Raw genomic sequence first — 48,349 nt, forward strand, 5'->3', positions numbered from 1 at the left:
ATGGTATCAACCGTTTTCCGGTGTTCATTGAGCAAGTGGATAAAGGTCAAATCAAATTGAATGCTGAACCAGAATGCGTCAACAGTATGGGCGCATTGGAGCAATGGGATTGCAATTTCGGCCCGGGCGTTTTAAACGGCCTGATTTGCTCAGAACGCGCGATGGAACTAGCCCGAGAATTTGGCATTGGTATGGTCGGGATGCGCAATTCAAACCACTGGATGAGAGGCGGGGCCTACGTGTTAAAAATGGCCAGAGAAGGCTTTGCCGGTATCGCGTCCACCAACTCTATCGCCGTCATGCCAGCATGGGGCGGCAAAGATCATCGCTTAGGTTCCAACCCGCTGATTATGGCGATTGCCGGCGATCCTCCTGTTGTGGTGGATTGCTCGATGACGCAATTCTCTTATGGCCAATTACAAAACTTCGTCCTCGCAGATAAAGAGCTCCCTGTGGTTGGCGGTTTTGACGACAACGGTGAGTTGACCAAAGACCCTCATACCCTTTGGGAGAACAAACGTCTACTGCCTATGGGTTTTTGGAAAGGCTCCTCGATGGCTATCGTACTGGACATGATGTTGACGGCCATCTCTGGTGGTTATTCCGTTCCCGCTCTGACCGAGGACATGGGGGGCGAGTTCGGTGTATCACAATTTCTTATCGCCATTGATCTAAGCAAAACCATGGACAAAGGTCGATATGCGCAAGAAATGCAGCGTATTCGCGACTATGTTCTGGCCTCTGAGCCCGCGGAAACTGGCAACGTCATGATCGCAGGATCAGAGATCAGCAATTTCATCAAAAAGCATGAAGCTGCAGGTGGTATCGAGATCAACGACGGCATTTGGCAACAAATCACGTCACTTTAGTTCGCTTAAGGTGAGGAAAGCGTTATGCAAAGTGTATTCAAGAGCATATGGAAATCGATAGACGTTCTCATGGCCATTATTATGGCGTGCATGATTGCGCTCGTGTTTACCAACGTGGTATTGCGCTACGGTTTCTCTTCTGGTCTTCGTCCCTCTGTTGAACTCTCTCGCCTTGGGCTTGTGTGGATTGTCATGCTTGGCGCTGCGGTTGTGCTGCGCCGAGGTGAACACCTAGCCGTTTCTGAGTTTTCCGAACGCTTAATGCCCAAAGCTGTGCCTGTATTAAGACGTCTGTGTTGGTGCATCGTCTTGATCGCTGTAGGCATGCTTTATGTCGGCGCTTATCGACAAATGATGGCGAACTGGTCTGATATTTCTCAATTGACAGGTCTGCCATCGGCGCTTTTCTACTTAGCCGGTGTCATCTCCGGAGGATTAATGGCTGTCATCGCTTTCGTCCGTATTTTCAAACCAGATTGGCAACTCGATGATGCCAATGAGGAGAGCCCACTATGACTCTCGCAATTTTCTTATCTGTCCTAATTATTTCCATCTTGCTCGGCCTTCCTGTTGCCTTTGCCTTGCTGTTGGCCTCGATGGCGTTGATGGTCAATATGGACTTTTTTAGTGCCGACATCTTGGCTCAGTCGCTGATCAATGGTGTTGATAGCTTTACCCTACTGGCTATCCCGTTTTTTCTCATCGCGGGAGAGGTGATGGCCTCGGGTGGTCTATCACAAAGGATTGTCCGTTTGGCATCGACGTACGTCGGTCACCGTCAAGGGGGGCTGGGTTACGTCGCCATCATGACATCGGTCCTACTGGCTGGTTTGTCTGGCTCTGCGGTGGCCGATGCGGCAGCACTCGTCAGTATCCTCTATCCGATGATGAAAGCCGCCAAGTACCCAGAGGCGCCGTCAATGGGGCTCCTTGCTTCAGGCGGTATTATTGCGCCAGTCATCCCCCCATCGATCCCTCTGATCCTCGTTGGGGTGGCCGGGGGTATTTCGATAAAAAACCTTTTCTTAGGTGGGATTGTACCTGGCCTCCTAATGGGTATGACGCTGATGTTTATGTGGCGCATGACCGTACGCAAAGAAAAGCTAGAGACCAGTCCGAAAGCCAGTCGAGAAGAAAAACGCGCAGCGTTGAAAGACGGGACTTGGGCGCTATTGCTACCGATCATCATTATCGTCGGTATCCGCTTTGGTATCTTCACGCCGACAGAAGCGGCCGTTGTCGCAGCCGTGTACGCCATCTTTATTTCAACCTTTATCTACAAAGAGCTGACCTTAAGTAAGTTCTACCATATTTTACTTAATGCTGGCCGTTCGACCGCCATGGTCATGTTCCTAGTCGGCTGTGCCATGGTCGCAGCATGGTTGGTGACGGTCGCGCAACTGCCTCAGCAACTTGTCGAATTGCTCGGTCCACTGGTTGACAGTCCTAGATTGTTGATGGCGGTGATCATGCTGCTCGTACTGTGCGTGGGCATGGTCATGGACCTCAGTCCAACCATATTAATATTGGTTCCACTCTTTATGCCTGTCATCAAAATGGCAGGGATAGACCCCACGTATTTCGGGCTTTTGTTCGTGATTAACTGTTCGATCGGCCTGATTACGCCTCCCGTAGGCACCGTACTGAACGTCGTATGCGGTGTAGCGAGAGTACCTATGTCGACAGCCGTTAAAGGAGTCCTACCCTTTATTGCTGCCTACATGGCGCTGCTTGCTTTGTTTGTCATATTTCCAAGCATCATCACTGTACCAATGTCGTTCGTCATTGGTTAATCCCTAACGGAGAAACAATAATGAAAACCCTACTTAAAACAACACTAATCGCATCCACTCTGGCACTTAGCTCCAACGCGTTTGCTGCCACCACACTCAAACTCGCGCACGCAGCGCCAGAGTCAGATCTGCAACAAGAGATGTCTCTATTTTTCAAAAAAGAAGTCGAGGCACGCTCGAAAGGTGAGTTGATCGTGAATATCTACCCTCAAGGGCAGTTGGGCAGTGACAAACAAATGATCGATGGCTCGCGCGCAGGCATCGTGGACTTGGCCATGGTGGGCTTGAACAACTACAACGGTCTAATGCCAGAATCAGCCGCTTTCACGCTGCCATTCATGTTCCCTGATCGTCAAACCGCATACAAAGTGCTTGATGGCGAGCCTGGTCAGGAAGTGTTGAAGCGCTTTGAAGATTTTGGTCTGAAAGGGTTGGGTTACCCAGAAAATGGTTATCGCAATATGACCAATAACAATAAACCGATCCGAGTCCCAAGTGACGTCAAAGGTCTGCAGATGCGTGTCAACGGTTCAAAAGCCCTGAACGACATGTTCAATGAACTCGGCGCCAACCCACAACAGCTGCCTGTTTCTGAGCTGTATACCGCGCTCGAAACCGGTGTCGTGGACTCACAAGATCACCCTATTTCCGTCACCCTCTCTTTTAAGTTTGATGAGGTTCAGAAGTACCTAAGTTTGACTCAGCACGCTTACTCACCTCTTGTTTTAACGATGAATCTACGCAAGTTCAACGGCTTGAATGCCGAAGAGCAGAAGATCATCGAAGAAGTATCGGCAGAAGCGGTCGCAATGCAACGTAAGCTCAGCATCGACAAGGAAGATCAAATGATTGCTCAGCTTGAAGCCAATGGCATGGAAGTGAACCGCGATGTCGACGGTAAAGCGTTCCAAGAAGCTATTCAGCCCGTGTGGAGTGCCTATATCAAACAAAATGGCGACACTATGATCAACAAGATCAAGCTCGCCGCTCAATAACGTCAGTGCGCCATCGCTCACATTAAGAGCGATGGCCTCCCCCAACAATGGACAGCGATAACCATGACTATGTATCAGGAACTGAAAGAAAGGGTACTCAAAGCGAACCTTCTGTTACCCAAATATGGATTAGTGACGTTTACCTGGGGAAACGTCTCTGAAATAGACCGCACATTGGGCGTCATTGCCATTAAACCATCGGGCGTTGAGTACGACGTAATGGGCGTGGACGATATTGTGGTGATCGATTTAGAAGGTCAACGCATTGAAGGCACTCTCAACCCCTCCAGCGATACCGCGACCCATATTGAGCTTTACAAAGCCTTTCCTAATATCGGCGGGATCGTCCATACCCACTCTCGCAACGCGACGATTTGGGCACAAGCGGGGAGAGACATACCGGCACTAGGCACGACCCATGCCGACTATTTCTATGGTGATGTGCCATGTACTCGCCTACTGACCAAAGCCGAGATTGAGTCCAATTATGAACGCAATACCGGCACAGTGATTATTGAAACATTCCAGCAACGACAGATTGACCCGCTCGAAATGCCAGGTGTCGTCGTCGCAGGCCATGCTCCCTTTACTTGGGGAAAAAATGGGGCTGATGCGGTGCACAATGCGGTCGTGATGGAAGAAATCGCAGCAATGGCAACGGCAACACGTGCCATCAGTCCGGAAGTGGCGATTCAAAAAGAGCTGCTCGATAAGCACTACCTGCGTAAGCACGGTAAAAACGCCTATTACGGGCAAAAGTAAGGAGGCGCTATGTATTCATTGTTGGCACTCGATTTGGACGGAACCGTTCTAAACTCCAAGCACGAGATAAGCTCGCCGCTTGTTGAGGTTATCCAAGCGCTTTCGAAAAAAGTCCACACGGTGATCGTCACCGGTCGACACCACGTTGCGGCGAAACCGTACTACCAGCAATTGGGCCTCTCTACGCCCATTATTTGTTGCAATGGTACGTACGTGTATGACTACAAAACAGACACGGTGCTTAGTGCCAACCCGATCGCCAAACCAAATGCCGAGACCTTCATCACGCTCGCACAAGACTACCAACTCAAGATGGTCATGTATGTGCGTGATGCGATGCTCTACTCACAGCACAACCCCGTCGACTACATGCACGCGCTTGAACAGTGGTCTCACCAATTTCCAGCAACGGACAGACCGAATATTTTCACAATACAGGACTTCCATGAAGAGATGACAAAAACCGAGCATATTTGGAAGTTTGTCGTCGAAGGCGACGTCGACCACTTTTTGTCGTTGCCTTTTGTCCGTGACAACTTTAATGGGGAGCGCTCCTGGCATGACCGCGTCGACTTTGCGTCCAAGGGCAACAGCAAAGGGAATGCCCTCAAGCGCTACATCGAACCTCTAGGGCTTACCCTGTCTGAGTGTGTTGCCGTGGGCGATAACCACAATGACATCTCTATGCTCACCCAAGCCGGGTTAGGGATCGCCATGCGCAACGCCAGTGATGCGGTGCAAAATGTCGCCACGCTCGTCACCGATGGCGACAACGACCATCCCACCAGTCTTGCGCATTTACTGTCGTCTGTTTTTCATCACAAAGCGTCTGTGTAAGCGCAAGGAGCCTATTTATGTTAGTTGGTCAACTCAAACATTCAGCCTGCGCCACCGGCTATCCCGTCGCGATTCAACGCCTTTTAGCCACATTAGAGAGCTTGGATGTGAAAGCCCTCCCCGCAGGTCGCCATACATTACCTGGATTTGATGAAACGAAAGCCTGGTTTGTGATCCTCGACTACGACAAGGCACCGATTGACTCGTTTCTTCCAGAAGTGCACCGACATCACAGCGATCTGCAAATCGTCCTCGAAGGCACGGAGATGATGGCATGGGCCCTGGATAACGGCACCCACACCCACGCCGAGCCCTATCAGGCAGAACGTGACCTGCAGTTCTATCAACGACAAGGCATCGAGCTCAATTTGCTGCGTGCCCGTCCGGGTCACTTTTATCTGTTTACACCTGAAACCATCCACATCACCAATATTGACGATGGCGATTCACGCCCGGTGCGCAAACTGGTGGTCAAAATCCATAATAGTCTTCTGGAGTCCACATCATGAACCACTACATAGGCATCGATTCCGGCGGTACGTTCATGAAAGCCGCGCTCTACAATGCCCAAGGCAAGCAACTTGGCTTGGCCAGGGTCTCAGCCAGCGTCATCAATACGCAAAAAGGTTGGGTGGAACGTGATCTCGACGCATTATGGGGCGACGCCGTCAGCGCCATCAGGCAGTTACTCGATACCACACTGGTTTCGCCCGAGACAATCAAAGGGATCAGTATTTCCGCACAAGGCAAAGGCGTCTACCTGCTAGACCGGCATGGAAATAACCTCGGTCACGGCATTATGTCTTCTGATGCTCGCGCCTTGAGGATCGTAAAAAACTGGCTCAATGAGGGAAAAGCGGAAGCGATTTACCCGACCACATTACAAACTTTATGGACAGGGCACCCCGTTTCGATTCTTCGTTGGATCAAAGAGAACGATATCGAACGTTACAATAACATTGGCTCCGTTTTAATGTCTCATGACTATCTGCGTTATCGACTGACTGGCGAAGTTTATGCCGAGCTCACCAACATTTCAGAGAGCAACTACTTCAACGCTCACACGGGTCAATACGACCGTTCATTGCTCGAAACCTTTGGTATCGAAGAGTTATTCCACGCACTCCCACCCATTGTTTCGCCTTCACAGCTTGCAGGTAAAATCACTCAGTCTGTCGCCAAGGAGACCGGACTGCTCGAGGGCACGCCCGTGTATGGCGGTTTGTTCGATGTTGTGTCGACCGCAGTCTGCTCGGGCATCAATGCGTCTGCTCACGCTCTGAACTACGTAATGGGAACATGGGCTGTGACGTCAGGCATCGCCACAACTGTGACAGAGCAAGCGCACAATTTTGTCTACGGACACTATGTCATAGATGGCGAATACATTATTCATGAAGCCAGCCCTACGTCTGCCGGCAATTATGAGTGGTTTTCTGAATACTTGGGCGACAATGGCGTCCTCAACCATACCGAAAACCAAGCTCTCGTCTCACAACTTGAGCCCGCTAGCAGCAGCGTGTTTTTTGTCCCGTTTCTCTATGGTTCCAATCAAGGGTTGGGTCTGAAATCTGGCTTCTACGGCCTTCAGTCTCACCACACAAAAGCGCACCTTATCCAGGCCATCTGGGAGGGCATTCTCTTTTGTCACAATGTCCATTTAGAACGCATGCGTCTGCGCTTTCCTCACGCCAAGGTTTTAAAAGTCACAGGAGGGCCTGCGTCAAGCCCAGTTTGGATGCAGATGCTGGCGGATCTCACCGGTATGACGGTAGAAATCTCGGCAATCGACGAAACTGGCTCACTGGGCGCGGCCATGATGGCGATGTTGGGGGCGGGTGAGTTTCAATCTTTGACCGAGTGCACCGCTGCACTCACCGGGAACAGCACGCGTATTGAACCCAACAAAGAGAACTATCAACGTTATCAGAACAAGTTCCGCCGCTATCAACACCTCGTTCAGCTCTTTAAACAATTTGAGGACGACATTCATGCCTAAACCGCTATTGCAACTCGCGCTCGACTCTACCGATCTGTATCAAGCGCTCAGCGCCGTTGAACCTATCGCCGAACAACTCGATGTCATCGAAATTGGTACCATTCTGGCTTTTTCACATGGTGTTGGCGCCGTGGAAGCTGTTAGAAAACGCTACCCCAATCACCTGGTTGTTTGTGATATGAAAATCACCGACGCCAGTGCGATATTGACGGAAATGGCGATGGAAGCGGGCGCCGATTGGGTGACAGTGAGCGCAGCGGCACATATCGAAACCATTCGTTCAGCCAAAAACGTCACCGATAAGTTTGGTGGCGAAGTTCAGATAGAGCTCTATGGCCATTGGACTGTCGACGACGCCCAGCAATGGCTAGATATGGGGATCACTCAAGCTATTTATCATCGTTCTCGTGACGCGGAGCTAGCGGGTGTGAGCTGGACCGCAGAAGACCTAAATAAAATGCGGATTTTGTCGGATATGGGAATTGAACTCTCCATAACTGGTGGTATTGTGCCTGACGATCTGCATTTGTTTAAACACCTGTCTGCCAAATCTTTCATTGCGGGTAGAGCCTTAACGGGTGCACAGGGCAAAGAGATTGCTGAGCAATTTCATTCTGAAATAGGAAAATATTGGTAACGCGCGTATGAGTGAGCAAATTAAATCGTTGTCGAAAGCTTTAACTGTATTGGAATTTTTGGGTCACTACCCAAACGGAGTTTCACTACAAAAAGTAGCCGAGGGCACTGGATTTAACAAATCGTCTGTTCATCGCATTTTGTCCACATTCGAAGAGTCCGGCTACGTGGCTCAAATGAGCTCAGGCAAAGCCTATCGACTGACCATGAAACTGCTTCAACTTGGTCATGCCGCAATGAACTCTGATGTGACGGGTGCCGTCAAGCCTTTCCTATCTGAACTGCTGGATGACGTCAATGAGACGGTGAACTTCCTCGCCTTTGATGCCGACAACATCATCTTCAAAGACAAGTTTGAACCCGTCAATGCCGCATTTCGCACACGCACCTACGTGGGCTTGCATTCTCCTATGTACTGCTCCGCCGCTGGAAAATGCTACTTGGCATTTAGTTCCGACCGAGTACGTGAGACTTATTGGCAACGCAATGTCAGTACCATGCGCCCACTGACCGAAAATACCATTCTCGATAAAACACAATTTTTCGAGGTGTTGGATACGATCAAGGCTCGAGGTTACGCATTGGACGATGAAGAGAACGAGGCCGGCATTTCGTGTGTCGCTGTCCCCATCTTCGATAACAATCATACGCCCGTCTATGCCGTGAGCGTCTCGTCTCTCACTCCAAAAATGAAAGCATTGGGATACGACGTTATCGCGTCGAAAATCAAAGACATCACGACTCGAATCGAGCAACAACTTTTTTAAGGAAGTCATATGTTCAGCTCAAAAAACAAATTCAGATTAGGTATTTACGAGAAAGCAATGCCCGCGTCACTTTCATGGGAAGCGCGCTTAATGAAGGCAAAAGAAGCGGGGTTCGATTTCGTCGAGATTTCCGTCGATGAAAGCGATGAACGCAGAGCAAGATTGGACTGGAGTGATGACGAAGTCTATGCATTGCGACGCCTTTGCGAACAGCACGCCATGCCTTTGCAATCCATGTGTTTGAGCGCTCATAGAAAGTACCCATTCGGGTCAATGGATGATCGCATCCGAGACGAATCACTTCGTATTATGGAGAAAGCGATCGCTCTGGCCTACAAACTCGGTATTCGATGCATTCAAATGGCCGGCTATGACGTCTTTTATGAGGAACAATCGCAAGATACCCACCAGCGGTTTATCGACGGCATGAAGCAAGCGGTGAAAATGGCCGAGAGAGCTGGGATCATGCTTGGCGTTGAAATCATGGATACACCTTACCTCAACTCACTGAGCAAGTTTGAGGTCCTCAAACGTGAGATCCCGTCGCCTTACTTTATGGCCTACCCTGATGTCGGCAACATCTCCGGTTGGAACTATGATGTCTGCACGGAGCTAAAGCTAAGTAGAGACCATATCGTACAAGTTCACCTAAAAGATACACTTCGCGTCTCGCCCACTTGCAAAGGCCAGTTTCGCGACCTAGTAATTGGACAAGGTGAAGTTGACTTTAACGGTATTTTCAAAACCTTAGCTGAGATTGACTATCAGGCACCGTTTGTGATCGAAATGTGGGCACAAAACGAGCACTGGTTTGATGACATCCTTGAAGCCAAGGCAACACTGATGCGTATTGCGAATGAGGCAGGGTTGGCACTCTAAGGGAGAAGGCGATGAAATCCGTGCGAATAAAGGATGCGCCTTTAGCGTTACTTTCATCGATCTTTTTCATTTGGGGACTGATTACCGTCTGCAGTAATTCACTGATCCCACACTACAAAGAGGCATTTGATCTCGACTACAAGATGGCCATGCTCTTTCCCATGGCCTTTTTTATCACCCGCATCACCGTTTCATTGCCGACGTCCTTAGTCATGCTCCACTTGGGCTACAAAACCACCTTGAAATACTGTTTGATCGGGTGCTTATTCGGTTGCCTTTCAATGGCGTATCTAGTGCGCGAGGAAACGCTCATAACGACCGTGTTGGGGATTTTACTGATGGCATCAGGCATTTCCGCCATCCAGGTCGTAAGCTCTCCCTATGTATCCCTACTCGATAGGCCGGAAAAAAGCGTCCTACGCCAGAGTATCGCCACCGCATCCAACTCAATCGGGACCGTGCTTGGTCCTTTAATATTGGCTGCGGTTATTCTTATCGCCACCACGTTTGGGTGGACGCAGACAGCGGAGCACGTCTCCATTTTATTCGTCTGTATCGCCACGTACTTCGCCGCTTTGATTGTCTGTTTTCACTCTATTCACTTACCCGATATTCAGCCCGGCAAAAAAACCAAGTTTCGACACGGCATCTCTGCGCTGTATCACAATCAATCATTTCGAACGCTCGCCATCGCGCTGACCTTGTACGTCGGCGTAGAAGTCAGTTTCGGTACTTATACAATTTCCTACCTCGCAGATGAGGCCTATGGGCAGATCGGTTTAGTATCGGCAACACAATGGATTACGTGGTATTGGATGGGGATGTTCTTGGGGAGGGTGGGCTTCGCTCGGCTGGGCGCCAAGGTAAATGTCACGCGATTGCTGACCTGCTGTTGCGCGCTTGCCATACTCATCAGCGTGTTTGCGATGACCATTCATCACGTCAGTATTGGGTATCTTATGCTCAGTGTCGGTTTGTTAAATGCCACACTTTACCCAATCATCTACTCTAAGGCACTTCACGCTGCCGGCGCTTACAGAGAGCAAGGCGCAGCTGTACTTATCATGTGCTCTATTGGCGGCGTACTTTTACCGTTGATTCAAGCAATAGTGATCGACGCTTGGAACTTACACACTAGCTTCATCGCTCCCGCCATCGCTTACCTAGCGATGGTCGCTCTGTATTACAAAGCGCAACACCATAAGTCTGCTTTAGCCCGCACGGCACAAAATGAAGCGGGCGATCAACGTTAGTCTCTTAGACCCAAGCAGATGCTAGGAAGAGAACGAGTGCGCTCATAGACACAGCCGCTTTAACAAAAAACATAAACTCATCAGCGATCATTGATTTCATAGGCTCTTCATTTTTTTCAGAAGTCATAACTGTCGTGTTCATACTTAACCCTTGTACTGATTATGTGATCTATGGTTAATTTTGCTCCAATTTGTGACATTAGTCAATCAAATCTGTACTTTTATTACACAGAACAAGGTCAAAAAATGCAACGACAGGCGTGAAATACCTAAGCCGGTAATTATATTACATAAACGATGGTGCGCGCCCTCGAAGGCAACATCCGCCTTTTCACTTGATGTGTTTGACGGGTGCTCTCGCGAAACGGGCGCAATACGATAGGTGTGAAGTCGAGTCTATGGACGTCTCGCCGGAATAAATTGCACCACGGTGCCATTCTTTACCATGTAGCAATCCATGCCTGCTCGTGTTGCCGCCTGTTGACCAATCAGTGTATCTTCGAAAACGACACAGCTTGCAGGAGGTAGCGACAAGTTCTGAGCCACCTGAAGAAACGTATCTGGATGAGGTTTGTGGTTGACCACATCATCTGAAGTGACCAATGTTTGGATATAGGAAGGAATCGATGTGGTGGCTAAAATCGCGTTGGCATGCTTAGCCTGCGATCCAGTGCCAATACCCACTTTCTTCGTGTTCTCATAGCGCTTTAATAGTGAGAAGGTCCCTTCTATCACTTCGCCTTTGTGTTCAATCGCTTCATAGTTGGCCGTTTTATCCGCCGTGATCATGGCAGGATCCAACGTCAACTCGTACCGTTTTAACAGTTCGAGTGTCACCTTCCTTGATGGCATGCCACCCAGGCTATCAAGCCAAGGCTTGTCATAAGGGATAGAGAAGGTTTTACACGTTTTCTCCCACGCTGTCGCATGAGCGATCATGGAATTGACTAAAGTGCCATCTAAGTCAAAGATGATACCTTGGTAATGCGTTAAATCGGGCATCTGCTTCCTTATCATTAACGTTGATGACGATCGAACCAAACGGCGAAACAACCGATAGAAAACACCGAGGCGAGGATCATTAGCATCGCGAGAGTAAAGTACGTCATCTTAAGCTCCTACTGTTTTCTTTTCGCATTGTCACTGATACGCTTCTCTAAACACGCGATCAAACGTTCCGAATTAAAGGTAAGGAAAGCGACGGCGCTGCCTATCAGCAACATCACCAGCAGAAAAATCGTCGTCGTACTCATATGGCCTCCGAGAGCGAGATTGATTGAGTCACCATTGTCAGTGTAACGGGTATCATCAAATAAAACCAATGGATAGATAAGCCATTGTTCGCCCGCCAGACGATATCAATAAGGATGTTTCCATGACCTTTGCTTCCCACAATGTCTACCTGTTGACTGAGCACAACGAGCGCTATCAAGCGCTACTCAATGCGTTGAATTTACCGGATCTCACGTTCACGCAAGACAAATCCGAAGCGACCATCTTGCTGGCCGCGCCGCCGATGGCCGCTAAAGCCATGGATCAATTTCCCAACCTAGAGTGGATTCAATCTATCTATGCCGGTGTCGATGCGCTGGTGCCGCACTTGCAAGACTTTGAAGGTGTGCTGACTAACGTGAAGGGCATATTCGGTCAGCAGATTTCGGAGTATGTGCTCGGTTATGTGATTGCCCACCAGCGTCATTTTGCCCACTATCAAAGCGAGCAGCAAAAAGCGCAATGGACGCCAAAGCCCTACACCTCTTTAAATGAACTCAATATGGTCATTCTCGGTAGTGGCTCGATTGGTACTCACCTCGCCCAAAGTGCCAAGGCGCTGGGCATGCGCGTCTCTGGCGTGAATCGCAGCGGGATCCCGAGCAAGCACTCGCCATTCGATGCGCTCTACCATGTGCAAGAGCTAACAACTGCGCTGGCGGGCGCGAATGTGGTGGTCAACACCCTGCCCAACACGCCGGACACTCAGCATATTCTCAACCATCAGACCTTAAGTCACTTAGACCAAGCCTTGCTGTTTAACGTTGGCCGAGGCGCGGCGTTAGATGAACATGCGTTGATTGAAGCCATTGAGCAAGGCTGCGTGCAGCATGCGTTTTTGGATGTGTTTGAGCAAGAGCCACTGCATGACGAGCATCCATTTTGGTCCCACCCTCATATCACCGTCACGCCACACATTGCTGCGCTGAGCTTTCCAGAGCAGGTTGCAGAGATATTTGCCGAAAATTACGCGAGATGGCGTGACGGGTTTCGTTTGCTGCATGTGGTGGAGCCAAAGCGAGGTTACTGATGCTGGATTCACTGCTGAGCGAGATTCGCGCCTGTCGCCACTGCGAGCCGCACCTGCCGCTGGGCGCCAATCCGGTGATCCAAGCCCATCAGGAGGCCAAGCTAATGATTATCGGCCAAGCGCCTGGCACCCGTGTTCATCACAGCTCCATTCCATGGAATGACCCTAGTGGCGACCGGCTGCGAGATTGGCTAGGCTTAGACAAGCTGAGGTTCTACGACGCCAAGAACATTGCGATTATGCCGATGGGGTTGTGTTATCCCGGCAAAGGCCACTCTGGAGATCTGCCCCCGCGCAAAGAGTGTGCGCCAATGTGGCATCAAAAGGTGCTTGAAGCGCTGCCCAATATCGGCATGACACTGCTAATTGGCCAATACGCACAGCGCTACTACCTCTCAGACAAACCCCGCTCACTCACCGAGACAGTCAAACAATGGCAAACTTGGGCGCCCCACACGCTCCCCCTGCCTCACCCTTCACCACGCAATACTTTATGGCTAAAGCGCAACCCGTGGTTTGAGGCGGAGGTAGTGCCTTATATTCGCCAGTATGTGCATGAGCATCTGAATCATCAGAGTTTTTAACAAGTCAAATAAAAACTCCCTTCTGTATGAATCACATGAAGGGAGTCTCACCGAACACTTTGATATCGCCTAACGGATATCACTGAGTAGCATTGGCTTACCAAAAGCAATCAGGTTAGCGTTGCTTTGATTAAAGTAGTCTCGCCAAAACAGCTCTAAGTAATTCATCTTCTGAGCCGATATGTATTGCTGATTACCGGGCACAACCCCGGTACCAATAATATAAACATCGGCTTGATTGAAGTTTGCAAACATCTGAGCGTTGGATACTTTTACCAACTCTTGCTGCGGATCGATGACCCGCGTTTTATTGCTCTTATAAAATGACGTGATGTCAGAGTTCTCGAGCATGTCGCTGATGATCAGAACAACTTTTCTTTTCGAGGTCGAGTATGTCAGGACTTGTCTGCTGATGTCATTGAGCGTGCCAATCAACTCCGTATTAGTTGGCTTTTCTTGTGGTTGAAATGCCTCTTGTAATGCCACCCCAATTTGATTGAGCATAAACTTATGCTGTTGGTCCAGACATTTGTCTAAAGCCTTTAAAACTGATTTCTTAACATAACTACGATGCTCATCATCTATCTGAGTATCAAGCTGACCGTTAAATGCGACTTTGGTATAGCTGTCTTGGGCAAAAGATGAAAACTCGACGAGTTGAACTTTATCACCAGGCTGGATAAATCGGGTCACACTCTGATACAACTCGGCCTTGATACCTTGGTCAAGCGAATGAGCCATCGTTTTATCAACGAGGATAACCAGCTCTCTCTCCATGGGCTTCTGGTAATACTCGCTAGGTACGTCCGTTGTGCAACTAGGCACATCGTTTCTCAATGTCGCCGCTTGCGAAAGTTGAGCAAAGAGCGCAAACACGATGCAAGAAAGTGGCAAAAGAATCCTCTTCATATCTACTCCTTTCATTAAGACGACATCGCTTGTTGTTGCAATCGAGCCAATCGCTCTTCTGCCGTTTCAGGCTTGGGTTCGTTTTGAATAGCTTTCAATGCGGTGACAATTTGCTCATCCGTTAACCCATCCAAATCGTTATTTTTTACTTTGTTCATGATATCAACATCACTTAAAAAGGCCTCCGCTACCGAGGGTGTATCCAACTGATTAGGCTCAATCACAGCTTGATTATTTGTGCTCTGCGGCTTTACCGTCGGTGCTTCACTAGGCTTGTCGTTATGAAACACAGGCTGTTGAGCTTTAATCAACTCCGGCGACTCAGCATTTTTCAATGCTCTCAGTTTGTAATAGTTGATAAAGTTACGACTAGATGGGTTGTATGCTGCGTATATGACATGTTGCTCACCAGAATTTTGCTGTGCGTAAATCGCAATTTTGCTCTGCAAATGTGAGAGAACACTCTGAGCAACCCTTTCAACCCCCGCTTGACGAGAAGCGAAATACTCTAGGTAAGCATTAACGTTTGAAAATTTGTAAGTGGCGTTGTAGGCATCTTTCGACTCTTTACCAGAAAACGTACTCTTGAAACCAAGATAAATACTGTAAGCCTGCATCGCTGCAAAAATGACGGCCAACATAATGAATGTCATCCATCCACCTCGCTTGTGCGCGTCAATCGCATCTCGGAATGCCGCTTTTTCGGCTTCGTCATTGTAGTTCGTCAACTCAGCCGGTGCTGAGTCAGCAAATGGGTTAGCGACAGCAAACACACCACCCATTCCTTCTTGTTCATGACCACTGATTTCTTCAATAGCCAGTTTCTCGAGCACTTGACCACGCACATACGTTGCTCCCACGGCAACAATGGAAATAAACAGAACGGTAACGATACTCATCATCCAAGACTTAGTGAAACCAGCATTGGTTTTTGCCAAACGGTTTGCAATTTGTCGCCAACTAGGCTCTTGATCATCGATTGTGTTTGTCTTGGATTTTAATCCCACATTTAAGTTTGGCGAAATAACACCGGGTTTTTGAGGATCATGATTCCAATGTAGTCTCACTTTTCCAATTTGCTGATTGCGATAAAGCTCCCCACCCATAGCATGAGTAAAACCAACAAGTAGGACACTAATCAACAGTGCAATCCCAACCGCCGCTTGTATTTGAATCGACTCACTGCCGTCTTGAATGGTAAAACCCGCCAATACATAGGCAAAGCCCGCCGCTTCAATCAATACCATCACTGATAAGCCCAACCATGTGTACCATTTCATCGGGGAGATACCTGTGTCACCGACCTTATTTAGATAACGGCTGGATTGCTCATAATGGTATTCATCGGCATTGTATTTATCAAAATAAGGCAGAAAACTGTTGCATACCTCTCGCTCAGAGTTAAACCAACGTTGATCATCCAAGCCCAATCTTTTGGCCAAACGCGCGTTTTTACCAAACAATGGAATACGGTAATAGAGAGCTTTTAGTTGCAAGTTAATTGCATCACGATTACTCAAATATAGCGCAATCAGAGCAACGGTCGTACCGATCGCCGTCACCAACATGCGATTCAATAGAAGCCAAGCTGTAAGTCCATTCATGATTATAATTTTCCTGGTTTGTAGTCTGCAATCATCAGGCCCTTAGGCCCTTGGTAGTAAATTTTTCCTGCAAAAGACGAAAAGTTTCCATTGGAATGCGTTTTATTCGCAGCAATATCAATGCATTTAATTGGGTAGTTTTCCTCTTGCACAAACGCTCGATAGATAACCCCCTTTGTTCCGTTGTAGATATTGACGTGGACATCTTTTTGGGTTTTGGCAGGCTTAACGTTTGAGTTACGACCGTAGCCTTGGTAAACGTATAATTGTGGTGTTTCCGTCACGACGAGCTTATGTCGGTCTACCGCAACCGGAGCCAACGCCACTAGGTGGTCGTTCACGTTCGCGCCCCACGCCGTCTTGTTCATCCCTGGTAAATAATCCGTGGTTCGCAGGTTGTCATCTCCCAGCTGTTTGAGACCTGTGGTCACGCTAGGCTCATCGTAAACACACGAAGACTCCTCGAGAGTATTGGCCACTGCTTGACCAATTAAAGAAAAACGGTTGGACTCTTGAGCTCCTATGTACGCAAAAAGATTGTCATCCAAACCCTCGTATAATTGCCCGCCAAAGTCTACGAATGCCCGACTGCTTAAGCTACGACGGTTATCTTTATTAATAACCTCTTTGGCTGCCTCTGACGTTTGCTGTGAATGAGCCATACCTTTATTAACTTGTTGACTTACCGTCTGGCTGCGACTGGCAATATTATCTGTGGTACGCATCTTGGCGAAGCTAGGTTCTGTGGCTTTGTATTTCACATAGTTCGTTACGTACTCGGGTTTATTATCCAAAGTAACGACTTCAATCCGGCGGTTTTCTGCACGCCCTTGAACAGAGTTGTTTGAAGCAATCGGCTGCGATTCACCGGCCCCATATACGTAGATGTTTTCTTTAGGAATACCATTTTTTATCAGTTGCTTGGCTACACTTGTAGCGCGCTCTAATGAGATCTTTGCATTGAGCTGGGCTGAGCCTGTACTATCGGTATGTCCAACAATCAGTATCGCACTACCACTCGGTTTTACCGTCTCCGCGTATTGACTAAAAAAGCGCTGATGCTTTTTACTGGAAATTGATGTTTGCCCTGACTTAAAGATGTCTCCCTTTACCGTTGCCGACAAACCAACGACTTCCGAAGAGCCTATAACCTGCTTTATGCGCTCAGTATTGCCTGACTTTTCAGCTTCAATAATGGCTTGTGACTGGACAGCAACCATCTGGCCTTCCTCTTCCGAGGAGCCTACTCGCTCAAATTCAACCTCAACGGCTTCTTTTTCTGCGGCTAGAGCCAATTTTTCTTCTCGCTGTGCCCAATAGTACCCAACGGAACAGCCAACCAACGCCCCGACGCCCGCACCTATCCATGCTCCTTTATCACCACCAATTGCATTGCCAGCTAAACCACCAACAATCATTCCGCCAGCACACCCAATTAATGTGGTCGAGCTGATGCCACCAAAATCACCGGTGTTCGAACAACTGGTAATAGATAAAGCGATACTAACGGACACTGCAACTTGTTTAAATCTCGGCATTTTTTACATCCATGCAACTGTACTGAATTGTGTTTTTACGGTCGCCAGCCCATCGAACGGCGTAATGTTCATTGAGCGGCTCAATTTCTAAAACTTGCTCAAGTTGATGTGGTTGATCCACCAGATGAAAACGCCACAAGTCTGATGTCTGTTCGATAGATACAACATCAAACTCATATCGAATAGAGTGAGGCATACCTAAACTTTGGAGAGCCAGATTAAAGGTCGTAATCAACTCAACATTCTCTGGGTTGATACGAAAATTAAAGGTCGTTTCCTCTTCACCGATAGACAGCACGCCAGTAAAACTTTGACACTGGGGGAGTGAGACGGGGGGAGACATGAGCAAATACACTACCCATGACATCGTCATGATAATTAGAACTAACGTTGCTTTCTTGAGGCCCATTTTGAGTCACATCAATAGTGAATATAGGTGCCTTGTTAAGGACAAGAAATCAACAAAACACCAACTAGACAACCGATCATCGTTATTTGTAAATACTTAATTAGTCGATGATTTTTATGTTATGTAATATCTTTTTACAAAGATTGGGAGACACAATCAAGAAATGGTCGACACAAACACGACCAATACATTCAAATATGTGATCAATAGCACTGAAAGTGAATTTATTGACACCAGTTTATATAAAACAACAAGAGCAAATGAAAAACCAAAAGACACCATAAAAACAAGAAAAGCGCCCTCATAAAATGAGCGCGCTTTAACTTACGATCAAGCAAACTACACCGCTATTATGCGAAAGACTTGCTGTCTATCGCCCTCGCAATACCTTTGATGTATTTGTATAAAGAGTAAATGAGCGCTGCAAGCAACACGATATACCCCACCACAAATACTAGTGTGAGCACGCCCAGAATGCTGAGAATGACTGATACCCAAAATGTTTTTGTCGCGTTTGAAAAATGACTTTCAAATACGGTTCCTTTGGCATCAGCACGTTTGACGTACGCCCAAATCACACCAGCTATGGACAGCAATCCACCTGTAAACACACCCAATAACAGTAACCCATACGTAATTAGAACGTGTGTGCGTATACTCGACAAGTCTGCCGCTCCCTCTTCCATGGTCGCCGTTGTCTCGTTCATCAATCCTATCTCCTATGCAATTGATTGATATAAAAACAACATAATAAACTCTAGGAATAAATTTAAATAGTGCGCTTGTTCATTGTTTTTTAAGAAATTATCATGAAACAGTTCGATTTAAACACCTAGGCAGGAAACGCGCCTACTTACACTCTGCAAATTAAAATACTTCAATCTGAACCAAACAAATCTCGCGTGTATACCTTCTCTTCCACATCCATCAGCGCTTCACAGCGTCGGTTCGAAACAATCACGTCGGCGCGTGATTTAAATGCGTCAAGATCACGAATGACGGGCGAATTGAAAAAGTGCGGCTCAGTGATGACAGGCTCATACACAATCACTTCAATCCCTCTGGCCTTCAAACGTTTCATGATCCCCTGTATCGATGACGAGCGAAAGTTGTCCGATCCAGACTTCATGATCAAACGATAAATCCCCACCACCTTGGGTTGACGCTTTAGGATCGCTTCTGCAATCACATCTTTGCGAGTTTTGTTCGCCGCCACAATCGCAGCGATCAAGTTGTTTGGCACGTCACGATAGTTCGCGAGCAACTGTTTGGTGTCTTTCGGTAAACAGTAACCGCCATAACCAAAGGATGGATTATTGTAGTGATCGCCGATACGTGGATCGAGCCCGACACCTTCAATGATTTGCTTGGTATCTAAGCCATGACTCTCGGCGTAAGAGTCCAATTCATTAAAGTACGCAACGCGCATCGCTAGGTAGGTATTAGAGAACAGCTTGACCGCTTCGGCCTCTGTCGAATCGGTAAACAATACCGGGATATCGGTCTTGACCGCCCCGTCGGTCAGTAACGCAGCAAACTGCTTAGCCCGTTCACTCTGCTCTCCTACAATAATACGAGAGGGATACAGGTTGTCATACAACGCTTTGCCTTCACGAAGAAACTCAGGCGAAAATAATATCTGATCACATTGGAAACGCGCTTTGACTTGCTCAGTATAGCCCACGGGGACTGTGGATTTGATCACCATGACCGCCGATGCGTTTAACGCCAGCACCTGCTGAATAACACTTTCAACAGAGTGCGTATCAAATGTATTGGTCACCGGATCATAATCTGTCGGCGTGGCAATAATGACAAACTGGGCACCCTCTAGCGCTTCTTGCATGTCAGTGGTGGCTCGAAAATTGAGCGGTTTCTCGCGTAAAAACAGCTCGATTTCCGGATCTCGAATGGGGGATATACGGTCGTTGAGCTTATCGACTTTGCTTGCCACCACATCCACAGCCATCACTTGGTGATGCTGGGCCAAAAGCAGCGCGTTAGATAGCCCGACATACCCACACCCTATCACTGCAATCTTCATTGCGCGGTTCCTATTTCTCGTTAATACCCCATCTAGAAATAAAAGCCGCAGGTTGCAGTGAAAAGACACTCTGTTGACGATTTTACGACAATGTGTCGCTGTCTAAGATGTCCGCTTGTTGATTAATTCGTTATACTTTTGACCTAGGATACTGAAAAAAGAACGCCAAAATGGAAAGTGTGAGACTGGATACCGAAACGATCATCTCGCGTGTTTTAGAGCAAGCGGCAACATCTCCAGATATCGAGGTGGTATGGCTGTATGGCTCAAGAGCTCAAGGGAAAGAACACGAGGATAGTGACGTTGACTTAGCGATTGCTTTTCATGACTTTTCGTTGTCACCGTTTGAAAAATACCTTCGCCCTAATACCCTTACCTTAGATTGGGCACAATCACTTGACCTACCAAGTGACAAGCTAAGTATTGTCGATATCAATCAGGTGCCAGCTTACTTAGGTTTTAGTATCGTAAACGAAGGCCGTGTCATTTACGGAGCCGATTGCCCGCGAGCATACCGAGAATCGAGTCGAATTTACTCAATGTATGAACATCAGCGTAGAGAACAACAGCATGAAGAATGATGGACTGCAAGCCTACCTCCACGAAGCAGAGAAACATCAACACACTTACCTCCTTGAACTCCATGAGTTAAGAGAAGATTTGATGACAACAGGCTTAAAGTCTCGTGACTTTCGAGCGGCAGAACGTCTCCTTCAAGTCTATAGCGAGCTCTGTATTGGTCTTGCTAAACATTGGGTTAAATCTATTCAAGGCAAGAGCACGTCCGAAGCGTATCAAGCCTTCACTTTACTTAAAGAGCACCAACTCATTACAAGCTCGGAACTCATGACGTGGAAGCGCATCATTGGCATGAGAAATGGCCTGGTTCATGATTACCTGAACATCGACCTTTTGATTGTTGAGGGGATCATCAAAGAGCAGCAATATCTCGCCTTACATGACTTCGCAACCAAAGCGATTAATGTACTCTCGAAGGTTAATTGAAGCCTTTACTTACTATAATTAATTAAAAAATACGCAAAAAAAAACGGAGGCCGAAGCCTCCGTATGATGCCCCGCCTGAGCGAGACCTCTCTTTCAACCAGAAGGGTTGGGATGATTACATCATGCCCATACCACCCATTCCGCCCATGCCGCCCATATCAGGCATTGCTGGTGCCTCTTTTTGTGGTAGGTCGGTGACCATGGCTTCAGTGGTAATCATAAGACCTGCGACAGACGCTGCGAATTGAAGTGCAGAGCGAGTCACTTTCGTTGGGTCTAGGATACCCATCTCAATCATGTCACCGTACTCGCCGGTTGCTGCGTTGTAGCCGTAGTTACCTTCGCCAGCACGAACGTTGTTCGCGACGACAGACTCTTCATCACCGGCGTTCTTAGTGATTTGACGGATTGGCGCTTCCATCGCGCGAAGTGCCACGCGGATACCAACGTTTTGCTCTTCGTTGTCACCTTCAAGGTTCGCCACTTTCGATGCTGCGCGAATAAGAGCAACACCACCACCGGCAACCACGCCTTCTTCTACTGCCGCGCGAGTCGCGTGCAGCGCATCTTCAACGCGGTCTTTCTTCTCTTTCATTTCCACTTCTGTCGCTGCGCCCACTTTGATCACAGCCACACCGCCGGCAAGTTTCGCCACGCGCTCTTGAAGTTTTTCTTTGTCGTAGTCTGAAGTTGCATCTTCGATTTGCTGACGAATCTGCGCCACGCGACCTTGAATCATCTCTTGCTCACCCACGCCATCGATGATGGTGGTGTTTTCTTTGGTGATGGTCACGCGCTTCGCTTGACCTAGGTCTTCTAGCGTTACTTTTTCTAGCTCTAGGCCGATCTCTTCAGAGATAACCGTACCGCCAGTCAAAATCGCGATGTCTTGCAGCATCGCTTTACGACGATCGCCAAAGCCTGGTGCTTTCACTGCCGCCACTTTCACGATACCGCGCATGTTGTTAACAACCAGTGTCGCCAGCGCTTCACCTTCGACATCTTCTGCAATGATAAGCAGAGGACGAGACGCTTTTGCTACCGCTTCTAGCGTTGGAAGAAGCTCGCGGATGTTAGAGACTTTCTTGTCGATCAGTAGGATGAATGGGCTTTCTAGATCAACCGAGCCCGCTTCTTGGTTGTTGATGAAGTAAGGCGATAGGTAGCCACGGTCAAACTGCATACCTTCTACCACATCGAGCTCATCTTGCAGGGCTTGACCTTCTTCTACTGTGATCACGCCATCACGGCCCACTTTTTCCATCGCTTCAGCAATGATGTTACCTACGGTTGCGTCAGAGTTGGCAGAAATCGTACCGACCTGTGCAATCGCTTTGGTGTCTGAACAAGGCACAGAGAGCGCTTTAAGCTCTTCTACAGCAGCGGTCACGGCTTTGTCGATGCCGCGCTTAAGATCCATTGGGTTCATACCCGCCGCTACCGCTTTTAGACCTTCGTTAACAATCGCTTGCGCCAATACAGTCGCGGTAGTGGTACCGTCACCTGCCGCGTCGTTTGCTTGAGACGCGACTTCTTTGACCATTTGTGCGCCCATGTTTTGGAACTTGTCTTCCAATTCAATTTCACGCGCAACAGAGACACCATCTTTGGTGATGGTTGGTGCACCGAACGATTTGTCCAGTACCACGTTGCGGCCTTTAGGGCCCAGCGTCACTTTTACTGCGTCAGCCAGAACGTTCACACCTTCTAGCATTTTAATGCGTGCATCGTTACCAAATTTTACGTCTTTAGCAGCCATCTTTATCTTCCTTTCTAAATTCGATTGATTTTGTTAGTTGGGATTCAGAATTGAATTACTCAACGTTTGCTATTACTCAACGATAGCCATGATGTCGTTTTCAGACATGATCAGAACTTCTTTACCGTCGACTTTTTCGGTTCTTGTGCCGTAGCCTTCAGCAAAAATCACCGTATCACCCACTTTTACGTCTAGAGGCTGAACTGAGCCATTTTCTAGAATGCGGCCTTTACCCACAGCGAGTACTACGCCGCGCGTCGATTTTTCTGCCGCAGAACCAGTAAGAACGATGCCACCGGCTGACTTAGATTCAACTTCTTGGCGTTCTACGATAACTCGGTCGTGTAATGGACGAATGTTCATCGGTCGTCTCTCCTGATAATTTCCATTTAGGTTTGATAACGCCCTCAAAGCATTGGCTCTGAGGCTTTAAAGTCTTGTGCTGACTATTTCAGTCGCGTGCTAACTATATGAGGGATGGTTTGGGTAAACCCAAGGGGGAGAGATGAAAAATTTGTGATCGAGGTTGAAGAAGTGGTGGGTTGCCCACGTTCGGACTTCTCATGGTTATGTTTTGGCGTTTACCGCTGCAACGACAAAATCAACAAAGGTCCGGTTTTTGAGTGACAAATTTTTGGAGCGATACAGCAGGTGTATCGGCTTAGCTTTAGGAACGGCATCTTGCAGGATCTCCATCAACTGGCCGGACTCAATCTCTGGCTCGACCAACAGCTTCGGCTGCAACAGAACACCACATCCTTGGATCGCCGCGAATTTCAATACGTCACCATTGTTTGAGGCAAGCCTAATGCGGCTTTGATCAAAGGTACTGGCGGGCAGGTTCATCACTTGTTGGCTTTCACCTTGGTGATAGTGAAAGCCCAAACAGCAGTGATGTCTGAGATCTTCCAATGATTGAATCCGTCCATGCGCGTTGAGATACGAAGGCGCGGCACAATAGGTCATCGGATAATCGCCTAGCTTTCTTGCAACCAGTGAAGAGTCCACCAGTTCACCTATGCGGATAATGACGTCGGCATCCGTTCGAAACGGGTCAATCAGGTTATTGTCGAGCAACATTTCTACATTGATATCAGGATGCTCAGAGAGAAAGTCGGCGACAATCGGCGCCAATACCGTCTTTCCATAGGTGACAGGACAATTCACTTTGACCGTACCACGGGGCCGATTGATCAGCGTATGAATCAAATTTTCGGCGTTGGCGATGTCTTCAATAATCCGATGGCACTCTTGGTAGTAGAGTTTGCCCGCTTCGGTGAGTGACTGTTTTCGGGTGGTGCGATGAATCAATTGTGTCCCTAAACTTTGTTCTAGAAATCGAACATGTTTGCCGATCATGGTAGGAGACAAGTCGAAGTGATGCGCTGCGCTGCGAAAACTGCCCTGTTCAACCACGCAGGCAAAGACTTTCATACTGGTCAGCTTGTCCATTGCGCACCTATAGTTAATAAAGAATAAACTGGCGGAAAGTTTATCAATTAGAACGCGTCAATTAAAGTTGACCTTGAACATCCAAAGCCAACAACACAGAGACCACTCATGAGCCAAACGATTTTTGTCACCGCTGAGCTGAGAATGAATGCTGACCAACCAAGAGCGACGGTTATCCAAGCCATCGAGCAATTTTGCCTTGATATGCAAAGTGAAGCCGGCTGCTTACAAGCAATGGCGACGTACGATGACAACGTGCCACAACGAGTGATTTTGTGGGAACGTTATGAGAATCGTGCGGCTATTGAAGCCCATTTCACTATGGCCCATACCCGCGCATTTATCGCTTCGGAGATGACCGAATTGGTTCAGGCTTTTGAAACACAACAAAATGGAGCGCAAGTATCATGAAATGGGGCATTCTTGGAACCAGTTTTATCTCTGGCGTGATGGCAGAAGCCATTAAACAGGATAGTCAAAGTGAGCTGTACGCGGTAGCGGGGCGCTCTGAGAGCAATTTAGCAGCCTTTGCCAAGCAGTACGGGATTGCACACACATTCACAGATTACGACGCGCTACTGAGTGATGAGCAAGTCGATATTATCTACATTGCCTTGCCGAACCATCTTCACCATGACTTTATTATTAAGGCGGCTCAACAAAGTAAAGCGATTTTGTGTGAGAAATCGCTTTCCATCGATATGGAAAAGACGAAACTGGCGCTACAAGCGGTCAAAGACCATCAGGTGTTTTTCGCCGAAGGCTTGATGTACCTGCATCACCCTTTGATTCAAGAGCTGGTTACCATACTCAAATCCGGTGAGATTGGTGAACTGCGATCGATTCATACCTCTTACATTGCCTCCATCGCCCAGTTCGTCAATCCAGACAGCAAAGGGGCGATATACAACCTTGGTTGCTACCCAATCTCGTTACTGTACCTGGTTGTGAAAACCCTGCTGGGAGAAGACGCTTTTGCGAATCGTTCTCTCAAGGCCATCAGCCGAAGAGGCGCCGACAACAACATCTGTGAAACCACATTGTTGATGAGTTTTGGCGACCACCACACCGCCACCGTACACACCGCTGAAGATCATGGTTTGAAGCATCACTTCACAATCCTTGGCAGTAAAGGCTGTATAACCATGGAAACTAACCCATGGCTTCCCGCTCAAGACAACCGAGTCAGTGTGGAAATCTATGAGACCTCTAAGCGCGACGTGACGGTAACAGCAGAAGGCGACGCGTTCTTGTATCAAGTACGCCAGGTGCGCCGTGCCATAGAAGCCGGACAAAAAGAGCTGCTCAGCCCTTGTGCCAACTGGCAAGACTCCTACAACATTATGCAATTGTTGACGGAATGGGAGAGTCTTGGCGACGCTTGATCCGCCAAGCCCCCCTCTCTCCAAAACGGGGGACTCAAACACCCGCTCTCAGATCGGCGCAGAGTCGACGCAATGTCGCTCAGCGCCACGCATCAAATGGAATGACCTCTGCCTTTTGTTGGGGTTCAAGTAACGTGTCTGTATCGAGCGCTTGCTGGAATTTGGTCATTTGTGTGACGAGCTCACGCATGAGGACAATATTGGTGTGATTGGGGTTTTTACAACGGCTAACGACCAGGTCAATGTGACTTTGCTGTGCCCAGAGCCGAGCTTGCATTGGCTCTGAGGCCGAGCTGATCATCTCTTCGCAGATTTCTTTTTTGAGAGCAACAAACGCATCGGGATTTTTTTGCGCCAGTTCGACCAGTTCATCGAACGGCGGCAGTTGCTGAAAAAGCGGTGAAGTGTCCATGTGCGCCTCCTTGCCTCACCCATCAAACGTTAAGAATAGGTTAAAAAGTCAGCGATAAAAAGAGGGGGAAGGGGGGAGTCTCATTAATGAGAGGGTGTGGGGTGTGGGGTGTGGGGTGTGGGGTGTGGGGTGTGGGGTGTGGGGTGTGGGGTGTGGGGTGTGGGGTGTGGGGTGTGGAAGTTTGATAGATGGAAAGAGCTTGTCAAGAACATCTCGCCCCATTATCTATTCCCCACAAGCGAAGCGACCCCCACCCATTACCCATCACCCATCACCCAATACCTACACCGTCTCTCCCCCCGCACAATATGCTCCGTCCTTTCAATATGACACTCTGGACCAAGCAGTTGGCGAAAAATGTTCAACTCCGATTGACACAAACTGGGGCAATGGGTCGCGGCGCGGCAGATGGGGCAATGGTTTTCAGTGAACAGATAGCCGCCGTCGCAGGCTTCGAACTCGGCCATGTAGCCTTCTTGTTCGCGTATCTCGACTAGGGCTTTGAGCTTGGCTTCCAGCGTCTCGCAGCCGTGCATACGCGCTTGATAGTGCGCCAAGGTTTGGCTTTCGCGATCAAGGGTCACCTTCTCCACCCCTTCGAGGCCATAAAGACGCTCTACTGCGTCGATGACTTGAATCGTCAGCTCTCCATGACGATCGGCAAAATGGCGATGGCCTTTCGCCGTTAAAGACCAGTGACGCGTCGGCCGACCCACTTTGACGCGAATATCTTCAATCGCCAGCAAGTGGTCGTCTTCCAACGCTTGCAAATGCTGGCGCGCGCCCATGGTCGTCATATCCAGCAGATCGGCAATCTGCTTGGCGGTCACGCTGCCTTCGCGTTTGATGATGTGGAGTATTCGCTCGCCCGTTTTCATGCGCCCCTCAGACTCACTTCTCCGCCCACATACTCTTCTACCCCTTGCTCTGTCTCAATCAACACCGCGCCTTGCGCGTTGATGCCTCTTGCAATACCGTACACCTCTCTTGGCCCCATAATGAGTTTTATAGGACGGCCGAGAAAGTTATCCAACCGGTTCCAACGCTCGACAAAACCGTTCATCCCTTGCAGTTCATAATCAGACAACGCGCGGTGCAGGGTTTTAATTAAGGTGATCGCCAGTTGATTGCGATCGACGCTTTCCCCGGTCACTTCAGAGAGTGAGGTCCAAGGCTGGGTAATCGCCGAGGTGGAGCGCTCGCTGCCCGCGGCCATTTGCAGGTTCATGCCCATGCCAATCACAAGGTTAGCAGCGCCGCCCGCTTGACCGGACATTTCGACCAAGATCCCGGCGAGTTTTTTGTCTTGATAATAGAGATCGTTGGGCCATTTGAGTTTCACACCGTCAATCCCGAGGGCTTCGAGGGCTTCGACAATCGCCACGCCGACCACTAAACTCAGGCCCATCGCCGCGGCCATGCCAGCATCGAGACGCCAAAACATCGAGAGATATAGGTTGGAGCCAAACGGTGAGATCCATTCTCGACCGCGTCGGCCGCGCCCTTTGGCTTGGTATTCCGCCAAACAGACCGCGCCTGATGTTAGGCTATCCGCTTGATTGAGAAGATGTTGATTGGTCGAGTCAATGATCGGAATGAGCTCAAGTGGCGTCGCCACGCCGGCTTTCAGCACGGCTTCATCGAGCAACTGCATCGGCTTAGCCAACTGATAACCTTTGCCCTGCAGGCGAAAGATGTCGACGCCCCACTCTTGAATGCCTTTAATGTGTTTACTGACTGCCGCGCGTGAGATGCCGAGCTGCTCACCGAGCGCCTCACCCGAGTGAAATTGACCATCACTGAGCTGGCTCAAGAGCGTGAGTTTGGTGTGGTGCTCTTTCATCGCATCTCTCCTTGCACTGCGCTATCGATGGACGACTTCGCCGCGCTGACTCGCCCCTCTTCCAGCAGCGTTTCAAGGCGCGTCTCACCATGTGGCCCCATAAAGCGCACTTCGTGCTCGAGCGTGACACCAAAGGTGGCTTGCACTTTAGCGCGCACCGTCGCGGCAAGGGTGAGCACATCATCGGCACTGGCGTTGCCAGTATTTACAATCACTAATGCTTGATTTGGATGTACTTGCGCGCCGCCAATGCGATGCCCTTTTAGCCCGCATTGATCAATCAACCAGCCAGCCGCGAGTTTCATCGCGCCTTCATCTGAATCCCCTGAGGGATAGGCCACCAGCGTTGGAAACGCATCGCTTAACCTTTCATAGTCTGATTTGCTCACGACGGGGTTTTTGAAAAAACTGCCTGCGTTACCTTGCACGCGCGGATCGGGCAGCTTTTCCTGCCTAACGCGGCACACAGTATCAAAAATCTCTTGGGCGGTGACGCTTTCACGCGCAAAGCCTTGCAGCGGGCCGTAAGCAATATTGGGCTGCCACGCTTTGGCGAGCTTTAAGCCAAGCGCCACAATCACCACTTTTTGGTATAAATCGCGTTTGAAAATCGAATCACGATAACCGAACTGGCACTCTTGCGCGTGCATTCGGCGTACTTCAAAGCTCTCCAGACAGAGCACATCAACGTATTCGCACACATCTTGTAGCTCCACGCCGTAAGCACCAATGTTTTGAATCGGCGCACTGCCTGCACAGCCCGGAATCAAGGCCAGGTTTTCTAACCCATCGTAGCCAGACTCTACACACCACTTCACCAGTGATGGCCAATCTTCCCCCGCCTCAATATGCAAATGCCAGTGGGTGTCGCTCTCTTGCACTGTTTTTCCGAACAAATGATTGACGATCACCACACCTTGATACGGAGCGGTAAACAGCATATTGCTGCCCTTGCCCAGCATCAGCTTAGGCAACCTCGCATAATCATGGCTTTGATAGATATCGATAATATCCTGCTGCGTGTGGGCTTCAATCAGCACCTCACAGGTTTGCGCGATAGCAAAGGTATGGTGGCAAGCGAGGTTGGCGTGGGTTTGAATGGTTTCAGGCATGGGTGTCAGCATGGATAAGGTTGGGTGGTTGACAGGTGTTGATATTCTACTCGATGGGAATGAGAGTTCCTAGTTTCTAGTGCCTAGTTCCTAGAAGGGGGGGGGGGCATAGTTCCTAGTCTCTAGTTCCTAGAGGTGGTGGGTGGTGGGTGGTGGGTGGTGGGTGGTATTATGGAGAGAGGTAGATGCATGGCAAGGAGTTTGGGGTGTTTTCAAAGATTGTTGAGGTTGAGGCGATGAAGCTGCCGCTGGTGAACCGCTTGTATAAAGCGCACTATCCGGCGGGTAAGGCGAAGAGTGATGAGTTGGTGATTGCGGGCTATATCGGCACCGAAATAGCGGCGGTGGTACGCTTTCGAAGCCTTGCTGAATATCGCTTATTGACCGGCATGCTTGTGGTGCCTAATCACCGAGGCCAAGGGCTGGGTCATGCGCTGCTTGAGTATTGCCAACAGCACATCCTCGGCCCACACGACTACTGCTTTGCCTACCCTCACCTCGAAGCCTTTTACGCCCAACATGGCTTTACCACGCTCGATAAAAGCGCACTGCCAAATGATGTGAAGAATCTGTTTGAGCGCTATGTGCGGGGTAAACCACAGTTAGTGGCGATGGGGAATTTAGAGGCGAGTTCCTAGATCCTAGTTCCTAGAAATGGGGGGGATAGAAAAGAAGATCCTAGTTCCTAGTGCCTAGAAGGGAGTGGAGAGACACGAAACAAGATCTTAGTACCTATTGCCCAGCAGCAAACGTTTGAGCATAAAACACCCCAAAAACCACTAGCCCCCTCTAGGAACTAGGCACTAGAAACTAGGAACTCCTCCCCACTAGGAACTTCCCCCCAAACACAGTAAAGTAACCATTAAAGCGAGACCCATCCTGCCCAGGTGAACAACGATGAACTCAAATCCAGACCGTTGGAAGCAACGTTTACAAAATTTAAGCAAAGCACAACAAAGGCTCCAAAAAGCCTGCGCGCAAGAGAGTTACAACGAACTGGAACTGGCGGGTTTAGTGCAAACGTTTGAGTTTTCCTTCGAGCTAACGTGGAAAACGTTAAAAGACTTGCTTGAATTCGAGGGCTTTGATGTCGCCTCTCCGCGCAGTGTCTTTCGAACCGCGCTGGAAGCGAAGCACCTCTCCTCTGAGCAGTGCGAAACACTATTGGAGGCGTTGATTAAACGCAACCTGCTGTCGCATACCTATGACGAAGCCAACGTACTCGAAGCTCAAAAGCTCATTTTGGAGTCGTATGCGCCGGTGATAGAACAAGTCACCCACTATTTGCAGGCTAAGCACGGTTAGCCCGCTTATGCTCACACCAAACGTCGACACCTGCGCTGCAACGATGGGTCTAAAACCCCATCAATACCAATTAATCGAAGAGATTGTCCTTGCGCACCCACTCGTCGAGCACGCTTGGGTGTTTGGCTCAAGGGCGCTAGGCACCTTTAAAGACAGCTCCGACATCGATCTCGCTCTAGAGGGTCCGCATCTTTCGATGAGTACCATCGCCCAAATTCAAGACCAATTTGAGCAATCAACGCTCCCCTACAACGTCGATGTGATAATCACACACACTGTCACCTCCGAGGCCTTACTCGCTCATATTCAACGTCACGGTATTCAGTTGAAGTGAGGGGGAACTTCTCCACCACACACAAAAATACACTTTCGTCTTGACGCAAACCTATCAACCATCACCGATTTCTTGCTAAACTCCCTGTCCACTTTAAAGAAAGGTAACGCCGTCACCATGATGACCAATCGTAATTTGTTTGAGCAACTGCCTGCTCTGGCTCAGGATCCAGCTCAGTTTGAAACGCTGTTTTCCGCGGCCGATTTTCGAACTCGCTTAATTGAAGCGATTCGTCAGGCAAGCAAGCGAATCTATCTGGTTGCGCTCTACTTGGAAGACGATGAGGCCGGCCGAGCGATCCTCACCGAGCTCTATGAGGCCAAACAGCGCAACCCAGGCCTCGATGTCAAAGTGTGCGTCGACTGGCACCGCGCGCAGCGTGGGCTGATTGGCGCAGAGCCCGGCGAGACCAACGCCGCCATGTACAAGCGCTTTGCTGAGCAGTATACCCATCGCGTGCCTGTGTACGGCATTCCGGTACGCGGGCGTGAAGTGTTTGGTGTGCTGCACCTCAAAGGTTTTGTGATTGATGACCAAGTCATCTACAGCGGCGCCAGCTTAAACAACATCTACCTGCATTATAAAGAGCGCTACCGCTTTGACCGCTACCACGTATTGGCGAATCCAGCGCTCGCCGATAGTATGGCCGAGTTTATTGATGAAGCCATGGTGGCGCACCCGGCCGTGAACGATCTCGCGTGCCCAAGCAAGCCGGAAACCGCGCAGATCAAAGCGCACATTCGCCAACTGCGCGCGCAACTCGCCAAAGCCAGTTACCCGTTTGAGCCGCAAAACATTGGCGCGCATCAAGTCGCGGTGACGCCGATTGTCGGCGTGGGGAAAAAGCGCAACAAGCTCAACCAAAGCATCAACCATTTACTGGCGATGGCCAAAGATGAGATTTTCATCTGCACGCCCTACTTCAACTTCCCGCGCAGCGTCGCGAAAGAGGTGAAAAAAGCCATCCGCCGCGGCGTAAAAGTCACCATTGTGGTGGGTGATAAGACCGCCAACGACTTTTACATCTCCCCGGAGCAAGAGTTCAAAACCATTGGCGGCCTGCCGTACCTCTACGAGCGCAACCTGCGCGCGTTTGCCAAAGCCAATGAAGCCAATATTGCCGCCAGAAAGCTCTCCTTGAGACTGTGGAAGCACGATGAAAACAGCTTCCACCTCAAAGGGATTTGGGTCGATAAGCGTTACATGATGATTACGGGCAACAACCTCAACCCACGTGCTTGGAGCCTAGATCTCGAAAACGCGCTGCTCATCAGAGATGACTACCATCACCTGACCCCGCAATTCGAGCTGGAAGTGGAGAATATTCTCAAGCACACGCAGTTAATCTGCACATATAAGCAAGTGGAGAAGTTTGAGGATTACCCGCTGCCGGTGAAGAAGCTGATGCGCAAGATCACCCGCGTGAGAGCGGATAGAGTCTTAAAACGCATTTTGTGATGGCTTATCCAAATCTATCGTGACACACGATATCTCTTTCGAGTATTCGCCAACCGTCCGCGCTAGCTGGGCGTAATATTCCCCCCTATTTGAGCGCAAAAAAAAGCCAAGTCAAAGACTTGGCTTCATACAAATGAGATACTCATGTATGTTAAACGTCATTTTTAAGGACATAGAGGGCCTTAAAAGATGGCAGCGTTTGGTACACGCCAACTATCCATAAATGCTATGAATGACTACCATCGGGCTGAGATTATAGGCGCATATGAAACCGTGTCAATAAAAGTGGCGTTTGGTCGTTAAAAAAGCCAAAGGTCACACGTCAACGCTCACAATTTAACCACCGAATCATTGGATTCAGATTCTCTACGTAACCAGCTGGTGATGCGCCAAACATAACTCATCACAACGTTGTATGCCAAAAACACCAATACAAAGCCTGCAAACATCGTCGACTCCTCAATGCGCCACTGCTCTCCAGCAATACCAATGCACGCTAATGACATAGCAATCGCACAAATCACGGTGAGTGTCTGGCGAGAACTCAGCCCCAAACGTTGGAAGATATGGTGCAGATGTTCTCTATCTGGTTTAAAAGGTGAATGACCTCGGCGCAAACGACGATACATAATCGACGCCATGTCCATCAAAGGAACGGCAATGAGCCACAGGGCGGTCACCGGTCTGAGAGGCAGTTCTTGACGTTGACTGACCCCCAACAACATCCAAATCACAGTAAAGCCAATCATCATACTGCCGGCATCCCCCATAAAGACCTTGCGCTCACGCCCAAAGATACCGAGGTTCATACACACATAGGGGATCATGGCAAAGATAAAGACCAAACATAGATGAGCCAGACCATGATGCGTATCGAGATACATTAAATACGCGATCGCTGAAAATGTCACTATCGCAAGTCCACCCAACAGCCCATCGATACCATCAACCATATTGAAAGCATTAATCGCACCGATGACGGCCAAAATAGTCATTAGCGGACTGAGCATACCAAAATGTAATACGCCCAAACCAAAAATATCCCCCACACTATCGAGACGAATATCCGCTATAGCCATCATGACAATGGACAACATTGCCTGTACGAACAATCGAATCTTGTAACTAATATCGAAACGATCGTCTATGGCCCCGACAATAATCAGCACTGTCAAACAGGACAAGAAAAGAGAACTGTGCTCAATGAGGTCAGGGTTCGCCGTTAAAAACTGTGCGATGGACAAATAAATGGCGATTCCCCCCACTAAGGGAATGCTTCCGGTATGCAATTTTCGAGCATTGGGTTTATCGACTAATCCCACGACTCTTGCGACCTTTCTCAGCAAGAACAGTGAGGCAAATGAGAAAAAACCGACAAATGACAACTCAATGAACATGGTGCCGTCCTAGCTACTGATGAATTATTAAATTTTTTGTGTACGGATCATACGAAACTACGAGCGGCATGTACACCTTGTTGATTATATTTCTTTCACATACTCATCAAAACACATGAAACAAATGGCAACAGCACTATAGCGCTTATATCCGTGCGATCGTATGATACGTGTTCGCTTGCACGCTTGTGCATAATGAGTACGAGGACAGCCATGCCAAAGTTAACCATTGATACCCAATACGGCATCATCATTATCCAAAACTTAGAGACCGTATTCGTCAATGAATACTACGCGCACCTGTATGGCTACTCTAGCGCCTCTGAACTCCTCAACTCAATAGACTCGTTTCTTGACTTGATTGATCCGTCCTACCATCCCCAAGCGATCGACAACTATCATCAAACACTCAAAGGTGACGTTCTTCCCCGCGGGAGAACCTTTCGTAATCGCGATCGACACGGTCGGGAGTTCGCAGTGTTTGCTATCGATCATGTGATTGAATGGGACGGAGCACCGGCTTTACAAGTCACGGTTATCGATCTCTCAGCGCAAGAACGAGCCCAACAGCAACTTCACGAAAATGAGCGAAAATTCAAGCAGCTGATCATTAAGTCTGGGCAAGGCATTTGCGTCCACCGCAATTTCAACCCCATCTTTGTCAATCAAGCTTGGGTTGACTTGATGCGCGCGCCGTCCATCGATGCCGTGCTCCGTGATGTCAACTTACTCTCCTTCCTACCCGAGGAGGAACACGCCAACGCTCAGGTACGTTATCAATCACTCATTAGTGGCCGTTTATCTGGGGCCAAGACGGTTGTGAAAAATCGATGTTTTGATGGCGAGATTCGTTACTTTCGCGTCTACGACAACTTGATTGAATGGGATGGAGAGCCAGCGGTTCAAGCCGTCATCGAGGATGTCACCGATCGAATTACACTCGAAGCCAAGTTAAGACAGCTGTCGGTGACCGATCCACTGACCGATATCTATAACCGCAGGGAACTCGATCGTGTGCTTAACCAAGAGTTTCAAAGAGGGCAACGGTATGGCCATCCATTTGCGGTTATCCTTATCGACATCGATCACTTCAAGTTCATCAATGATACGTATGGCCATGATGTGGGCGACAACACATTGCGAGCCATTGCTAACACTCTTCGTGACACCCTACGCCAAACTGACGTGTTAGGCCGTTGGGGTGGAGAGGAATTTTTAATTGTTTGTCCGTCCACGGACCTTACCGGTGCCTCACACCTCGCCAACACCTTGAGAGCACGCATTGCGAATCTAGCACTAGACGATGCGAAGCCCGTTACCATCAGCATCGGCGTCGCCAGTCTAGATACTGACGACACACAAGTCTCCGACGTTCTAAAAAGAGCCGATCGCGCGCTCTATGACGCAAAACGTAACGGACGAAACCAAGTAAAGGTGGACCACCCGTAATATTACACACGAGCCGTCCCACATTACCTGCGCTCAGGAAGGGGAATTCGTTAGCGGATCAACGACACTGACGAATACGAATCCGATACTGATACAATGCCAATCTGACTATGCACTTGGCGATACAGAACTGGCGAAAACTCGCTATGTGTTCGAACCCATTCACCTACCCATTTTCCCTGCTCTAGAGAGAACTGCTGAAAATAGTGGGGCTCTGGGTACACTCCATCCACTTTCGCAGAACGAAGCGAGCTGTACCACGAAACGGTACTGTTATCGAGTCCCATATACCACTCACCTTGTGGGAACAGACCAAGATAGGTTAACTCCCCCTCGTTGTACACGTAATGGTAGTCTTCACTCACGTAACGTTGATCGCTGTCCACTCGAACCAGAAATTGGCCTTTTGCGAGGTAACGGACAACCGTATTATTCCCATCGGCTTCAAACGTATCACCTAAAGGGGACGCATTGTGGCTGCGCATCACCGCAGATTTTATTTCCTCACTTGTCGGCAAGTCGGTCTTTGTTGTGAGCTCTCCGCGAAAACTGACTTCGTACAGGTTCGCAGTATCACCAATATCGGTGTACACGCGATACGCTACTCCTTCAGCAGCCCAGGTCTGTCGCTCTGTTCTGGTTTCTCCAAACATGGTGAGTCTGTCAATTTGAGTATTGCCTGTATGATTAATTAGGCTCACCCCATCGCCGGTTAAAACCACAGGATAAGTAAGCGTGGTCTCTGTCACTTTATTGAGCGAGTCATCGTATTGGTGCACTTCGTTATCAGAAAACTCCACAATCAAGGCGCTGCCATTGACCGACCACTGATCCACATCTTTGTCGGTGAGATCCAGCTTGTTGATAATTTCACCGCTTTGTGCGGACAACACAAGAAAGTAGTTGCCAAAACAATTCCCAACGACAATACGATCCTCTGACAAAACATGCGGATAACACGGATGAAAAGTACCGCCTTCGACTTGGTGCTCGCTATAGTCAGTTTGCTCCCATTGCACTTCAGCGCTCTCATAAGAGAACCGCGTCTCGACCCCTCCTTGTTCAGGGTCATTAATATCTCCAAGCACTGGATTCTGATTTTCATCAAGATACACAATGCGCCCCTGAAAGTCAGACTGTACACTACTTTGAATAAACTGACTGATCACCTGAGCTCGATTATGTATTGCCGTAATGTTGGACTGAGTTTGGATCAATTCGTTATCAAATTGCTGAAACAATGAACGTGCAAGTAAGTGCGCATCCTCATGCCCTTTTGCAATAAAATCACCGGATACTTTATCAACGTCTATTCCTAACTCATGGGCGATATCAGACAAACTCCCCCCTTGAAGAAACGCCAATGTTGAAAATGGCGAGATCTCTGTGATCCCTGGAGCTGCGACAAGCTCTCGACTCTCGGTCAAGCTGCCAGAGTAGTCACTGTCTGTAGTCAATCCTGCCACAATCTTGATGATGACAGGTGCATCTGTGGCCGCCCCCATGAAGACACCGCGCTCATTAGTCAATCCTTGATATTCCGCCTCTTCGGCGATGCCATTTACGTTTTCATCAAAGTAGACTTTTGCTTGCATCAAATAACCATCAATTGCGGTATATGTAAGCAACGGACTGTCTTGAGTTGTGCTGGACGACGAATTATCTTGACAGCCAAACAGCGCAAAGGCGGTCAATAGTGAAGCGACGATCGGTCGAACGGTATATGGTTGTAGCATGTTGGATGTTCCCAATATAAATAAGGCATGACGTATTATTGAATAACAATACCACCATATGAAACAATGTTAAGCAAATGAAATAAATAAGAATTTTAATATCGGTCAAGTTTATTTTGCTCACTTGGCGCACCCAATCCGACGACTTTCGACAAACCGTAGGCAGTCAAAGTACATTCGACAACTATTTGACACCACTATCGATTAATGAGACTACTACCCCCTCAATAAATGAAACATTGCACATAAGAGTTATCCACTATTAGGTGATATCAATCTGTGTGTACCCGTGACGCGTTGACTGTCAATGCAGCCTGTGTATGGTTGGCATCAATACGAGCGATGTTAAACAAGCAGAGAGAGGTGTTCCCCGCAGTGATGACGAAGCCCTATCGTAACCATTCGCTAAGCTTTGAAGACCCGCAAAGCACACTGACTGCTGAAGATTACCCCACCATGCCTCAAACGCGCCCTTTTGATGACGTAGCTCAGTGCCTAATCGAAGCGCTACACGATGATAAGCTCTTAAACGCACTCACCCGCTTTTTTAGCCATGCTGAGCAGGTAATAGCGCTCACCCCCGACGCTTACCCAGATTTCCGCTCCACGTTACGTGCCTTTCATGTCTTTATAGAAAAGAGCACCGAGCAACAGCAACTGTTGGCGGCGCTCACTTTATGGATTCGCTGGCTTTCTGCGTCGCAAAAGCCGTCTACACCAACCGAGCCCATAACATCGTTAATGGTACTCACTTCGCTGCGCCTCGCCGACGTCGCGGTCCCAATGCTCAGTGAACTGCATTCACACAAACATACCGTCGAGCGACTCAAAGACAGTGAGCGCCGGCTGCACGATGCCATGGATTACGCTCAAATCGGGCACTGGTCATCCCCTTATGAGGGCTCTCAATCTCAGTGGTCACCGCAAATTTATGACTTGCTCGGATTAGAAAGGACCTGCCCTCCAGGCCTCGATACCCTAAAATCCGTCATCGATGAAGACTTCATGCCCCACTTTATTGCTGCTCGGCAGCGCTGCTTTGAGACGGGTGAAGACTTCTTCCTAGAGTGCCCCGTCACTCGCCCGAGTGATGGGGAGCGCCGGTGGATTGAGTGTCGTGGACAGGTGCATTACCTCGAGTCTGGCGCCCCTGAGCGACTGTCCGGCTTCATTCAAGATATCACGAGTCGTAAAGAGAGTGAGAAAACCATTACCCAACTCGCCTATTTTGACCCACTGACGTCACTTCCGAACCGGCGTTGGTTATTGGATAGGTTAACTCAGCTGTGTGACTCTCTCGGTCATCGTTGCTCATACTGTGTGATTCTCTATATCGACATTGATGACTTTAAAAAAATCATTGATCTTCATGGTCACCCGTGTGGCGACACATTGCTGATGCTCATCACACAGCGTATCAGTGCGCTTCTTCGCCCCCAGGACACACTGGCGCGTATCGGACATGACGAATTTATGTTGATACTCTGTGGCTTACCTAAAACGTATCCTCAAGCGCTCGAACAGGCCAACCAATGGAGCTCTCAGTTACTAGAAGCGTTGGCACAACCCTATACCATCGACGAGCATAAGTTTGTGAATAGTGCCAGTATCGGAATGGTGCTTTTTAATGACAGTGCCGTTGGTGTTGAGGAGCTCATTAATCGCGCTGGGATGGCGTTAACGCACGCCAAGCGAGATGGGAAAAATGTGGCGCACTTGTACCATCAAGCGATACAAGACAGCGCGTTGCAACGCCTCCAACTCGAGTCGTCACTGCGCCAAGCCGTCGAACTCAATCAACTGGCGTTGTATTATCAACCTCAAGTTCATGGCACCGATCTGACTGTCGGCGCGGAGGCCCTGATTCGGTGGTTCCATCCAGAGTATGGACTTGTCGCTCCTGATGACTTCATTCCACTTGCGGAAGAAACGGGACTGATCATTGGTATTGGGGATTGGGTACTAGAGCAAGCTTGCCTTCAACTCTCGCGTTGGCAATCTGACTTCCACTATCTGACTTTGTCGGTCAATGTGAGCTATAAACAGTTCACGCACTCAGATTTCGTGACAAAAATCGAATCGGCTCTTAAGCGCTATCCGATTTTACCTGGCACGTTAAAGCTCGAGCTCACAGAAACCATGGTCGTTGAAGACATTGAGCTCACCATTGCGCATATGCAAGCCCTAAAAGCGCGTGGCGTTATTTTTTCACTAGACGATTTTGGTACGGGCTATTCCTCGTTGCAGTTTCTCAAGCGCTTGCCAATCAGCCAGATTAAAATCGATCGCTCTTTTGTCTCAGAGCTTGAAGACAACCCTAACGACCAATCCATTGTCTCTGCGACCATTGCCATGGCGAAGGCATTGGGCATCGATGTGATTGCTGAGGGTGTTGAGACACAGGCGCAAGCTGCTTTTCTTCAAGAGCAAGGGTGTGACACCTACCAAGGATATTACTATAATCCGCCGTTATCGCTGTGTGACTTTGAACGCTACTTAAAGGCAAGCGCCCGCAGGTTGACCTAACAGGGTACGGCTTTAAAACGATATAAGCTACATCAGCGCTTCGCCAGCCACACTTCAACGCTCTTGGTATTGAAAGTAAAGCAAAGAAAAATCATGTTGAAATGTATCTCCCTCGCCCTTCTCTGGATGGCCAGCTTACCCATCCTCGCTACGCCACTACTTGACAGTGATGTTTACGAACTTGCCAAGCAACGTATCGCGTTTCAATGCGACGGATGCCCCGCCATCGCCGCGGCCATCCTCACAATGAGAGAGCGATTGTGTTCGATGCCGATTACGGAAGAAGCGATTCGCGCGATTCCATCCGAACCTTTATTTCTGCAAGCAAAGGAGGAGCTCGCCCGGCTTCACGACAGCTCTTTTGACGACTATATTTTGTCTCTACAAAGAGGGGCAAACTGTATGAGTAGCGATGCTTGGCTCAAAGAAACGCACTTTCACTTTCGTCGTTTAACTGGTGAGAATTTATCAACGTCTCCGTAAACCATGACATTTCGTCACCCTAGAATGGGAAACAATAAAAAAGCCAGTTACTACAATGAGTAACTGGCTGTATGTGTGTGAACAAATCTATTCACTAACAACGTCAGTTGGCTAGGTGACCCTGGCTTTATCTAGGGTCAATGAAATAAGAGCACAATACGTGCCAACAAAATACCGCTAAAAACGCACAAAAAAACCACAATGAAACCGATTGCAAAACCTTTCGTTGCACATAGCAATTGCAAAATGCAATAACCATTTCAAATTGCGATCAACTCTGAATTTCACAATATCCTTGATCCCCTCAACCGAATAAACCAGGTGGCCGTTAAAACAACACGTGGATGTTGTCACAACGCTGACTCGATGATGCCGAATGCTCATCGTCAATATCCAGGCTAACCAACTCTTGCTCTAGGATGGCCTCTTCTTGCAGGTCTACTTTTGACTGGATCAAGTCCTCATCATTCATGTGATGTGTGCGTACGTGAACACGGATATCATCGTCGCTCCAAGCGCTACTGACTTCATAGACCCTTTCGCGCTCAACCGTGATCCTTTCTTTAATCGTCACCCGCTTAACTGACATGGTCGTTTTCCTTCTTTCAGCTTTGTCTACCATCCACCTGTGTGGCTGATCGCGTCTGGAGTTGATACCACTCTTGCGAGCGGGTGCGCCCCTACCCTCAGCCATACCATCGCTGTGTATAGTATGCTGAGCCTTCCAGAACGGCCAGCGCTTGTGGCACATATTTTACCATCACACGATTTCAGACTATGAAGACCGACCTTCGTAAACAGCGTGATGGTGCCCACTTTTGATGCAGGTCTCCCGAGCGAGTGCTTACATCATCATCGACAACCATAATCCGGCCCCTTTTTCATCGAGTTTTATTAATTTTGAGATCAAAACTCCATATTTGCACAAAAATTGAGAGGTCAATCCAAAAACCTATTCCCTGCGTTCAAAAAATAGGCTTATGATGAAAAAGCCAACATGCACACCATATGTTGTCAATAAAACCAATATTTTCCCAATATATGGACATTTCGTATTTCATTGGTAAAGAAAGCGAGAAAAGAATGAGACCCAAAAGCAAGAAAATCGCCCTCCCTGCCTTACACATTGAATGGCACCCCCTTCTTCACTCCCTCACCCAAGACGACCGCTTTCAACTCACTCAGCTTCAGCCCCTAGACGATATCTCAGCCCAGCATCTTCAGTCGCTCCTTGACCTGCACCCCATTCCCGTCACATGCGTGCCCCACACCGAGCGATTTCACTGCCTCATTCCTATCCCTTTGATTGAACGACTTGGCACCCACCCGCAGCGCGCGAATTTACGCGCCTCCTTGCTCATCTATGACGACGCCGATGTCCACGATCTCCTCACCAGCTTTCTTTTGCTCGATCCCGCACTCGCTCTGTCCACCCACTCCGCGCACACACGCAATGTGCACAAGAGGCTTCGTCAATTCAAAACGCATGCGCTCCCAGCGCCAAGCAAACGGACCCTCGCAGCGCTGGCACAGTGCTCTCCATCCGCCTTTCGATAGCCCCAAAGGAGCGCGCCGATGATGACGTTTCAACACATTGCTCGAGACAATCGCCGTAAGAATGCCGGCGGACAGTACCCCGATGCGCTTGCTCACGCGACCACCCTCGCCATTATGCTGCGCAAACTGGCTCGCGAAGATCCCAAAGAGCGCTCAGCCATGACCGTCGTTGCTCTCTTTTTGTGGCTCACGCAATCTTGGTCGACGATGACTAAGCCCGAGGCTATCCCTGACTTTGTCAAAATCTCTGGTGCCACGCCTTGCCGAGCCAATACCTTTCGTACCTATAAAGATGGCGGGATCTCATGGGCGGAATATGCGCAATGCTATGAGGACGAAACCACGACCCATTACTTGTGGCAGCCAATGCCGAGTTATCTCAATGTCCTGTTCCAGCCCTTTATCAGCGCGCAAAGTTATGACACCCCCTTTTTAAAAGCCAAAACCAAACGCCGCTTGTTTCATCTAATGAACACGAAATGGCGCACACCAGAGTCACTGCAACACTGCCCACGGGTGCGTAAAGATACGTTGAATCAGTATCTGATTGATTGCGCCCTCGTCGACAACACGCTCACGGCCATTCCCCGCTCGCTTCTCGTTTCAGCCAATAGAGCTCACCATGTGCATGCGGCGCGGTATCAGCGCAGCGACAGTGATCGGATACGCTTCAAACTCTTTGATGCGCATAATCGCTATTTCTCACGACTCGTGCACGCCGCTCGCAACGCTCAACTCTTACCCCACTTTGATGTATACCTCGGTCAGCACGCCATCAATCTGATTGCTGAGCGCCCCAAGCTTGCGCCCTATCTCTCATCACCGGGCCGGATCGCGCAAACCGTCTTAGATACCACCAATGGCTCTTTGCAAAGTATTCGCTCGCCTGCGCTGCCGGTCGGCAGTCGACGCCATCTCGACGATACGGCCGTCAGCCGTTTTTTTGATGGCCTATTTGAGCATGTGCGGGCGATCAAGCCTCAACAGGCGGCCAACCAGCTCGCGTGGCGAGACTACTACAACCGCGCGACCTACCGATTAGCCTTACTGTTCATTGTGCTCACGGGGACGCGCCCGACCCATGGTATCAGCGTTCTCGCGCGCTACTACGCAGGGGGCGACATCGCCTTTGTCCAAGACAAAGGCCGACTGCGTCAAATCATCGTCTGTGACTACCTACAACGAGAAATCGCGCACTACCAGAGGCTTCAGTCGGCGCTGCTCTCGATGTGCGGGATACGGACAGACGTTGAGGAGCTGTGGTTCTGCCTGGATGAGCATGGCCTGCCTCAGCGGCTTTCCAATCGCAGTTTGCGTCATTTTATGCATGCGCATTGGCCAGGGGTGGTGCCCTATCAGCTTCGTCACTTCTTTGCCCAAAGCGCAGCCAACACGCTGACCTCAGCGCGACTGCTCGACCAAGATATTGACCGCCTCATGGGACACGAAACCTTAGGCGAACACCTAGGCAGCGACGTTCTGTTTCCCAGCACTGTGGAGGCCATGAAAGTCTACCTCAATGCCTACGCCAACAACCTGGGACTTAAGGAGCTCGCCCATGTCTGATTTCTCCCACGCCCTCTGTACATCCGTTTGCGAGCATTTTGCTCAGTTGGGACGCACGTGCGCTGACCTTGACGATCTGCGCTGGGTCGTCGCGCGTTGGCCGCTCGAGCAGCACCCAACACGCACATTGACCCGCGCTGATATTGAGGCGATCGAAAAACAGATACGCATCATCCCGACCGGAAAGCAAAGGGATTACCGCCAAGCCCTCAGCGATCTGCTGTATTATCTTCAAGCGGCGTGTCAGTGGACCTTACCCGAGGCGCGCCAACCCGGCATTCACGATGCCGACCATCAGTGGTTTGTCACCCTCGCCGGCGAAGCTCGCCACGCCCAGCAAGTCTTTACCTGTTATCAGCAGCAAAAAGCGCAGTACCTGACGACTCGAGGCGAGCTGTCTGCCGCCTTCATCGCCCTGATGCTGGGCTTTGAAGTGGCGCCGCTGTCGCTCTATCATCTTGCTCAGCTTCTCAACGATCGTGGCGCCATCATCACCGATCACGCCGAGCCCCGTCTGCGAGTTCATCACCGCGTATCCACCGACGAGTCCCCCGTCTATACGCACTACCATCTTCCGCTGATAAGCTACCGGCTTTTAAGTGATTACTACGCTCAATCTCACGACCCCATTAGCGAGTCAGCGCTATTGCAAGAGCTGGCGCGGTGGCTGCAGTCCCAAGCCTTGCCACCCGCCGAGCGCTTCATGTGGCCACGGCGCTTTCAAATCCATTGGTATACCCACCATCACTTGCCACCTCTGTTGCTCAAAGATCTCGCCATCCCAGAGCGACATGTCAGTCTCCCAAACGACGTCCCCACCTCGACGCTCAAAGCGAGCGACATTTATGCCATCGATTGGGACATGGAGTGGTTTACGCACCTCCCCGAGTCCAAGCGAAAAATACGCTGGCCTCACCGCGAACTGCTCAAGGCGTACTCGAGCTCCAACCCCCCTTCACGTGAGTTAGCGCCAGTGCGAGACGTCAATAACTTGCTGCCACGCTTACTCTATGACTATACGCAGCAACTCATCCGCGCCGGTGGCGTGAAAAAAACGCGACTGGCCGCCAGCACCATCACCAAATACACGGGCCTCACCAAAACGCTAGAGCCCTACCCCTTATCCTATTCAGATGCCATCAACGAAGAGGCCGTGAATGCTTGGGCGCAAAGCGTGTATGACTCGCTCCCAAACGAAACGAGCCAACACATTTTCCTCTATTTTTTGCGCTTTCTCAGCGCTCAAGAGCAGACTGACGGCCTTGATCTATCGCGATTTTCACCGCCAATCTCAGCCCCATCGGTCAGCCCCGCTCGACTGACACTGACGCAATTCGATACTCTGATCCACACCTTGATTGCCACCAACACCACACACCCTTTTCGCAGTCTGTTTGCCGTCATCGCGAGCCTGCTCGGCTATTTCGCGATGCTGCGTCGAGGTGAAGTGCTGCGTCTTCGCGGTCAGGACATGCAGTTTGTGCCCAAAACCGGCCTGCTCCACTTGACCATAACGCACACCCAAGAGGGACGCACAAAAAATGGGGAAACGCGCACCGTCGCGACCACCATACCCAAACGGTATCGCCAATTGTTTCAAGCCCTTCTCGTCATAAAAGAGCACGCGCCTGCGTCGTCACCACTGCTTAGCTTTGAAGGGGAAAAATACCACTCACGCCAACTCTATTACTTTGTTCCTATCACCCGAGCCTTAAAGCGACACTTCGGTTCGCACATGAAGTTTCATCATCTGCGCCACTCAGGCGTGCACCTTTTGATGATCCAAACACTGCATTTTGTCAGCGGCACGCCAGGGCCATACCGCGGTGAGACGATGCTAGAGCATGAGGTGTTGTCCAAGGAAAGCGTGTCAACGCGGTTTGAGGATTGGCTGGAAGGCCGGCACTTCTCTGAGGTCAATGATGGTTTCGTTCTGGATAAGGTCTTAGCGCAGATTGGCCACACCCACTACGCGACGACCCGGTGGTCGTATTTGCATGATATCGACTGGCTGCTGCCCATTGTCAGCCCAGCGCACCAGCCCTACCCGCTTCGAGACTATACTCATAGCGAGCTGCGCTACCTGATGGGGCTGTCTGCGACCTCGAACGATCTCTCCCGCCGCTTGAACGAGCTCTGTCCAGAATATGCGCGAAAAACACTTGGCGAGAAACGCAGTCAAGCCATTCGCCTCTCAGATGCCCAGCTGCGCGGCGCGCTGTTTGGTCATCCTGCCCCCCTTAAAGAAGAGCCGGAGCCGGATCACTTTCGCGTTTGGCAACAAACCATTCACGCCAGCGCCGAGACCTTGGTCGGTTTTCTGTTTAAAAGCATGATGGTCAACCAATGTCTCGATCTTGCCGCGCTCAGTCACATCTGGGGCCTGGGCTGTCAGCATGATGTGCAACCGGTGAGCAAAGCATCGCGCACCGCCTTTCGTCAGTTGCCCGCACCGGCCTTATCGGCCGGCGGACAGGCGCTCACGCTGACCATGGCGTGCAATCAAAAAAATGCGCGCGCTTTTGCCGCCGCCTTTCGCCACAACACCTGGCGCTGGCTCGAGTGCCGATTTGAGCTCTCCGTCAACCGCAAACTCCATCGCGAGCGCCAGGTTGCGCTACTGAACGCGCACTACGTCCGCGGCAATGAGCGCGTGTGTGTCACGACACACGCGCTTGGGCCAACGTCCCTGACCATCGTCTTGACGCCCAAGCGCGCCCTGCCCAAACCCGTACTCGAGTTTACTCAACAGTTTATCCAATCTATGTCACAACAGAAGGTCACCTCATGAAGATGATGATTCCCGCCGCTAAGCGAGCACTACTGCAAGCCTTATCCGAGCATATCGATACCCACTATGTCGATAGTGTGGTCACACTCATCACGCACAAAGCCGAGCGCATGGTCACGTTGGTCTGTGGTCAATCGCCATTTTGCGCCGAGTACACACTACACCTCGACGATCGCTCCAGCGAACTTAAAGACAAACAGTTCTCCATCGATGGCAGCTTTGCCAAACGCCTCATTCACTATTTCGGCGAAGAGCAGGACATTGAGCTGAGATTCGACACCACCACGTCGGGGACTCTGTTTGTGGAGTTGATTGATACAACAGACCTTGGCAAAGGGGATGACTATCAAACCCCTGCGCTGCGCCGCTGCCAATGTGGCGACGCCTCAGAGGAGCACTTGGCCTACTTAGCCGATAATCAGCAGCGCCCGACGGCCACCACCTCCAAAGCGACCATCGAGCGCATCGTGTTTGAGGCGCAGGAGAATGTGCCTTTTGAGTTTCTTGAACTCAATAAAGAAGAGCAATACCTGCGCGTTCAGCGTCAAGGCGAAGTCGAAGACAAGTCCCTTCCGCAAGGACTCACGCTGCCCGTGTCTCTGGTTCTCACCCCTGAGACCACCAAGCAAATGACCGAGCTGTGCCGCATTACCAGTGGCAATGAGATTGAAATCGCGCAGCAGGGTGAGACGGTGACGTTTAAAGCCCCCGAATGCACCCTCACTTGCTCTATCGCCGGTGTCGAAGCGTTTTACCAAAAAAAGCCCGACCCCGTTCGCAGCTTAAAATACGTCGCGCTGAACTTATTCGCGTTTAAAAAGGAGCTCGAGCACTGCTTTAAGCACTATGGCCGCATCAAAAAGGCCAACGATGCCCTGTTGTATCTTGGCGAGGACCGAGCGGCGATTGCGGTGCTGACCCCGCCTTATGAATTTGCTCACCCCATCCATGTGTTTGAAGTCGGTCAACATACCCCTCACGCTGGCTCGTTGTTTCGCTTCTCACCGCGCGATCTCGACAACATCAAAATCAAAAACTCGCTTGAGGCGAAGAAAACAAGACTCGATGTGTTTGAAACCTCACGCGGCGAGCTCAAACTGGGGGTGTATTACTCGCTGGATGAGCGACTGCCCTATGACACCATTGCGATCGAAAACGACGAACGTCACCTGAACAAGGTCCTTTCGATGATCGAACGTATCGACGCAGGGCAAGAGGACACGGTCATAGCGCCTGAGCAGCAAGGGGATTTGTTCTCTTTTGCAGATGAGCGGTAAAAGTAGGGACGTAAAGCGAAAAAAAAGCGTTTGAAATAGCGCCTAACCACTGGACAAACAACCAGTGGTTGATATAGTAATTGATGAGATTTTCACCAACAGTATCGAAAACCGAGGCTATTGGGGTCTCTCAGACAAGCAGTTGGGATAGGAAGGCGGCCACCTCCCTACCCCGTACCGGCTGCGCAGACGTTTAACCCTCCCCAGCCGATGGCTCGATTCTAACGAATTCCATCGGTCAGGGACAGATCTATCTGACACCGATGGAGGCCAGCATGGCTCATATTCGCATTCGCCCCAACGGGCGCATTCAATTTGATTTTTACCGCTTTGGGGTGCGCTTTCGCGAAGGCACCCAATTAATGGCAACCCCAAAAAACCTGCGAGCGGCGCAGGCCACGCTCAAAAAAATGAAAGCGGAAATGGACTTAGGCACATTCCAATACCGCGACTACTTCCCCAACAGCAAAAAGGTCGCCAAGTTTGAAGCACTGCATCGCGCCCGCTGCCCCGATTACCAGTATCCGTTTTTCTCAGATTACGCCAACGAGTGGTTTGAGCGCCAAAAAGCCAACTGGAAATCGAGCTATCAACGCACCGTGCGCAACACCCTCGACCGCTACCTTATCGAAGAGTTTGGTAACGTGTTGATTGGCGATATTCGCCTTTCACACTTGGACTTTTTTCGTCAATCGCTTCAAGAGCGCTGCGGACGCGATGGTCAAACGCCGCTGACCAACAAACGCATCAATCACATTCTCTGGCCACTCCTTGCCATCTTAAGCCTCGGAGCCGAGGAGTATCACTTCCCCTATCCATTTCGCCGCTATCGCGCGCTGAAAGAAGAGCGCGCCGAGTCTAACCCGTTAACCATCGACGAAGTGCGCGCGTTTTTAGCCGCAGTCGACCCGCAATGGCACGATTACTTTCTGGTGCGTTTTTGGACGGGCCTGCGCAGCTGCGAAATTCACGGGTTGTGCTGGCAACACATCGATTTTGATCATCGCTTAATTCGCATCAGACAAAACTTCGTCAATGGCGAGCTCGGTGACGTCAAAACCCCTAAGTCGCGACGCGATCTCAAAATGAGTGAAGCCATCTATGAAGCGCTAAAACGCCAGCGTCAACGCGTGCCCCATCAAGAAGACCAGTTTGTGTTTCCTCACCCAAACGGAAACGGATTAAGCACGCACTACGTCAGCTCAAAGCTGTGGTACCCCACACTGAAAAAAGCGCAGTTGAAAAAACGTCGCCCCTATGAAACTCGCCACACCGCAGCCGTGCTGCACATTGCAGCGCACGAGAACCCGCTCTACATCGCG

General features: G+C 49.6%; 49 protein-coding genes (1 of these 49 running past the window's edge). 30 read left to right on the forward strand and 19 right to left on the reverse strand.

Features of this window, described 5'->3' with window-relative positions; translation table 11 throughout:
• From yiaK to AC6R1A_RS07470, 12 genes are all read left to right on the forward strand, one after another.
• Positions 1 to 869, forward strand: the 3' portion of a protein-coding gene (gene yiaK, locus AC6R1A_RS07415) for a 3-dehydro-L-gulonate 2-dehydrogenase (RefSeq protein ID WP_500634092.1). It extends 133 nt beyond the left edge of the window; the window shows 869 of its 1,002 coding nt (coding positions 134-1,002); the start codon falls outside the window, past its left edge; it ends in the stop codon at positions 867 to 869.
• A 24-nt stretch (positions 870 to 893) separates the two neighbouring features.
• On the forward strand, positions 894 to 1,385 hold the full coding sequence (locus AC6R1A_RS07420) for a TRAP transporter small permease (RefSeq protein WP_500630011.1): 492 nt from the start codon (positions 894 to 896) through the stop codon (positions 1,383 to 1,385).
• Positions 1,382 to 2,662, forward strand: a complete 1,281-nt coding sequence (locus tag AC6R1A_RS07425; protein ID WP_500630012.1) for a TRAP transporter large permease subunit — start codon at positions 1,382 to 1,384, stop codon at positions 2,660 to 2,662. Before AC6R1A_RS07420 ends, AC6R1A_RS07425 begins: the two co-directional genes overlap by 4 nt.
• A gap of 20 nt (positions 2,663 to 2,682) precedes the next feature.
• The gene (locus AC6R1A_RS07430) at positions 2,683 to 3,657 is read left to right on the forward strand and encodes a DctP family TRAP transporter solute-binding subunit (protein WP_500634091.1); all 975 of its coding nucleotides are present in this window, start codon (positions 2,683 to 2,685) and stop codon (positions 3,655 to 3,657) included.
• 69 nt (positions 3,658 to 3,726) lie between these two features.
• Positions 3,727 to 4,419, forward strand: coding sequence for an L-ribulose-5-phosphate 4-epimerase (locus AC6R1A_RS07435; RefSeq protein WP_500634094.1), 693 nt, complete (start codon positions 3,727 to 3,729; stop codon positions 4,417 to 4,419).
• 9 nt (positions 4,420 to 4,428) lie between these two features.
• Positions 4,429 to 5,256, forward strand: a complete 828-nt coding sequence (locus AC6R1A_RS07440; RefSeq protein ID WP_500634090.1) for a Cof-type HAD-IIB family hydrolase — start codon at positions 4,429 to 4,431, stop codon at positions 5,254 to 5,256.
• Between the two features lie 17 nt (positions 5,257 to 5,273).
• Positions 5,274 to 5,765: a NanQ anomerase/TabA/YiaL family protein gene (locus AC6R1A_RS07445; RefSeq protein ID WP_500634089.1), complete on the forward strand. Its 492-nt coding sequence runs from the start codon at positions 5,274 to 5,276 to the stop codon at positions 5,763 to 5,765.
• A complete protein-coding gene (locus AC6R1A_RS07450; protein ID WP_500634088.1) occupies positions 5,762 to 7,255 on the forward strand; it encodes an FGGY-family carbohydrate kinase in 1,494 nt (497 codons plus the stop codon). The genes AC6R1A_RS07445 and AC6R1A_RS07450 overlap by 4 nt, the downstream gene beginning before the upstream one ends.
• Positions 7,248 to 7,892 (forward strand): 3-keto-L-gulonate-6-phosphate decarboxylase UlaD, encoded by a 645-nt coding sequence (locus AC6R1A_RS07455; RefSeq protein ID WP_500630017.1) that lies wholly within the window; start codon positions 7,248 to 7,250, stop codon positions 7,890 to 7,892. The genes AC6R1A_RS07450 and AC6R1A_RS07455 overlap by 8 nt, the downstream gene beginning before the upstream one ends.
• A 7-nt stretch (positions 7,893 to 7,899) precedes the next feature.
• Positions 7,900 to 8,658, forward strand: coding sequence for an IclR family transcriptional regulator (locus AC6R1A_RS07460; protein ID WP_500634087.1), 759 nt, complete (start codon positions 7,900 to 7,902; stop codon positions 8,656 to 8,658).
• Positions 8,659 to 8,667: 9 nt separating this feature from the next.
• Positions 8,668 to 9,537: an L-ribulose-5-phosphate 3-epimerase gene (locus AC6R1A_RS07465; protein WP_500634086.1), complete on the forward strand. Its 870-nt coding sequence runs from the start codon at positions 8,668 to 8,670 to the stop codon at positions 9,535 to 9,537.
• A gap of 11 nt (positions 9,538 to 9,548) precedes the next feature.
• A complete protein-coding gene (locus tag AC6R1A_RS07470; RefSeq protein WP_500630020.1) occupies positions 9,549 to 10,790 on the forward strand; it encodes an MFS transporter in 1,242 nt (413 codons plus the stop codon).
• Positions 10,791 to 10,794: 4 nt separating this feature from the next.
• Here the strand turns inward: AC6R1A_RS07470 and AC6R1A_RS07475 are convergent, their stop codons facing one another.
• From AC6R1A_RS07475 to AC6R1A_RS07485, 3 genes are all read right to left on the reverse strand, one after another.
• Complete coding sequence (locus AC6R1A_RS07475; protein WP_500630021.1) at positions 10,795 to 10,932, reverse strand: hypothetical protein; 138 nt, start codon at positions 10,930 to 10,932, stop codon at positions 10,795 to 10,797.
• A gap of 254 nt (positions 10,933 to 11,186) precedes the next feature.
• Positions 11,187 to 11,792, reverse strand: coding sequence for a beta-phosphoglucomutase family hydrolase (locus AC6R1A_RS07480; protein WP_500634085.1), 606 nt, complete (start codon positions 11,790 to 11,792; stop codon positions 11,187 to 11,189).
• 116 nt (positions 11,793 to 11,908) lie between these two features.
• Positions 11,909 to 12,043, reverse strand: a complete 135-nt coding sequence (locus tag AC6R1A_RS07485) for a hypothetical protein (RefSeq protein ID WP_487902802.1) — start codon at positions 12,041 to 12,043, stop codon at positions 11,909 to 11,911.
• 122 nt (positions 12,044 to 12,165) lie between these two features.
• Here AC6R1A_RS07485 and AC6R1A_RS07490 point away from each other — a divergent pair, with 122 nt between their 5' ends.
• Both AC6R1A_RS07490 and AC6R1A_RS07495 read left to right on the forward strand, forming a co-directional pair.
• On the forward strand, positions 12,166 to 13,092 hold the full coding sequence (locus tag AC6R1A_RS07490) for a D-2-hydroxyacid dehydrogenase (protein WP_500634084.1): 927 nt from the start codon (positions 12,166 to 12,168) through the stop codon (positions 13,090 to 13,092).
• The gene (locus tag AC6R1A_RS07495) at positions 13,092 to 13,676 is read left to right on the forward strand and encodes a uracil-DNA glycosylase family protein (protein ID WP_500634083.1); all 585 of its coding nucleotides are present in this window, start codon (positions 13,092 to 13,094) and stop codon (positions 13,674 to 13,676) included. The genes AC6R1A_RS07490 and AC6R1A_RS07495 overlap by 1 nt, the downstream gene beginning before the upstream one ends.
• A 69-nt stretch (positions 13,677 to 13,745) precedes the next feature.
• Here AC6R1A_RS07495 and AC6R1A_RS07500 read toward each other — a convergent pair whose 3' ends face one another.
• The 6 genes from AC6R1A_RS07500 to AC6R1A_RS07525 all read right to left on the reverse strand — a co-directional run bounded on the left by AC6R1A_RS07500 (position 13,746) and on the right by AC6R1A_RS07525 (position 20,180).
• The gene (locus AC6R1A_RS07500) at positions 13,746 to 14,585 is read right to left on the reverse strand and encodes a hypothetical protein (RefSeq protein ID WP_500634082.1); all 840 of its coding nucleotides are present in this window, start codon (positions 14,583 to 14,585) and stop codon (positions 13,746 to 13,748) included.
• Between the two features lie 14 nt (positions 14,586 to 14,599).
• A complete protein-coding gene (locus AC6R1A_RS07505; RefSeq protein ID WP_500634081.1) occupies positions 14,600 to 16,189 on the reverse strand; it encodes a hypothetical protein in 1,590 nt (529 codons plus the stop codon).
• Positions 16,190 to 16,191: 2 nt separating this feature from the next.
• Positions 16,192 to 17,727 (reverse strand): OmpA family protein, encoded by a 1,536-nt coding sequence (locus AC6R1A_RS07510; protein ID WP_500634080.1) that lies wholly within the window; start codon positions 17,725 to 17,727, stop codon positions 16,192 to 16,194.
• Entirely contained in the window at positions 17,714 to 18,136 is a 423-nt protein-coding gene (locus tag AC6R1A_RS07515; protein WP_500634079.1) for a hypothetical protein, read from the reverse strand. Before AC6R1A_RS07515 ends, AC6R1A_RS07510 begins: the two co-directional genes overlap by 14 nt.
• A gap of 350 nt (positions 18,137 to 18,486) precedes the next feature.
• Positions 18,487 to 18,843 carry a DUF4870 family protein gene (locus tag AC6R1A_RS07520; protein WP_500630583.1) on the reverse strand — a complete coding sequence of 119 codons (357 nt, stop codon included), beginning with the start codon at positions 18,841 to 18,843 and terminating at the stop codon, positions 18,487 to 18,489.
• Between the two features lie 170 nt (positions 18,844 to 19,013).
• Positions 19,014 to 20,180, reverse strand: coding sequence for a nucleotide sugar dehydrogenase (locus tag AC6R1A_RS07525; protein ID WP_500634078.1), 1,167 nt, complete (start codon positions 20,178 to 20,180; stop codon positions 19,014 to 19,016).
• 170 nt (positions 20,181 to 20,350) lie between these two features.
• Between AC6R1A_RS07525 and mntA the strand changes: the two genes are divergently transcribed.
• Together mntA and hepT are read left to right on the forward strand one after the other, a co-directional pair.
• On the forward strand, positions 20,351 to 20,761 hold the full coding sequence (gene mntA, locus AC6R1A_RS07530) for a type VII toxin-antitoxin system MntA family adenylyltransferase antitoxin (RefSeq protein ID WP_487902806.1): 411 nt from the start codon (positions 20,351 to 20,353) through the stop codon (positions 20,759 to 20,761).
• Positions 20,751 to 21,185, forward strand: a complete 435-nt coding sequence (hepT, locus tag AC6R1A_RS07535; RefSeq protein ID WP_487902807.1) for a type VII toxin-antitoxin system HepT family RNase toxin — start codon at positions 20,751 to 20,753, stop codon at positions 21,183 to 21,185. The genes mntA and hepT overlap by 11 nt, the downstream gene beginning before the upstream one ends.
• A gap of 115 nt (positions 21,186 to 21,300) precedes the next feature.
• Here hepT and groL read toward each other — a convergent pair whose 3' ends face one another.
• The 3 genes from groL to AC6R1A_RS07550 all read right to left on the reverse strand — a co-directional run bounded on the left by groL (position 21,301) and on the right by AC6R1A_RS07550 (position 24,396).
• Positions 21,301 to 22,944, reverse strand: coding sequence for a chaperonin GroEL (gene groL / locus AC6R1A_RS07540; RefSeq protein WP_500634077.1), 1,644 nt, complete (start codon positions 22,942 to 22,944; stop codon positions 21,301 to 21,303).
• Between the two features lie 72 nt (positions 22,945 to 23,016).
• Positions 23,017 to 23,307 carry a co-chaperone GroES gene (locus AC6R1A_RS07545; protein WP_334554749.1) on the reverse strand — a complete coding sequence of 97 codons (291 nt, stop codon included), beginning with the start codon at positions 23,305 to 23,307 and terminating at the stop codon, positions 23,017 to 23,019.
• 204 nt (positions 23,308 to 23,511) lie between these two features.
• Complete coding sequence (locus AC6R1A_RS07550; protein ID WP_500634076.1) at positions 23,512 to 24,396, reverse strand: LysR family transcriptional regulator; 885 nt, start codon at positions 24,394 to 24,396, stop codon at positions 23,512 to 23,514.
• Positions 24,397 to 24,504: 108 nt separating this feature from the next.
• On the opposite strand from AC6R1A_RS07550, the gene AC6R1A_RS07555 reads away from it, so the two are divergent.
• Positions 24,505 to 24,807 (forward strand): putative quinol monooxygenase, encoded by a 303-nt coding sequence (locus AC6R1A_RS07555; RefSeq protein WP_500634075.1) that lies wholly within the window; start codon positions 24,505 to 24,507, stop codon positions 24,805 to 24,807.
• Complete coding sequence (locus AC6R1A_RS07560) at positions 24,804 to 25,781, forward strand: Gfo/Idh/MocA family protein (RefSeq protein WP_500646166.1); 978 nt, start codon at positions 24,804 to 24,806, stop codon at positions 25,779 to 25,781. Before AC6R1A_RS07555 ends, AC6R1A_RS07560 begins: the two co-directional genes overlap by 4 nt.
• Before the next feature lie 79 nt (positions 25,782 to 25,860).
• Here the strand turns inward: AC6R1A_RS07560 and AC6R1A_RS07565 are convergent, their stop codons facing one another.
• The 4 genes from AC6R1A_RS07565 to murB all read right to left on the reverse strand — a co-directional run bounded on the left by AC6R1A_RS07565 (position 25,861) and on the right by murB (position 29,148).
• Entirely contained in the window at positions 25,861 to 26,193 is a 333-nt protein-coding gene (locus AC6R1A_RS07565; protein ID WP_500646167.1) for a DUF3135 domain-containing protein, read from the reverse strand.
• 257 nt (positions 26,194 to 26,450) lie between these two features.
• Positions 26,451 to 27,071 carry a helix-turn-helix transcriptional regulator gene (locus AC6R1A_RS07570; protein WP_500646168.1) on the reverse strand — a complete coding sequence of 207 codons (621 nt, stop codon included), beginning with the start codon at positions 27,069 to 27,071 and terminating at the stop codon, positions 26,451 to 26,453.
• The gene (gene birA, locus AC6R1A_RS07575; RefSeq protein ID WP_500630028.1) at positions 27,068 to 28,036 is read right to left on the reverse strand and encodes a bifunctional biotin--[acetyl-CoA-carboxylase] ligase/biotin operon repressor BirA; all 969 of its coding nucleotides are present in this window, start codon (positions 28,034 to 28,036) and stop codon (positions 27,068 to 27,070) included. Before birA ends, AC6R1A_RS07570 begins: the two co-directional genes overlap by 4 nt.
• Complete coding sequence (gene murB / locus AC6R1A_RS07580; RefSeq protein WP_500638821.1) at positions 28,033 to 29,148, reverse strand: UDP-N-acetylmuramate dehydrogenase; 1,116 nt, start codon at positions 29,146 to 29,148, stop codon at positions 28,033 to 28,035. The genes birA and murB overlap by 4 nt, the downstream gene beginning before the upstream one ends.
• A 206-nt stretch (positions 29,149 to 29,354) precedes the next feature.
• On the opposite strand from murB, the gene AC6R1A_RS07585 reads away from it, so the two are divergent.
• From AC6R1A_RS07585 to pssA, 4 genes are all read left to right on the forward strand, one after another.
• Positions 29,355 to 29,786, forward strand: coding sequence for a GNAT family N-acetyltransferase (locus AC6R1A_RS07585; RefSeq protein WP_500633232.1), 432 nt, complete (start codon positions 29,355 to 29,357; stop codon positions 29,784 to 29,786).
• A 259-nt stretch (positions 29,787 to 30,045) separates the two neighbouring features.
• Positions 30,046 to 30,453: an HI0074 family nucleotidyltransferase substrate-binding subunit gene (locus tag AC6R1A_RS07590; RefSeq protein WP_500633231.1), complete on the forward strand. Its 408-nt coding sequence runs from the start codon at positions 30,046 to 30,048 to the stop codon at positions 30,451 to 30,453.
• Between the two features lie 7 nt (positions 30,454 to 30,460).
• The gene (locus AC6R1A_RS07595) at positions 30,461 to 30,787 is read left to right on the forward strand and encodes a nucleotidyltransferase family protein (protein WP_500633230.1); all 327 of its coding nucleotides are present in this window, start codon (positions 30,461 to 30,463) and stop codon (positions 30,785 to 30,787) included.
• Between the two features lie 117 nt (positions 30,788 to 30,904).
• Positions 30,905 to 32,245, forward strand: a complete 1,341-nt coding sequence (pssA, locus tag AC6R1A_RS07600; RefSeq protein WP_500633229.1) for a CDP-diacylglycerol--serine O-phosphatidyltransferase — start codon at positions 30,905 to 30,907, stop codon at positions 32,243 to 32,245.
• 329 nt (positions 32,246 to 32,574) lie between these two features.
• Here pssA and wecA read toward each other — a convergent pair whose 3' ends face one another.
• The gene (gene wecA, locus AC6R1A_RS07605; protein WP_500627447.1) at positions 32,575 to 33,642 is read right to left on the reverse strand and encodes a UDP-N-acetylglucosamine--undecaprenyl-phosphate N-acetylglucosaminephosphotransferase; all 1,068 of its coding nucleotides are present in this window, start codon (positions 33,640 to 33,642) and stop codon (positions 32,575 to 32,577) included.
• 213 nt (positions 33,643 to 33,855) lie between these two features.
• Between wecA and AC6R1A_RS07610 the strand changes: the two genes are divergently transcribed.
• The gene (locus AC6R1A_RS07610) at positions 33,856 to 35,091 is read left to right on the forward strand and encodes a sensor domain-containing diguanylate cyclase (protein WP_500633228.1); all 1,236 of its coding nucleotides are present in this window, start codon (positions 33,856 to 33,858) and stop codon (positions 35,089 to 35,091) included.
• A 50-nt stretch (positions 35,092 to 35,141) separates the two neighbouring features.
• Here the strand turns inward: AC6R1A_RS07610 and AC6R1A_RS07615 are convergent, their stop codons facing one another.
• Positions 35,142 to 36,827: a hypothetical protein gene (locus AC6R1A_RS07615; protein ID WP_500633227.1), complete on the reverse strand. Its 1,686-nt coding sequence runs from the start codon at positions 36,825 to 36,827 to the stop codon at positions 35,142 to 35,144.
• 378 nt (positions 36,828 to 37,205) lie between these two features.
• On the opposite strand from AC6R1A_RS07615, the gene AC6R1A_RS07620 reads away from it, so the two are divergent.
• Complete coding sequence (locus tag AC6R1A_RS07620; RefSeq protein ID WP_500633226.1) at positions 37,206 to 39,353, forward strand: putative bifunctional diguanylate cyclase/phosphodiesterase; 2,148 nt, start codon at positions 37,206 to 37,208, stop codon at positions 39,351 to 39,353.
• Between the two features lie 93 nt (positions 39,354 to 39,446).
• The gene (locus AC6R1A_RS07625; RefSeq protein WP_500633225.1) at positions 39,447 to 39,836 is read left to right on the forward strand and encodes a hypothetical protein; all 390 of its coding nucleotides are present in this window, start codon (positions 39,447 to 39,449) and stop codon (positions 39,834 to 39,836) included.
• A 328-nt stretch (positions 39,837 to 40,164) separates the two neighbouring features.
• On the opposite strand, the gene AC6R1A_RS07630 is transcribed toward AC6R1A_RS07625, so the two are convergent.
• Entirely contained in the window at positions 40,165 to 40,425 is a 261-nt protein-coding gene (locus AC6R1A_RS07630; protein ID WP_500633224.1) for a hypothetical protein, read from the reverse strand.
• Positions 40,426 to 40,919: 494 nt separating this feature from the next.
• Between AC6R1A_RS07630 and AC6R1A_RS07635 the strand changes: the two genes are divergently transcribed.
• The 5 genes from AC6R1A_RS07635 to AC6R1A_RS07655 all read left to right on the forward strand — a co-directional run.
• Entirely contained in the window at positions 40,920 to 41,393 is a 474-nt protein-coding gene (locus AC6R1A_RS07635) for a hypothetical protein (RefSeq protein WP_500633223.1), read from the forward strand.
• Positions 41,394 to 41,411: 18 nt separating this feature from the next.
• A complete protein-coding gene (locus AC6R1A_RS07640) occupies positions 41,412 to 42,959 on the forward strand; it encodes a hypothetical protein (protein WP_500633222.1) in 1,548 nt (515 codons plus the stop codon).
• A complete protein-coding gene (locus AC6R1A_RS07645; protein ID WP_500633221.1) occupies positions 42,952 to 45,750 on the forward strand; it encodes a site-specific integrase in 2,799 nt (932 codons plus the stop codon). Before AC6R1A_RS07640 ends, AC6R1A_RS07645 begins: the two co-directional genes overlap by 8 nt.
• Positions 45,747 to 47,027 carry a hypothetical protein gene (locus AC6R1A_RS07650; RefSeq protein ID WP_500633220.1) on the forward strand — a complete coding sequence of 427 codons (1,281 nt, stop codon included), beginning with the start codon at positions 45,747 to 45,749 and terminating at the stop codon, positions 47,025 to 47,027. Before AC6R1A_RS07645 ends, AC6R1A_RS07650 begins: the two co-directional genes overlap by 4 nt.
• Positions 47,028 to 47,302: 275 nt before the next feature.
• Positions 47,303 to 48,349: tyrosine-type recombinase/integrase (locus tag AC6R1A_RS07655; RefSeq protein WP_500646169.1), on the forward strand; the 1,047-nt coding region annotated here is incomplete at its 3' end.

The organism is Vibrio sp. R10-SG3-ISO3 (assembly GCF_059834225.1).

Coding starts and splice junctions, on each gene's coding strand:
- AC6R1A_RS07420 (WP_500630011.1), top strand. CDS start 894: ATGCAAAGTGTATTCAAGAGCATATGGAAATCGATAGACGTTCTCATG.
- AC6R1A_RS07425 (WP_500630012.1), top strand. CDS start 1,382: ATGACTCTCGCAATTTTCTTATCTGTCCTAATTATTTCCATCTTGCTC.
- AC6R1A_RS07430 (WP_500634091.1), top strand. CDS start 2,683: ATGAAAACCCTACTTAAAACAACACTAATCGCATCCACTCTGGCACTT.
- AC6R1A_RS07435 (WP_500634094.1), top strand. CDS start 3,727: ATGTATCAGGAACTGAAAGAAAGGGTACTCAAAGCGAACCTTCTGTTA.
- AC6R1A_RS07440 (WP_500634090.1), top strand. CDS start 4,429: ATGTATTCATTGTTGGCACTCGATTTGGACGGAACCGTTCTAAACTCC.
- AC6R1A_RS07445 (WP_500634089.1), top strand. CDS start 5,274: ATGTTAGTTGGTCAACTCAAACATTCAGCCTGCGCCACCGGCTATCCC.
- AC6R1A_RS07450 (WP_500634088.1), top strand. CDS start 5,762: ATGAACCACTACATAGGCATCGATTCCGGCGGTACGTTCATGAAAGCC.
- AC6R1A_RS07455 (WP_500630017.1), top strand. CDS start 7,248: ATGCCTAAACCGCTATTGCAACTCGCGCTCGACTCTACCGATCTGTAT.
- AC6R1A_RS07460 (WP_500634087.1), top strand. CDS start 7,900: ATGAGTGAGCAAATTAAATCGTTGTCGAAAGCTTTAACTGTATTGGAA.
- AC6R1A_RS07465 (WP_500634086.1), top strand. CDS start 8,668: ATGTTCAGCTCAAAAAACAAATTCAGATTAGGTATTTACGAGAAAGCA.
- AC6R1A_RS07470 (WP_500630020.1), top strand. CDS start 9,549: ATGAAATCCGTGCGAATAAAGGATGCGCCTTTAGCGTTACTTTCATCG.
- AC6R1A_RS07475 (WP_500630021.1), bottom strand. CDS start 10,932: ATGAACACGACAGTTATGACTTCTGAAAAAAATGAAGAGCCTATGAAA.
- AC6R1A_RS07480 (WP_500634085.1), bottom strand. CDS start 11,792: ATGCCCGATTTAACGCATTACCAAGGTATCATCTTTGACTTAGATGGC.
- AC6R1A_RS07485 (WP_487902802.1), bottom strand. CDS start 12,043: ATGAGTACGACGACGATTTTTCTGCTGGTGATGTTGCTGATAGGCAGC.
- AC6R1A_RS07490 (WP_500634084.1), top strand. CDS start 12,166: ATGACCTTTGCTTCCCACAATGTCTACCTGTTGACTGAGCACAACGAG.
- AC6R1A_RS07495 (WP_500634083.1), top strand. CDS start 13,092: ATGCTGGATTCACTGCTGAGCGAGATTCGCGCCTGTCGCCACTGCGAG.
- AC6R1A_RS07500 (WP_500634082.1), bottom strand. CDS start 14,585: ATGAAGAGGATTCTTTTGCCACTTTCTTGCATCGTGTTTGCGCTCTTT.
- AC6R1A_RS07505 (WP_500634081.1), bottom strand. CDS start 16,189: ATGAATGGACTTACAGCTTGGCTTCTATTGAATCGCATGTTGGTGACG.
- AC6R1A_RS07510 (WP_500634080.1), bottom strand. CDS start 17,727: ATGCCGAGATTTAAACAAGTTGCAGTGTCCGTTAGTATCGCTTTATCT.
- AC6R1A_RS07515 (WP_500634079.1), bottom strand. CDS start 18,136: ATGGGCCTCAAGAAAGCAACGTTAGTTCTAATTATCATGACGATGTCA.
- AC6R1A_RS07520 (WP_500630583.1), bottom strand. CDS start 18,843: ATGAACGAGACAACGGCGACCATGGAAGAGGGAGCGGCAGACTTGTCG.
- AC6R1A_RS07525 (WP_500634078.1), bottom strand. CDS start 20,180: ATGAAGATTGCAGTGATAGGGTGTGGGTATGTCGGGCTATCTAACGCG.
- mntA (WP_487902806.1), top strand. CDS start 20,351: ATGGAAAGTGTGAGACTGGATACCGAAACGATCATCTCGCGTGTTTTA.
- hepT (WP_487902807.1), top strand. CDS start 20,751: ATGAAGAATGATGGACTGCAAGCCTACCTCCACGAAGCAGAGAAACAT.
- groL (WP_500634077.1), bottom strand. CDS start 22,944: ATGGCTGCTAAAGACGTAAAATTTGGTAACGATGCACGCATTAAAATG.
- AC6R1A_RS07545 (WP_334554749.1), bottom strand. CDS start 23,307: ATGAACATTCGTCCATTACACGACCGAGTTATCGTAGAACGCCAAGAA.
- AC6R1A_RS07550 (WP_500634076.1), bottom strand. CDS start 24,396: ATGGACAAGCTGACCAGTATGAAAGTCTTTGCCTGCGTGGTTGAACAG.
- AC6R1A_RS07555 (WP_500634075.1), top strand. CDS start 24,505: ATGAGCCAAACGATTTTTGTCACCGCTGAGCTGAGAATGAATGCTGAC.
- AC6R1A_RS07560 (WP_500646166.1), top strand. CDS start 24,804: ATGAAATGGGGCATTCTTGGAACCAGTTTTATCTCTGGCGTGATGGCA.
- AC6R1A_RS07565 (WP_500646167.1), bottom strand. CDS start 26,193: ATGGACACTTCACCGCTTTTTCAGCAACTGCCGCCGTTCGATGAACTG.
- AC6R1A_RS07570 (WP_500646168.1), bottom strand. CDS start 27,071: ATGAAAACGGGCGAGCGAATACTCCACATCATCAAACGCGAAGGCAGC.
- birA (WP_500630028.1), bottom strand. CDS start 28,036: ATGAAAGAGCACCACACCAAACTCACGCTCTTGAGCCAGCTCAGTGAT.
- murB (WP_500638821.1), bottom strand. CDS start 29,148: ATGCCTGAAACCATTCAAACCCACGCCAACCTCGCTTGCCACCATACC.
- AC6R1A_RS07590 (WP_500633231.1), top strand. CDS start 30,046: ATGAACTCAAATCCAGACCGTTGGAAGCAACGTTTACAAAATTTAAGC.
- AC6R1A_RS07595 (WP_500633230.1), top strand. CDS start 30,461: ATGCTCACACCAAACGTCGACACCTGCGCTGCAACGATGGGTCTAAAA.
- pssA (WP_500633229.1), top strand. CDS start 30,905: ATGATGACCAATCGTAATTTGTTTGAGCAACTGCCTGCTCTGGCTCAG.
- wecA (WP_500627447.1), bottom strand. CDS start 33,642: ATGTTCATTGAGTTGTCATTTGTCGGTTTTTTCTCATTTGCCTCACTG.
- AC6R1A_RS07610 (WP_500633228.1), top strand. CDS start 33,856: ATGCCAAAGTTAACCATTGATACCCAATACGGCATCATCATTATCCAA.
- AC6R1A_RS07615 (WP_500633227.1), bottom strand. CDS start 36,827: ATGCTACAACCATATACCGTTCGACCGATCGTCGCTTCACTATTGACC.
- AC6R1A_RS07620 (WP_500633226.1), top strand. CDS start 37,206: ATGACGAAGCCCTATCGTAACCATTCGCTAAGCTTTGAAGACCCGCAA.
- AC6R1A_RS07625 (WP_500633225.1), top strand. CDS start 39,447: ATGTTGAAATGTATCTCCCTCGCCCTTCTCTGGATGGCCAGCTTACCC.
- AC6R1A_RS07630 (WP_500633224.1), bottom strand. CDS start 40,425: ATGTCAGTTAAGCGGGTGACGATTAAAGAAAGGATCACGGTTGAGCGC.
- AC6R1A_RS07635 (WP_500633223.1), top strand. CDS start 40,920: ATGAGACCCAAAAGCAAGAAAATCGCCCTCCCTGCCTTACACATTGAA.
- AC6R1A_RS07640 (WP_500633222.1), top strand. CDS start 41,412: ATGATGACGTTTCAACACATTGCTCGAGACAATCGCCGTAAGAATGCC.
- AC6R1A_RS07645 (WP_500633221.1), top strand. CDS start 42,952: ATGTCTGATTTCTCCCACGCCCTCTGTACATCCGTTTGCGAGCATTTT.
- AC6R1A_RS07650 (WP_500633220.1), top strand. CDS start 45,747: ATGAAGATGATGATTCCCGCCGCTAAGCGAGCACTACTGCAAGCCTTA.